Source organism: Dyadobacter sp. CY347 (genome assembly GCF_021502655.1).
Classification (GTDB): domain Bacteria; phylum Bacteroidota; class Bacteroidia; order Cytophagales; family Spirosomataceae; genus Dyadobacter.
Window position 1 is genome coordinate 1 of sequence record NZ_JAKFFT010000009.1, and the last position, 57,671, is coordinate 57,671.

The 57,671-nt window shown below is 46.1% G+C and carries 47 protein-coding genes (1 of these 47 running past the window's edge); 29 read left to right on the top strand and 18 right to left on the bottom strand.

Annotated features, from left to right (window positions below; translation table 11 throughout):
- Positions 1–222: 222 nt before the first annotated feature.
- Both L0659_RS20855 and gyrA read right to left on the bottom strand, forming a co-directional pair.
- The gene (locus L0659_RS20855; RefSeq protein WP_235128519.1) at positions 223–1,683 is read right to left on the bottom strand and encodes a tetratricopeptide repeat protein; all 1,461 of its coding nucleotides are present in this window, start codon (positions 1,681–1,683) and stop codon (positions 223–225) included.
- 73 nt (positions 1,684–1,756) lie between these two features.
- Positions 1,757–4,393 (bottom strand): DNA gyrase subunit A, encoded by a 2,637-nt coding sequence (gene gyrA / locus L0659_RS20860; RefSeq protein WP_235128520.1) that lies wholly within the window; start codon positions 4,391–4,393, stop codon positions 1,757–1,759.
- A 278-nt stretch (positions 4,394–4,671) separates the two neighbouring features.
- On the opposite strand from gyrA, the gene L0659_RS20865 reads away from it, so the two are divergent.
- The 5 genes from L0659_RS20865 to L0659_RS20885 all read left to right on the top strand — a co-directional run bounded on the left by L0659_RS20865 (position 4,672) and on the right by L0659_RS20885 (position 9,197).
- Complete coding sequence (locus L0659_RS20865) at positions 4,672–5,976, top strand: gluconate:H+ symporter (protein WP_235128521.1); 1,305 nt, start codon at positions 4,672–4,674, stop codon at positions 5,974–5,976.
- A gap of 50 nt (positions 5,977–6,026) precedes the next feature.
- Entirely contained in the window at positions 6,027–6,503 is a 477-nt protein-coding gene (locus L0659_RS20870; RefSeq protein ID WP_235128522.1) for a RidA family protein, read from the top strand.
- A 2-nt stretch (positions 6,504–6,505) separates the two neighbouring features.
- The gene (locus L0659_RS20875) at positions 6,506–7,615 is read left to right on the top strand and encodes a D-TA family PLP-dependent enzyme (protein WP_255727542.1); all 1,110 of its coding nucleotides are present in this window, start codon (positions 6,506–6,508) and stop codon (positions 7,613–7,615) included.
- Positions 7,616–7,637: 22 nt separating this feature from the next.
- Entirely contained in the window at positions 7,638–8,708 is a 1,071-nt protein-coding gene (locus tag L0659_RS20880) for a dipeptidase (protein WP_235128523.1), read from the top strand.
- Between the two features lie 237 nt (positions 8,709–8,945).
- Positions 8,946–9,197, top strand: a complete 252-nt coding sequence (locus tag L0659_RS20885; RefSeq protein WP_082215046.1) for a hypothetical protein — start codon at positions 8,946–8,948, stop codon at positions 9,195–9,197.
- Between the two features lie 52 nt (positions 9,198–9,249).
- On the opposite strand, the gene L0659_RS20890 is transcribed toward L0659_RS20885, so the two are convergent.
- Positions 9,250–11,487: a bifunctional alpha,alpha-trehalose-phosphate synthase (UDP-forming)/trehalose-phosphatase gene (locus L0659_RS20890; protein ID WP_235128524.1), complete on the bottom strand. Its 2,238-nt coding sequence runs from the start codon at positions 11,485–11,487 to the stop codon at positions 9,250–9,252.
- 404 nt (positions 11,488–11,891) lie between these two features.
- Between L0659_RS20890 and L0659_RS20895 the strand changes: the two genes are divergently transcribed.
- The 6 genes from L0659_RS20895 to L0659_RS20920 all read left to right on the top strand — a co-directional run bounded on the left by L0659_RS20895 (position 11,892) and on the right by L0659_RS20920 (position 19,817).
- Positions 11,892–13,604: a hypothetical protein gene (locus tag L0659_RS20895; protein ID WP_235128525.1), complete on the top strand. Its 1,713-nt coding sequence runs from the start codon at positions 11,892–11,894 to the stop codon at positions 13,602–13,604.
- Between the two features lie 500 nt (positions 13,605–14,104).
- Entirely contained in the window at positions 14,105–14,623 is a 519-nt protein-coding gene (locus L0659_RS20900) for a DinB family protein (RefSeq protein ID WP_235128526.1), read from the top strand.
- A gap of 151 nt (positions 14,624–14,774) precedes the next feature.
- Positions 14,775–15,380: a hypothetical protein gene (locus L0659_RS20905; protein ID WP_235128527.1), complete on the top strand. Its 606-nt coding sequence runs from the start codon at positions 14,775–14,777 to the stop codon at positions 15,378–15,380.
- Between the two features lie 151 nt (positions 15,381–15,531).
- On the top strand, positions 15,532–16,872 hold the full coding sequence (locus L0659_RS20910; protein ID WP_235128528.1) for an MFS transporter: 1,341 nt from the start codon (positions 15,532–15,534) through the stop codon (positions 16,870–16,872).
- Between the two features lie 22 nt (positions 16,873–16,894).
- Positions 16,895–17,272 carry a VOC family protein gene (locus L0659_RS20915; protein WP_235128529.1) on the top strand — a complete coding sequence of 126 codons (378 nt, stop codon included), beginning with the start codon at positions 16,895–16,897 and terminating at the stop codon, positions 17,270–17,272.
- A 106-nt stretch (positions 17,273–17,378) separates the two neighbouring features.
- Positions 17,379–19,817, top strand: coding sequence for a glycogen debranching protein (locus tag L0659_RS20920; protein WP_235128530.1), 2,439 nt, complete (start codon positions 17,379–17,381; stop codon positions 19,815–19,817).
- A 4-nt stretch (positions 19,818–19,821) separates the two neighbouring features.
- Here L0659_RS20920 and L0659_RS20925 read toward each other — a convergent pair whose 3' ends face one another.
- Entirely contained in the window at positions 19,822–20,805 is a 984-nt protein-coding gene (locus L0659_RS20925; RefSeq protein ID WP_235128531.1) for a GlxA family transcriptional regulator, read from the bottom strand.
- A 113-nt stretch (positions 20,806–20,918) separates the two neighbouring features.
- Here L0659_RS20925 and L0659_RS20930 point away from each other — a divergent pair, with 113 nt between their 5' ends.
- Complete coding sequence (locus tag L0659_RS20930; protein WP_235128532.1) at positions 20,919–21,149, top strand: hypothetical protein; 231 nt, start codon at positions 20,919–20,921, stop codon at positions 21,147–21,149.
- Positions 21,150–21,175: 26 nt separating this feature from the next.
- On the opposite strand, the gene L0659_RS20935 is transcribed toward L0659_RS20930, so the two are convergent.
- On the bottom strand, positions 21,176–21,742 hold the full coding sequence (locus L0659_RS20935; protein ID WP_235128533.1) for a hypothetical protein: 567 nt from the start codon (positions 21,740–21,742) through the stop codon (positions 21,176–21,178).
- Complete coding sequence (locus L0659_RS20940) at positions 21,708–21,884, bottom strand: hypothetical protein (protein ID WP_235128534.1); 177 nt, start codon at positions 21,882–21,884, stop codon at positions 21,708–21,710. The genes L0659_RS20935 and L0659_RS20940 overlap by 35 nt, the downstream gene beginning before the upstream one ends.
- Before the next feature lie 218 nt (positions 21,885–22,102).
- Between L0659_RS20940 and L0659_RS20945 the strand changes: the two genes are divergently transcribed.
- From L0659_RS20945 to L0659_RS20965, 5 genes are all read left to right on the top strand, one after another.
- Entirely contained in the window at positions 22,103–22,636 is a 534-nt protein-coding gene (locus L0659_RS20945; protein WP_235128535.1) for an SRPBCC family protein, read from the top strand.
- A 35-nt stretch (positions 22,637–22,671) separates the two neighbouring features.
- A complete protein-coding gene (locus L0659_RS20950) occupies positions 22,672–23,637 on the top strand; it encodes a DinB family protein (protein WP_235128536.1) in 966 nt (321 codons plus the stop codon).
- 52 nt (positions 23,638–23,689) lie between these two features.
- Positions 23,690–24,175, top strand: coding sequence for a redoxin domain-containing protein (locus L0659_RS20955; protein ID WP_235128537.1), 486 nt, complete (start codon positions 23,690–23,692; stop codon positions 24,173–24,175).
- Between the two features lie 86 nt (positions 24,176–24,261).
- The gene (locus tag L0659_RS20960; RefSeq protein ID WP_235128538.1) at positions 24,262–25,482 is read left to right on the top strand and encodes an esterase family protein; all 1,221 of its coding nucleotides are present in this window, start codon (positions 24,262–24,264) and stop codon (positions 25,480–25,482) included.
- A 24-nt stretch (positions 25,483–25,506) separates the two neighbouring features.
- Positions 25,507–27,219, top strand: a complete 1,713-nt coding sequence (locus L0659_RS20965) for a GMC oxidoreductase (protein WP_235128539.1) — start codon at positions 25,507–25,509, stop codon at positions 27,217–27,219.
- A 256-nt stretch (positions 27,220–27,475) separates the two neighbouring features.
- On the opposite strand, the gene L0659_RS20970 is transcribed toward L0659_RS20965, so the two are convergent.
- Positions 27,476–27,676 (bottom strand): KTSC domain-containing protein, encoded by a 201-nt coding sequence (locus L0659_RS20970; protein ID WP_255727544.1) that lies wholly within the window; start codon positions 27,674–27,676, stop codon positions 27,476–27,478.
- Between the two features lie 13 nt (positions 27,677–27,689).
- Positions 27,690–28,373 (bottom strand): lipid-binding SYLF domain-containing protein, encoded by a 684-nt coding sequence (locus L0659_RS20975; protein WP_235128540.1) that lies wholly within the window; start codon positions 28,371–28,373, stop codon positions 27,690–27,692.
- Between the two features lie 216 nt (positions 28,374–28,589).
- Here L0659_RS20975 and L0659_RS20980 point away from each other — a divergent pair, with 216 nt between their 5' ends.
- The 3 genes from L0659_RS20980 (at position 28,590) to L0659_RS20990 (ending at position 32,135) form a co-directional block, all read left to right on the top strand.
- On the top strand, positions 28,590–29,069 hold the full coding sequence (locus L0659_RS20980; protein ID WP_235128541.1) for a Dps family protein: 480 nt from the start codon (positions 28,590–28,592) through the stop codon (positions 29,067–29,069).
- A gap of 105 nt (positions 29,070–29,174) precedes the next feature.
- Positions 29,175–30,500: a cytochrome P450 gene (locus L0659_RS20985; protein ID WP_235128542.1), complete on the top strand. Its 1,326-nt coding sequence runs from the start codon at positions 29,175–29,177 to the stop codon at positions 30,498–30,500.
- 21 nt (positions 30,501–30,521) lie between these two features.
- On the top strand, positions 30,522–32,135 hold the full coding sequence (locus tag L0659_RS20990) for a Na+/H+ antiporter (protein ID WP_235128543.1): 1,614 nt from the start codon (positions 30,522–30,524) through the stop codon (positions 32,133–32,135).
- A gap of 12 nt (positions 32,136–32,147) precedes the next feature.
- Here L0659_RS20990 and L0659_RS20995 read toward each other — a convergent pair whose 3' ends face one another.
- The 4 genes from L0659_RS20995 to L0659_RS21010 form a co-directional block, all read right to left on the bottom strand.
- Entirely contained in the window at positions 32,148–33,098 is a 951-nt protein-coding gene (locus L0659_RS20995; protein WP_235128544.1) for a bifunctional UDP-sugar hydrolase/5'-nucleotidase, read from the bottom strand.
- Complete coding sequence (locus L0659_RS21000; RefSeq protein WP_235128545.1) at positions 33,070–33,831, bottom strand: 5'-nucleotidase C-terminal domain-containing protein; 762 nt, start codon at positions 33,829–33,831, stop codon at positions 33,070–33,072. Before L0659_RS21000 ends, L0659_RS20995 begins: the two co-directional genes overlap by 29 nt.
- Before the next feature lie 100 nt (positions 33,832–33,931).
- Complete coding sequence (locus L0659_RS21005) at positions 33,932–35,521, bottom strand: RagB/SusD family nutrient uptake outer membrane protein (protein ID WP_235128546.1); 1,590 nt, start codon at positions 35,519–35,521, stop codon at positions 33,932–33,934.
- Between the two features lie 21 nt (positions 35,522–35,542).
- Complete coding sequence (locus L0659_RS21010; protein ID WP_235128547.1) at positions 35,543–39,286, bottom strand: SusC/RagA family TonB-linked outer membrane protein; 3,744 nt, start codon at positions 39,284–39,286, stop codon at positions 35,543–35,545.
- Between the two features lie 320 nt (positions 39,287–39,606).
- On the opposite strand from L0659_RS21010, the gene L0659_RS21015 reads away from it, so the two are divergent.
- Complete coding sequence (locus L0659_RS21015) at positions 39,607–40,002, top strand: hypothetical protein (protein WP_026632093.1); 396 nt, start codon at positions 39,607–39,609, stop codon at positions 40,000–40,002.
- A 71-nt stretch (positions 40,003–40,073) separates the two neighbouring features.
- Here L0659_RS21015 and L0659_RS21020 read toward each other — a convergent pair whose 3' ends face one another.
- The gene (locus tag L0659_RS21020) at positions 40,074–42,221 is read right to left on the bottom strand and encodes a M43 family zinc metalloprotease (RefSeq protein WP_235128548.1); all 2,148 of its coding nucleotides are present in this window, start codon (positions 42,219–42,221) and stop codon (positions 40,074–40,076) included.
- Between the two features lie 153 nt (positions 42,222–42,374).
- Between L0659_RS21020 and dinB the strand changes: the two genes are divergently transcribed.
- Complete coding sequence (gene dinB / locus L0659_RS21025; protein WP_235128549.1) at positions 42,375–43,481, top strand: DNA polymerase IV; 1,107 nt, start codon at positions 42,375–42,377, stop codon at positions 43,479–43,481.
- An 11-nt stretch (positions 43,482–43,492) separates the two neighbouring features.
- Here dinB and L0659_RS21030 read toward each other — a convergent pair whose 3' ends face one another.
- Positions 43,493–44,677, bottom strand: coding sequence for a putative sensor domain DACNV-containing protein (locus L0659_RS21030; RefSeq protein ID WP_235128550.1), 1,185 nt, complete (start codon positions 44,675–44,677; stop codon positions 43,493–43,495).
- A gap of 736 nt (positions 44,678–45,413) precedes the next feature.
- Here L0659_RS21030 and L0659_RS21035 point away from each other — a divergent pair.
- From L0659_RS21035 to L0659_RS21050, 4 genes are all read left to right on the top strand, one after another.
- Positions 45,414–46,397 (top strand): glycosyltransferase family 2 protein, encoded by a 984-nt coding sequence (locus tag L0659_RS21035; protein WP_235128551.1) that lies wholly within the window; start codon positions 45,414–45,416, stop codon positions 46,395–46,397.
- A gap of 112 nt (positions 46,398–46,509) precedes the next feature.
- Complete coding sequence (locus tag L0659_RS21040) at positions 46,510–48,333, top strand: ABC transporter ATP-binding protein (RefSeq protein WP_235128552.1); 1,824 nt, start codon at positions 46,510–46,512, stop codon at positions 48,331–48,333.
- Positions 48,333–49,265: a glycosyltransferase family 2 protein gene (locus L0659_RS21045; RefSeq protein WP_235128553.1), complete on the top strand. Its 933-nt coding sequence runs from the start codon at positions 48,333–48,335 to the stop codon at positions 49,263–49,265. Before L0659_RS21040 ends, L0659_RS21045 begins: the two co-directional genes overlap by 1 nt.
- Positions 49,266–49,272: 7 nt before the next feature.
- Positions 49,273–50,292, top strand: coding sequence for a glycosyltransferase (locus L0659_RS21050; RefSeq protein WP_235128554.1), 1,020 nt, complete (start codon positions 49,273–49,275; stop codon positions 50,290–50,292).
- On the opposite strand, the gene L0659_RS21055 is transcribed toward L0659_RS21050, so the two are convergent.
- Positions 50,249–51,154: a glycosyltransferase gene (locus L0659_RS21055; RefSeq protein WP_235128555.1), complete on the bottom strand. Its 906-nt coding sequence runs from the start codon at positions 51,152–51,154 to the stop codon at positions 50,249–50,251. The genes L0659_RS21050 and L0659_RS21055 overlap by 44 nt on opposite strands.
- 132 nt (positions 51,155–51,286) lie before the next feature.
- On the opposite strand from L0659_RS21055, the gene L0659_RS21060 reads away from it, so the two are divergent.
- Complete coding sequence (locus L0659_RS21060) at positions 51,287–53,425, top strand: PQQ-binding-like beta-propeller repeat protein (protein WP_235128556.1); 2,139 nt, start codon at positions 51,287–51,289, stop codon at positions 53,423–53,425.
- A gap of 129 nt (positions 53,426–53,554) precedes the next feature.
- Positions 53,555–54,556, top strand: coding sequence for a bestrophin family protein (locus L0659_RS21065; protein ID WP_235128557.1), 1,002 nt, complete (start codon positions 53,555–53,557; stop codon positions 54,554–54,556).
- A gap of 27 nt (positions 54,557–54,583) precedes the next feature.
- Here L0659_RS21065 and L0659_RS21070 read toward each other — a convergent pair whose 3' ends face one another.
- From L0659_RS21070 to rluF, 3 genes are all read right to left on the bottom strand, one after another.
- Positions 54,584–55,660 carry an AI-2E family transporter gene (locus L0659_RS21070; protein WP_235128558.1) on the bottom strand — a complete coding sequence of 359 codons (1,077 nt, stop codon included), beginning with the start codon at positions 55,658–55,660 and terminating at the stop codon, positions 54,584–54,586.
- An 87-nt stretch (positions 55,661–55,747) separates the two neighbouring features.
- Positions 55,748–56,452 (bottom strand): hypothetical protein, encoded by a 705-nt coding sequence (locus tag L0659_RS21075; protein WP_235128559.1) that lies wholly within the window; start codon positions 56,450–56,452, stop codon positions 55,748–55,750.
- Positions 56,453–56,554: 102 nt separating this feature from the next.
- Positions 56,555–57,295 (bottom strand): 23S rRNA pseudouridine(2604) synthase RluF, encoded by a 741-nt coding sequence (gene rluF / locus L0659_RS21080; protein WP_235128560.1) that lies wholly within the window; start codon positions 57,293–57,295, stop codon positions 56,555–56,557.
- Between the two features lie 168 nt (positions 57,296–57,463).
- Here rluF and L0659_RS21085 point away from each other — a divergent pair, with 168 nt between their 5' ends.
- Positions 57,464–57,671, top strand: partial view of an acetylxylan esterase gene (locus L0659_RS21085; RefSeq protein ID WP_235128561.1) — the 5' end (the start) only. Its footprint extends 1,091 nt past the window's final position; the window shows 208 of its 1,299 coding nt (coding positions 1–208); it begins with the start codon at positions 57,464–57,466; the stop codon falls past the right edge of the window.

The following is a 57,671-nucleotide window of genomic DNA, read 5'->3' on the forward strand; positions in this document are numbered from 1 at the left end:
CCCGAGCGGCAAAGCTCAACAACCTGAGATCGGAATTTACTGTTTTTGTAATTTTTCTTGATAACAATTAATCCATTCACTTTCATAAGCTTACAGGGTTATTGTAAGGCTATTTCAGTGTAATACAATTTGTTGTATAATTTATATTATGTTAAATAGGCTTTCATAAATAAAACAAGCGCCTATTCAGCGCCTGTTTTATTTACTCTATCGTTCTATCTCTTACTCTTCAACGCAAGCCACTTGTTTTGAAGCGAACTGTTCGAGTACTCCGTTTACAGTAGTCAAGTTATCTTTCGCCTCAGCTTCGTCTTTTGCTTGGATGGCTTTTTCAAAATATGGCTTTGCCTTTTTGAATTTACCGCAAACACGACCTTCGATCTCTTTACCACGTTGCTGATATTCTGTCATGTTCATGTTGTCAACTTCGCCTTTCAATTGTACAGCTTCGTTGAAATAGAAAACACCCAGGTTATACAGCGCGTCGTAATTTGCTCCGTCGATCTCCAATGCTTTTTTGTAATTAGCAATGGCCTTGTCGCTCGCATCTTTTTGTTTCGCTTTCAGGTCAGCCAATTGTTTTTCAGAACCTGATGAAGCACTGCTTTGGGCAGCTTCGGTTGCTGTTTTAACTTCGCCTTCCATTGTTGCGATAGTTGCTATCGTTTCTTTTTTCTTAGCATTTACTTCGGCAAGCTGGCGTTTCAGATCCGCATTTTTTGGTTGCTTCTTGATCAACGCACCAATACGTTTTACCTCTCCGTCAAAAACCTCGATTTTTCCCTTTTCAGCTTCCAGGTTTTTTGTAAGGCTTGCAGCAGATTTGCTTCCCGAGCCCATCTTCGCACTCATTTGCTTCACGCTGTCCGCAGCTGTACGTTGCATGTTATCGTAAAGAATTGCAAGGTTAACAACATTCTGAATATTCTTAGGATCAGCTTGTGCCAATGCTTCCAATTCACTGATTGCTTTCGACTCATTACCTGATGCCAAAAGAATGTTAACAACTTCTGCTTTCAGGTCTTTGTTGTTCGGTGACTGAGCCAACCCTTTGTTCAACGCTTCGATAGCTTTGTCAAAGTTTTTCTCCTCACGGTACAACTGGGCCAAACCGTAGAATACACTTGGATCTTTACCTCCATTGGCAGCATATTTTTCAAACTGCTCTTTTGCAACATCTTTCTTTTCAAGCTGTTGCGCTGCGATTCCGCCGTATAGCGAAGCAAGCGTGTCCTTTTTATTGATCTCCTGAGCAGCTGTAAACATTTCAAGAGCACCAGCTAGGTTTTTTGCCTGATATTTCTCAGCACCCTGCTTTACAAAAGCATTGAAAAGTTGCGACCCCTCCCCGCCTGCAAGAACATTCTCAGCTTCTTTGGCAGATTTGCCAGGCTCGCCTTTTTTCGTTTTGTCCAGCTCCACAACCTTTTTGTAAGCTTCCAATGACGTTTTGGCTGCGCTTGAATCTACTTCTGAACCTTGCAATGCGATGTTTTCATACAATTTTGCCCTTTCCATCCAGAAAGAAGCTTTTGCACTAGCCTTTGCATCACTTACGTCTTTATCGCTTTTCTCTTTATCCTTACGAAACTGATCCACCACAGCCTTGTTAACAGCATCGTCCTGCGCGAACGCTGACATACTGAAAAGGCTAAGTGCAGAAACAAAAAACAATTTTTTCATAAATATTAAACTTTGGTTGTGATTGATTGTTCGAATTCTAAATATAAATCAATTAAAATAATTTTTACAAAAATCATGCCTCTGGCTCGTCAGAAGGATCATTTTCATCTTCTTCGTCGTCTTCATCTTCAATCACATCTTCTTCATCATCCAATTCTTCTGCCTGCTCATCCGCCGAAACGATGATCATATCCGAAGTTCCTTCTATCACCGCAGATGGGATTACGTTTCCGTTCTCATCCAGTTCTTCGGCTTTTTCATCAGGATCTTTCAATATTCTAGTCACCGAAGTAATCTCATCAGAATTGTTCAGGCGGATCAGTTTAACACCCTGCGTGTTACGGCCAGCCAGACGAATGTCCAGCACGCTCATCCGGATGGCAATTCCATTTCTGGTAATGATCATCAGGTCATCTTGCTCTGTAACCTCGCGTATGGCAACCAATTTACCGACCTTATCCGTCGCATTCATGGTCGAAACTCCTTTTCCACCACGCTTGGTGATGCGGTAACTATCAATGTCTGAACGCTTTCCGAAACCATTTTCCGAGACAACAAGCAGCTGCGCATCTTCGCGGTTGATACAAACCATTCCGATTACCTTATTGTCGGCATCATTCAGGTTAATACCACGCACACCTGCGGCAGTTCTTCCCATCGGACGAACTCCTTTTTCATTGAAACGAACGGCACGTCCCGCACTTGAAGCGATCACAATGTCATTATCGCCATTGGTCAGCGCAACATTCAACAGTCTGTCGCCTTCATTGATGGAGATAGCAATAATTCCGTTTGTCCTCGGACGAGAGTAAGCTTCCAGCAAAGTTTTCTTGATTGTGCCCTGCTGGGTACACATAATGAGGTAATTATTGTTGATATAATCCGCATCCGATAATGTGCGAACGTTGATCACTGAACGAATGGAATCTCCGTTTTCCAGGCTGATCAGATTCTGGATCGGACGGCCTTTGGATTGCTTGCTTCCTTCGGGAACTTCGTAAACCTTCATCCAGAATAATTTACCGTATTCTGTGAAGATCAAAAGGTAATTGAGCATCGTCGCAGAGAACAAGTGCTCAGTGAAATCAGTGTCCTTGGTTTTCACACCACGGGACCCAACCCCTCCCCTCGTCTGCGTACGATATTCTGCCAACGGCGTCCTTTTGATATAACCTTCACTCGAAATGGTAATCAGCATTTCGTCATCCGGGATCATATCTTCATCACTGAATTCTTCTGCGGAGAACTCGATCTTGGTGCGGCGTTCGTCACCGTAGCGGTCTTTGATCTCTCCCAGTTCCGTCCTGATGATATCGAACTTACGGAATTCGTTAGCAAGAATGTCTTTCAAGTCAGTGATCAAAACCATGATCTCTTCGTATTCCTTCACGATTTTGTCTCTTTCGAGACCTGTTAACCGTTGCAGACGAAGTTCAAGAATCGCTTTGGCCTGAATTTCACTCAGCTCAAAAGACTCCATCAAACCCGTTTTTGCTATCTCCGGATCACGTGCATTACGGATCAATGTGATAACGGCATCCAGGTTATCAAGCGCGATCAGCAAACCTTGCAAAATGTGGGCTCTCTTTTCAGCTTCCCTCAGTTCATACTCGGTGCGACGCGTGATAACAACAATCCGGTGCTCAACATAATGCTTGATCAGGTCTTTCAGGTTCAGTGTAACCGGACGACCTTTTACAAGGGCCACATTGTTCACCCCGAAGCTCGATTGCAACGGCGTATATTTGAACAAATGGTTTAATACAATATTGGGAATAGCGTCTTTTTTAAGATCAAAAACGATACGCATCCCGTCACGGTCAGATTCATCGCGGATGTCTGAAATGCCGTCGAGTTTCTTATCATTAATAAGGCCGGCGATGCGTTCGATCATCGCAGCTTTATTGGTCATGTACGGAATCTCCGTAATGATGATCTGCTCCCTACCTGTTTTAGAAACCTCAAATGACGCCTTGGAACGCATGATAATGCTTCCGCGACCCGTTTCAAAAGCAGATCTTACACCCTGGTAACCATATATAATCCCTCCCGTTGGAAAATCCGGCGCCTTCACGTACTCCATCAATTCGGGAATGGTAATCTCGTTATTATCAATGTAAGCCAGAACCCCGTCGATCACCTCCGACAAATTGTGAGGCGCCATATTGGTAGCCATACCCACGGCAATACCGGAGGAACCATTTACCAATAAATTCGGGAATTTGGCGGGAAGAACAGACGGCTCGGAAAGTGAATCATCGAAGTTAGGCTGAAAATCAACCGTGTCTTTTCCCAGGTCATTCAAAAGCTCGTCAGCAAGTCGCTTCAATCTTGCCTCCGTGTAACGCATGGCCGCCGGATTATCTCCATCCACCGAACCAAAGTTACCCTGACCGTCAACCAGCGGATAACGCAAAGACCACGGCTGGGCCATCCGCACCATTGTATTATACACAGACGAATCACCATGCGGGTGATACTTACCCAAAACCTCCCCTACTATACGAGCCGACTTTTTATGCGAGCGATTGTAATTTACACCCAAATCCGACATCCCGTACAACACACGCCTGTGAACCGGTTTCAAACCATCGCGAACGTCGGGCAAAGCGCGGGAAATAATAACTGACATCGAGTAATCGATGTATGCTCCACGCATTTCATCCTCAATATTAATGGGGATAATGTTTTCACCAGAAGATTCTGCCATAAAGAATTAGAAAAGAATCAAAAATTTAAACGAGCAATTGAAAAGTGCAACTACCCAATGAATTAATACTATAATGTAAGTTCTAAAAAGTCAAATTTCGCTATTTTAAAGCATTCTAACAAACTATCTTTTGTGCTATTTCAGCATTCCTTTCGTATATCGGTGATCCTTCGGAATTTAGGGAAAGAATGTCCTTTTAAAACTAAATTGGCTTCTAACATTAAATTTTACTTTCTTCCCGCTTATTACCTAAATGCTTACTTTTCCCGACTTCCATTATGCCCTTATTACTGACTTTTATTGCCATACTTACCCTGATTGCCCTCATTGCCTGGCTCAAAATTGATACTTTCATCTCATTTTTGCTCGTATCCATCGGACTCGGTCTGGCAAGTGGCCTTGATGTGGAAACAGTGAGTAAGGCCATTCAGAAAGGCGTTGGCGGAACCTTGGGTGATCTTGTCTTGATAGTTGGATTCGGAGCGATGCTCGGGAAAATGGTGGCAGACAGCGGAGCTGCGCAGCGGATCACAGATGCGTTAATAGGACTTTTCGGGAAAAAATACATTCAATGGGGAATGGCGCTGGCCGGTTTCGTGATTGGTATACCCTTGTTTTACAATGCCGGTTTTGTGATCGTCATTCCACTGATTTTCATGATCAGCGCCACGGCGCGACTGCCTTTATTATATGTAGGTGTTCCTATGCTCTCGGCGTTGTCCGTTGCGCATGGCTATCTACCGCCCCACCCCTCGCCTGCCGCCATTGCCAGCCAATTGAATGCGGATCTTGGACAGACACTATTATACGGAATCATCGTTTCCATTCCCGCAATCGCAGTGGCCGGTCCACTTTTCGGCAGCACGCTGAAACGTTTTCAGCCAAAGCCGGATGAAGATCTTTTTAATGTAAAACCAAGGCCAACGGCCGAATTACCGGGATTGGGGATCAGCGTGATAACTGCTTTGTTACCTGTGTTTTTGCTGACGAGTATGTCAGGAATCAAACGAATTTATCCTGATAACAAGATCATCGGACTTCTTGCTGAGCCTTATTTCGGGATGCTGATCTCGGTATTATTTGCAGCCTATGTTTTGGGGATCCGCCGCGGAATGAATATGAAAAACGTGAGCAAATCCATGGAAGAAGCTTTTAAAGGCGTTTCGGTCATTTTGCTGATTATTGCCGGTGCCGGTGTTTTCAAGGAGATCATGACAGCCAGCGGCGTAAGCACATACATTGCGGAAAGTTTGAAAGGTGTCAACATCTCACCATTGCTATTAAGCTGGGGAATTGCTGCAATTATCCGCGTTTGTGTAGGATCCGCAACCGTCGCCGGACTAACGACCGTAGGCATACTTTCACCGCTTTTAGTAACCTCCGACGTATCGCCCGAACTGCTAGTATTATCCATTGGTTCAGGCAGTTTAATGTTCTCACATTTAAATGACGGCGGCTTCTGGCTCTTCAAGGAATACTTCAATCTAAGCATCAAAGACACGCTGCTCACCTGGTCGGTTATGGAAACAATTGTGTCTGTAATGGGATTGCTGGGGGTTTTAGTGCTAAATTTGTTTGTTTAGGAATTCACTCATTCATCGCACCGGCGACCCGGTCATTTACTCATTAAATAATGGACAACACTCCCGAATCAAACTTCGCTGCCCTTGGCCTTAACCTTCCCCCTGCGCCCAAACCGCTTGGCGTTTATAAGCCGCTTTTGATCGTCGACAAACGCTGGGTTTATGTTTCAGGACATGGAACTGTGCAGGATGATGGCACATTGATAAAGGGAAGGATTGGGAAGGATATGGATGCAGATGCTGGTAAACTGGCAGCACGTCAAGTTGGATTAACGATCCTTTCGACATTGAAAGCAAATCTGGGAAGCCTTAACAGGATCAAAAGAGTTATCAAAGTGTTAGGCATGGTTAACTGCACGCCTGATTTTGAAAAACACCCCTTCATTATCAACGGATGCAGCGAGCTTTTCGCAAAAGTCTGGGGGGAAGAAAACGGGATCGGTGTAAGAAGTGCCGTAGGAATGGGCAGCCTTCCTGATAACATTCCGGTGGAGATTGAGGTGATGTTTGAGCTTGAAGAGAAATAATTATGTGGTTCCAACTTAACAATCCGGAAAACGTCATTTCTCCTTCACTCCTATTTTACCGGGAGCGCATTGAAAATAATATTCGTGGAATGGTCAGCATTGCCGGTGATGCCGACAGGCTTATTCCGCATGTAAAGACGCATAAGTCTGGTGAGATTGTCAAAATGCAGCTTTTGCAGGGCATTAATAAATTCAAATGTGCTACAATTGCAGAAGCCGAAATGCTGGCCGATGCAGGCGCGAAATGGATATTGCTGGCCTACCAGATGGTTGGCCCTAACATAATGCGCCTTTTGGCTCTAAGAGAAAAATTTGCTGACGTAACCTTCTCTTCGCTTGTTGATAATGAAAAATCAGCAGATGACCTGAATGAGCTGGGCGTTGCTAATGATGTTGTTTTCAATGTATTTATTGATGTCAATAATGGCATGAACCGTTCGGGGCATGCTACGGACGTTACATTGCTCTCATTATATCGTTACATTTCGGCACTTTCTAATGTATCATTTGGCGGCGTTCATGTTTACGACGGTCATTTACGTGATCCTGAATTTACAGAGCGGAAACTGGCTGTGGATGAAGCATTTGAAAAAGTCCTTCCATTATTTGACCTGATCAAAACGCATACAGGAGCTGCTCCCATGATCATTGCCGGCGGCTCTCCTTCATTTACAGTTCACGCCATGCGGCCGGATGTGTTTTTGAGCCCGGGTACAAATGTGCTTTGGGACTGGGGTTATGGCGACCGGTTCGACGGCCAGCCTTTCCAGCATGCAGCATTGGTTTTAACACGCGTAGTTTCTAAACCTACTGCAGGCATTGTCACGATCGATCTTGGTCATAAGGCCATTGCACCGGAAAGCCCGATTGAAAACCGTTTCAAATTGCTCAATCTGCCCAGCTATACATTGATCGGACAGAGCGAAGAACATGGCGTTTTACAGGTTACGCAGGACGTTTGGGATGCTACACAGATCGGCGATGTGCTTTATGCCCTGCCCTATCACGTCTGCCCGACGGTTGCATTGCATGACTTTGCATCCATCATTGAAGACGGAGCAGTGACCGACGAGTGGAAAATCATAGCCCGCAACCGTCGCCTTACCATTTAATTCAATTCCTAACCAGCACAAGATGTTTCTTTTCGATGCCCATCTCGACCTTTCCATGAATGCCGTGGAATGGAACCGTGATCTTACCCAGGACCTGAATGCGATCCGACAACGCGAAGCAAACCTGACCGACAAACCGGACCGGGGCAAAGGCGTCGTGAGTTTTCCGGAAATGCGGAAAGGCAACATGGGTATGTGCGTAGCAACACAGATCGCCCGTTTTGTAAAGCCCGACAGCAAAATTCCAGGCTGGCATTCACAGGCACAAGCATGGGCTCAAACGCAAGCGCAGATTGCCTGGTACAAAGCCATGGAAGAAGCTGGTGAAATGGTCCAGATCGTGGATCTCCCTGGTTTGCACAAACATTTAGACCTTTGGCAAAATGCAGAATCGACTGATAATCTGCCAATTGGTTACATCCTAAGCCTTGAAGGGGCCGATTCTTTCATAACGCTCAAAAACCTAGAAATAGCCTATAAATATGGCTTGCGCGCGGTCGGGCCGGCACATTATGGCCCGGGTGTTTATGCTTATGGCACAGATTCCGACCAGCCGTTGTCTCAAAAAGGTAAGGATCTGCTGCGTGAAATGGAAAAGCTGAACATGATCCTGGACGCAACGCATTTGTGCGACACGGCATTTTGGGAGGCACTGGACATTTTTAAAGGACCCGTTTGGGCAAGTCATAATCTTGTCCGGAAAATAACACCGCATAACCGACAGTTTTCGGATGAAATGATCAAGGAATTGCTTGAAAGAAAAGCAGTTATCGGCATGGCTTTCGATGCTTGGATGATGATTCCAGGCTGGGTTCGCGGGAAATCGACGCCTGAAAATATGGGCTTAAAGATCGAACATGTGGCAGAACATATTGATCACATTTGTCAGCTGGCAGGCAATGCGATGCATGTCGGGATCGGCTCAGATCTGGACGGTGCATATGGAAAAGAGCAGTCGCCCATGGATCTCGATTCCATCGCGGACCTGCAATCACTGACTGGCATTTTATCCGCAAGAGGTTATTCGGAGGCGGATATCGAACAGATTATGTGGCGAAATTGGGTAGACTTTCTTGATCGCAGCTGGAAATAATGTTCTTAGGAAAAATCTAATAAAATCTTAATATTCCAATAATATTATTTTGATGAAAGCTTCGCAACTTGCACAAGAGTTGCGAAGCTTTTTTTGTTATGCGTTTTAAGACAATTTAACATTTACTTATTTGTAATTATTATAAATAAGCCGCATCTTTGATAAAATTACCAGGTGAAAATTCCGGCGGTTGACAAGGCTTCATTCAGGACTATCCCTTCATAAATATTGACTGACATGCGTAATACATATAAAATCTCATTTCGAACCAAGATTAAAAACAACAAATCCTTCCAGCGATTGCACGATTGTCTTAAACAACTCAATGTGAAACATTGGGCATACGATTTCCAGGATTTGTTACTAACCTTAACCTCAGAGTTATCTGATTTTTCCAAGATCCAGGCCGTGCTACGTTCAGCAGGGTACGTTTGCCATTTCGTAAAGCTTGAAAACCTGAGCGAACCGAAAGGATTGTCACTCAGCTAGGAACTGAAAAAAATCTCCAAGCCGAAGGCCGCAGCTCGTCTTGCATAATCTATTACTCCCCGATGGATGAAACCATAAAGTTAAGGAAATGAAAAACTTCTTCCTGGCTTTTAATATGGTTTCTGGCGGCAGATAAATCGTCGCCGATCTTGATGGTGTAAGCGGTTTCGGGCAGTGCTTCGAACATATCTTCGTCGGTGGTGTCGTCGCCGATGGCCAGTACAAAATCATAATGTCCATTCTCAACAAATGTTCGGGCCGCCGTTCCTTTGTTGAACGCGGTCTTTTTAACTTCGACAACTTTATTACCATCGATAACCTGCAAATTCAGCTCAGGTTGAATGTAATTTTTCAGTTGCCAGAGCAATTCCTGCGCACGTCTCTGTGCATATTCTTTATCATCGGCTGTCCGGTAATGCCATGCCAGCGAAGTTTCTTTCTCCTCTACAAAAGCCCCCGGGCATCGTTTGGCATAAATATCCATGATCGGCCGAATGCTCTCTTTCCAGTTCTCTTCATAACTCTCATTCAGTTCCCAATGATCGCTTCCCTTGGTGCGTATTAGCGCCCCATGTTCGGCAATGATATGAACAGGAAGGTCTTTGAACAAATTATCAAGAAAATGGCGATCGCGTCCGCTGATGATGATTACCGTGTCCCGTTTTGCAATTTCAAGGATTAGTTTTTTAACGTCCTCGGAAACGATCGCTTTGGCGGGATCCGGGACAATCGGCGCAAGTGTTCCGTCATAATCGAAGAACAAAATGCGGTTGGTCGCAGATGCATATGCGTGACGAATGGCATCAATGCCTTTATTAGTGAGAAAAACCTGTCTCAGGCGTTCGTGTTCTTGTTCTAGCATAGTCATTTGTGTAAAAAAATCTTCCGTCCAGGCGAATACGTCATATTCCTTAATGCGTTCCCGCATGGCATCCATGCGCTTTATCTGCTCGTCTTCCGGCATTTCGAAAGCAATCTTGATAGCGTCTGCAATGTCTTGAACGTCAAGCGGGTTAATGATCAGCGCTTCTCCTAGTTCGGCAGCCGCACCGGCCATTTCGCTGAGTATCAGCACTCCTTTACGGTCTTTACGGCTCGCCACATATTCCTTACAAACAAGGTTCATACCATCCCGGACCGGCGTAATTAAAGCCACGTCGCTTACCGTGTACATGCCCACCAATTCATGATAGGGCATTGAGCGATACTGATATATGATCGGCTGCCAGTAAATATTCCCATAATCCGCATTGATCCGCCCGACGGTCTGATCAATTTCCGATTTCATCTGCTGATATTGTTCAATAGTGTCTCGGGAAGGGACAACAACCATAACGAACGAAACCTTTTCGTGCCATTGCGGATATCGTTCTAGAAACCGCTGAAATCCGCGAAGGCGGTGAATAATCCCTTTGGAATAATCCAGCCTGTCCACGGAAAAGATGATCTTCTGGTTCAGCGACTGCCTGACATCATTGCGCGCCTCGGCGACCATCGGATCGTCATAGGCATCATTGAATTTATCAAAATCAACACTGATCGGGAAGGAATCTACTTTCACGATCCGGTTGCTCATGTTAATGTAATGCAGCTTATTGCCATAACCCGACACAAGCCGTGCTGCTTTCAAAAAGTATTCAACATAATCATTGGTATGAAAACCAACCACGTCCGCACCTAAAATGCCGTCCACAATGGCTTTCCGCCATGTTACGGGCAATAATCGGAACAGTTCAAATGATGGGAACGGGATGTGGAAGAAGAAACCTATTTTATTGTCCGGGAATTTGTTGCGAATCATTTCCGGAAGCAGCATCAACTGATAGTCCTGCACCCAAACCACATCATCCGGCTGTATAATTTCGTTGATCTTATCAAAAAACAGCTTGTTAGCGATTTGATAGGCTTCAAAATATTCGTCGTCAAATCGTGCAAGGGAAGGAAAATAATGGCATAACGGCCAGATCAGATTATTGCAAAAACCCTCGTAGTAATTTTCATTAACGTCCTCGGGGATAAAAACCGGGTGCGCCTGAAAGTCGTCATTAGCAAGCGATTGGCCTTCCAATTCCTCTCTTGTGTTTTCAGAAAACCCGATCCATTGGATCTTTTCACCAGCATTGAAGACCTGACCATTCTTATCTTTGACCAGTGACAATACAGCCGAAACAAGGCCTCCCGAATTTTGGAATAATTGCACCTGATCATTTTCCCTAATGATTTTGAATGGCAATCGATAGGCTACAATGATTAATCTTCCCGCGCTTTTCTGTTGTTTTAAATTTTCCATAGAACCTCAATAAAATTAAAAAACCTATGCCACGTCGCATTTTGGAGCATTAAAAATGAAAAATTTGATGTGGCCAGGATTTGTATTAGCTTAGTGGCTGCAACCTCTTTCATCATTTTATCGGAACCGATTTATCGTGGCACCAGCTGTTTACGGTTGAGTTGCAAGCAATTAATTTTGCTGTTTTCCATAAATTAAAGTGATGGCTGAACACAAATACAGGTTTTCAAACAAACCTTAGATTAGTCAAGGACTACAATTGTGTAACCGCAGATTAATACTGTGCCACTCTTTTGTTGTGGGTTGCGGGCGGTCAGCAATGACCGCCATTTTTTAACACATTGGCCGAGATTGCCATGTGCCGGTAAAGCTCAACAACCAAACCTAACCCTCTTGAAACTTAAATGAAACGCATTTTTAGTAAATGTTTCATTCTCCTATGCCTTTTACTTTCAGCGTTTTCTGCTGATGCACAGTTCAATCACATTGTAAACAAGTCCCACGCTGAGCGCTATACGGCCCTCCGGCGATTTATTGATCTTTCGATCGGGAACGCCAATAAAGCGGAAGGCTATAAGTCGCTGGAAACGCTGAAAAAGGTGGCGATAAAGAACAATGACCAGGATTTGGTTCTGGAAGCCGAGATTATGCGAATCATGCTCAATCGGGAAGTGGATAAAAAAGCACACAAGCGGCATATACTGGATCTGAAAGCATTGATAGCCAAGTCACATGAGGTCGGAAATATGCAGATCCATATCCGAGCGAGGAGGTTTCTGGCGCATTTGTATTGGTATGATACAAAAAACTATGAGCGCGCATTTGAGGAATATCTGACTATACATCCGCTGCTGGCAAAGATCTCTGAAAAGGATTTTCCTGAAAAAGCATTCTTCCTGACCCAGATCGGTGAAGCCTATTATTTTTTCGCCGATTACAAGAATGCGATCAATTTCTCGCGGGAAGCATTGACCGTGGACGTGATCCGGGAACACCGGGGCGTGCATAACACCGCATTGAACACCATTGGCCTGAGTTATATAAAAACAGGGTTTCTGGAATCGGCCGACTACTATTTTAAAAGGATCCTGCAAAATGTGGGAATCGACGATTACAATGTCTGGAAAGGCATTGCACAGGGTGACCTGGGGCAAACGGCCTACCTGCGCGGAAAGTACGACGAAGCCATTCCGCTTTTGGAAGCCAATATTAATCAGGCGATCATCATTTCAGACTTAGGCCAGGCCGCAAGGTCACTCACGATACTTTCTGACATTTTCTTTCGCCAGAATGAGATTGGTGAAGCAGAAAAGACCATGCGCCGTGCACGCGAATGTGTGGCCCGCTCAGGCAGTGACAAGCCGCTCGAGCAACTTTACCAGGTTTACGGCAAGGTTTACGCGGCCAAAGGCAATCTTGGTTTAACCAATGTTTATCTCGACTCCGCTACGCGCATCAGAAATATCTTCGAACAGGATTTCAATTCTATTCAAATGCTTCGCGCCAGCGAAAAGGCGCAGTTGCAAGCGCACAGGTCCGATATGGAGCGGATTGCAACCGAAAAACAGATCAAAACACTAGAGCGGAATATTCTGCTCATTCTTGTGGTGCTGCTACTCGTTGTCGCTTTGTATTTTTATAAAACCCATTATTACAAAAACCGGGAAAAACAACGCGCCATAAATGACCAGCTCGCCAAAGCGGAACAGGAACTGACCTTTGCCGCGATTCAGCTGGAAGAGTTCACGCGGAGCATTTCAGAAAAAACCCAACTCGTGGAAGAGCTCAGCGCACGGTACGGAATGAATGAAAGTGAAGGAACTGTCCAGGAATTGCAGAACATTACCATCCTGACCGACGAACAGTGGGAATATTTCAGGAGTCTTTTTGAAAAAATACACGTGGGTTACCTGTCGCGGTTAAGGGAAAAGCTTCCCGGGCTGACGCCTGCCGAAACCCGTTTTATGGCCCTGGCCAAACTCAATCTTACTTATAAAGAAATGGCCAGCACGCTCGGAATTTCTGTGCAGAGTGTGCGCGTGATCCGGCATAGGATACGTAAAAAGCTGAATGTTCCGGAAGAATCGGATCTGAAGGATGTGGTGGCTACAATCTGAGAGAGTAAAGTAAAACTGGATCAGCGGGATAACGTGCAAGCTATCAGCACATTTCAAATTGGAATGTTTTTGGAATGCCCCATTTTCGTGTCTCGGAGGGCTTATTTCTACATTTGAACTGTTAGACATCTTCTCAGTGAAATCCATGCGACTGGTTAAGTACAAGTATTTCTTTCTGCAATCCTTCCTGCTTATTCTCTTATTGATACTTTCAGTTTGCCGGTGGCACAGCGGACAAGTGGGGAGCGCACATAAGAAAGCTCGGATGCATCAGGAAATGTCGCAACAACTTAGTGCACGATAATCCCTCCTCATCATATGTTATTGTCGGCACCAGCAATAGAACCGCGTTACTCTTGCTGGTGCCGTTTTTTATTTCCTTCCAAAGTTTTAAATCAAAAAAAAATTTCTTTGTCGCAAAAACCTGCTGACATACGGCTGTCATAAGCCCCTGTTTCCTTTGTCATGTTCAAACAAAAAATCACTAAAAACCTTTGACAATGGAAACCAACAAAACCTTCACGAATGAAACAGCTGTCTCACCAACATTACTAACAACCGAAGCATTGCTCGCTCACTGGCAGGGACATCGCAGCCTGACGCGCAAGGTGATCGAAGCCTTTCCGGAGGATGCTTTTTACAATTTCTCGATCGGAGGCATGCGTACATTTTCACAGCTTACGATGGAAATGATCGTCCTGGCAGCGCCCGGGATCCGTGGAGTTGCCTTTGGTGACTGGACTTTCGGCGATCCGGTGCTGGATTTTACAACGCCTGCACCGCCGACAAAACAGGAAGTGCTGAACCTCTGGGATTTGGTAACCGACTACATTAACACGCTTTGGCCACAGATCCGCCAGGACCGCTTTGCAGAAACAGAAGCTGCATTCGGAATGTATGAGAACACCATTCTTAACACGATCCTTTACCTGATCGATAATGAGATCCACCACCGCGGGCAAGGATATGTGTATTTGCGCGCGCTTGGTGTAGAGCCGCCTGCTTTCTGGGAAAGGTAATATCCGCATTTATCGAAAACGTCAGCAGCTATCAGCCATGAATTGAACCGGAACAGCCTGCGTTGTGATGACGCAGTGCTGTTTTCTTTGGAATGGTTTTGGTAAGATTGTGAATAAGATTACATTTATCATTCAATCTATCCAACACTATATGAAGATTCTGACCGTAACACTGATTTCTGCTTTTGTTTTCACAGAAGCATTTTTTGTTCAATCACGCGCACAAAAAATTGGGTCGAGGCCCGCTCCTACCGGTAAAATTCCAAGCTCCGGTTCCGGGCAACCTGCCAGGCCATACAGCGAATATCAGCCAAAACCCACAGGACAAATTCAAGGCACAACGCAAGCTGCCGATCCCGGCGCAGTAAGTGATCCGGTTCCCGTAGTTCAGGAAGGGCAGGTTCCCAAAGTGACCACTTCACAGGACCCGACTACAATGCCCGAACGATATATGCCTACGACGACGCAGCCTGTTGAGCAGGTGACGGAGGTTGAGGAAACGACAACAACGACACCGCAGACAGGAACAAATGTACAGACACAAACCAATGTGCAGACCCAGAACGGCACTACAACCACACAAACGACACCAGGTGTAACGCAGCCCGCTACATCAACCACGACCACCACCAACAGAACAACGACCGTTCCGGCAACAAGGCAGAATGTTCCGCAGACGCAACCCGCCCAGCAATCGCAGCCTGTACAACGCACTCAGCCTGTGCAGCAAACGGCACCCGTCCGCAGCGTTCCCTGAGGAAAGCTACCACATTCTGCATGCAGAGAATGGCACAATTCCACCCTGAAATTGTCCTATAAGACCTCTCTGCATGATGGCTTGATGTAGTAATTTTGTAATGTCGGAATTGGATTCATTTCATGCATGACACATCAGCTTACTATTAGCCATGAAAACCTTTTATTCTATTTTAATTAATTCCCTGGCCGCGACCCTGACGAACACTTTCGTCTGGTTCGCGGTTACTTTTTGGGTTTATCTGGAAACCAAATCCATCATTGCCACATCGGTGATGGCCGGGATATATTTTGCAACTGTCGCACTATCAGGCTTTTTCCTAGGCTCCATAGTCGATCGCTATAAGAAGAAAACCTCAATGACCATTTCCGGCATCGCTACATTGATCCTGTATGTGCTGGCATTGCTCACTTACATCCTTACGCCTGAGGCGGATTTTAAAAATCCTGAAAGCATTGGCCTTTGGGTTTTGATCGTGCTGTGCCTGTTAGGCGCGCTCGTTGGGAATATCCGTGCCATCGCGATTTCTACTGTTGTTACCATTCTCATTGAGGAAGACAAACGGGACAAGGCCAACGGGCTCGTAGGGACCGTTAATGGTGTTTCATTCCTCGTTGCATCTATTTTCAGCGGTCTGGTAATCGGTTTTCTGGGCATGACCTGGATGCTCGCATTGGCCGTTGGATTAACCGTTGCCGTGCTGCTGCACTTGTTTACAATCCACATTCCCGAAAAGGAAATTGTGCAGACAGGGACGCATATGGAAAGCATTGACATTAAGGGCACCATTGCCGTTGTCGGACTGGTTCCCGGACTTTTCGGACTTATTTTTTTCAATACATTCAACAATTTTCTCGGCGGTGTTTTCATGTCGCTCATGGATGCATATGGGCTTTCGCTGGTTTCAGTCCAGGTCTGGGGGATTTTATGGGGCGTGTTAAGCCTTGGATTTATTGTCGGCGGGATTGTTGTAGCAAAGAAAGGTCTTGGTAAAAAGCCATTGCGAACATTGTTCCTTGCCAACATTATTATGTGGACGATCTGTATTTTCTTCACTATACAAGCATCCATTATATTGCTGGCCGTCGGAATGTTCATTTACCTGTGCCTGATCCCCGTCGTAGAAGCAACCGAGCAAACGATCCTGCAAAAAGTGATTCCGCATGAGAGACAAGGCCGCGTGTTTGGTTTTGCACAAAGCATCGAGCAAGCCGCATCGCCTGTAACCGCATTCATGATCGGCCCTATTGCCAAGTTTATCTTTATCCCGTTTATGACAACAGGCGCCGGGGTTGACCTCATTGGATCTTGGTTCGGATCGGGAACTGCGCGCGGACTAGCACTCTTATTTACCGTGACCGGATTGGTCGGGCTCATCGTAACATTGATTGCCATGCGTTCAAAAGCCTATCATAAGCTCTCTCAGATATACAAAAAACCGGAACCCGCCTTTACAGTAGCCGACGCGATCGAAGCGGAGGGAGAAATCTAATTTTCAACAAAACCTAGAAATCATGTTTAGAGAAACAAATGCATTCGGTGGATTTTCAGTTGATAATCTGCAAAAAGCAAAGGCATTTTACGGAGATACCCTTGGCCTTGACCTTTCCGAAGTGGAAGAAATGAGCATTTTGCAGCTGCACATTGCAGGCAGCAATGACCTGATCCTGTATGAAAAACCAAATCATACACCCGCCACATTCACCGTTCTGAACTTCCCGGTTGACGACATTGATCAAGCTGTGAAAGACCTCAAAGCGCTCGGCGTGCCGTTTGAAAGCTATGACTTTCCAGAATTGAAAACCGATGAAAACGACATCAGTCGCGCCAACCCTTCGATAGCTTGGTTCACAGATCCTGCCGGCAATATCCTGTCCGTTATTCAAAAGTAATTTAGGGATTAATGTCACGATACATGCAGACTATGCATGGCTTAAATTGTTATCTTGGAACGTTTTCGAACCACCCGAAACCTCCCGGATAACAATTTTTTATTTCATGAAAACACTCCTTAACACACTGCGCGCATTGCCGATCATGATCGGGATTTCTACTATATGCTTTCTGCAATGTTCAAAAACCACTAACAGGCCAGAGAACCTGCAAAGCCTGGTCGGTGAAACTGAAAATATCCGTGGTAAAAGCATTTATCTCAACACACCATACATTACCGCCGGCGACCGTGTGTACATGGTCGGGCACCAAAACGGCACTTTTCCGGACCTCGGCTGGCACGTTACGGGCGAAATGGGTGGGATCTGGGATCATCCGATCAAGCTGATGGATGGCTTTACGGCTTCCGTTTCGGTTGGTGGTGAATCCGCTTGTCTTACCAAGGCTGATACATTTGTCAATTTTCCTTTCGCTAATAAACACATTTTCACAACCGGCCTCCCGGGCCTGAAAGTGGAGCGTTTCCAATTTGTGCCGGACGGGAAAGAGGCGGTGGTTGTCGAGTATACTTTTATCAATGAAGGAAAAGAAAAGCTCGAAATTGACTTTGATTTTAATGGTTATACGGATCTCCGCCCGGTTTGGCTGGGAGAAAGAACCAATATGATCGACGGCCCCGATGTTACAACTTGGGACGAAGCATCGCACAGCTGGATCGCGAAGGATAGTTTGAATGATTGGTATGTCATGTTCGGCGCTCCATTGTCGCCCAATTCGCATCGGGAGAAGGTGATTACTTGTGACTATAAGCCGCAGGGAAGGGGCGTTTCTGCATCCATGCAATATCATTTGGAAATTGAGGGAAATAGTTCTGTAAGCCTTCCCATAACCATTTCGGGATCTTATAAATCAAAATCGGAGGCGCAAAAAACATTTACCGAAACACAGGCAAATGCTGCCAAATTATTGGTTGCAAAGAAAGACCGGTATGCATCCATCGCCTACAAAACCAGACTTACCATTCCTGATAAAAATCTCGAACAAGCATTTCGCTGGACGAAATACAACACAGACTGGCTCATCCGTGACGTCCCCGAAATCGGCCGTGGCGTTTCTGCCGGTGCTCCCGATTATCCGTGGTGGTTTGGCGCCGACAGCGAGTATGCGCTCAAAGGGCTCATTGCTACCGGTCAACCGGAGCTGGTAAAAAGTTCTGTTGATGTGGTGCATAAGCTTTCTGAAAAAGTGAATGGAAATGGCCGCATCATGCACGAAACTTCCACGAATGGTGCGGTTTTCAATCCTGGGAACATCAACGAAACGCCCCAGTTTGCTTCGCTCGTAGCCCATGTTTATCGCTGGACCGGCGATAGGGAATTTCTTCAAAAATATTTTCCTACCATTCAGAAAGGGCTGGATTGGTTGCTTAAAGAGAACGATAAAGACGGGAATCTGCTTCCGGATGGATTTGGCATGATGGAAATTCACGGAATGAACAGCGAAATGACCGACGTAGCGGCCTATACGCAGAAAGCATTTGCCGACGCCGCTGAGCTGGCTATTGAGATGGGGGACAAAAAATTGGCTCAACATTATACAGGCATTGCTAATAAGCTCCGCACCAGGATTAATCGGGAATTCTGGGTCCCGGAAAGCAACTCCTACGCAGATTTCATTGGCACACCAAAGCAGGCAATCAGTCTTATCAACGATGCGATCGTTCGGGCCGATACATTAAAAAAACCCTGGGCAGTAAAAGAATTGAAGGCAGCGAAAGCAAAGATAATCAGCTCTAAAACAGCAGGTAAGCGTGGATTTGTGGTGCATCATAACTGGGTTGTAAACACGCCCATGGAAACCGGCATTGCCGATTCGTCAAAAGCCCTGGCCGCTTTACAAACGGCCTCAAAGTTCGTAAACCCATTCGGCGCATTCGTCACCGGCATTGACCGGGATGAATCGGCCGGGAAGGATGAAAGTTCCGTGGCAGGAAATAATAAGGTTTTCACCTACACGGGCGCAGTAATGACGCTTCCAACGGGCGTTTTGGCCATTTCAGAAAACAACTACGGGCGCCCCGACGCTGCACTGGGTTACCTGAAAAGGATGACCAAATCATTCAGTTTCGCACTCCCCGGTTCTATTTATGAGGTTTCTCCTGATTATGGTATGATGGCGCAGGCCTGGAATGTATACAGTTACGCCTACCCTATCGTTCAGCAATTCTTTGGGATTCAGCCCAATGCAGCCAAACAGCTAATCCGCATTCAACCCCAAATGCCATCATCCTGGAATGATGCGAGTTTGGAAAACGTCATCATTGGCGACAATGCGCTTACTTATACATTTAAGAGAAACGGAAAAAACATTAGTCTCAATCTTTCCCAGACAAAGGAAAACTGGAAGATAGAGATCGCGCTGCCGAGAGTCAAATTTAGCAATTATCAAATCAACGGGAAGGCGGTCGCAGCAAAATCCAGCGGCGGTTTTGACATAATTGAAATCACTGGTAAGGCCAACATGATCAGCGCCGAACAGAGATAGCCTGTCAGGCGCTGATATGGTGCTTGTTATATTTATTCCGGTATTCGATCGGGGATAATCCGGTTATTTTTTTGAATGTGGTGCGGAATGCTTTTGTGTCCGTATAGCCCACTTCATACATGAGTTCGGTGACATTTTTCCGGCTCACCTCAAAGCTTTTCTTAGCCGCTTCGATCTTCACGCGCTGAATGTATTCCACAATTGAATTGGAAGTGGCTTTCTTAAATCTGCGCTCAAAACTCCGTCGTCCTATCGCAAACATTTCTGAAAGCTGGTCCACCGTAATTTTATCCTGAAAACTTTTCTCAATGAATTCCTGTGCCTTCCTAACCTCTTCATCTTCATGCTCTTTCTGGCCCGTGAACATAATGAATGGTGACTGCGTGTTGCGGTCAATTTCGATCATAAAAAACTTTGTCGTGTAAATCGCCATCTGCCGGTCGACATATTTTTCGACCAGATAAACCAGCAAATTCCAGAATGTATTTGCACCGCCGCTGGTGTACACACCGTTTTCGTCGGTGATAATGCGGTTGTCCATCAGGTTCACCTCCGGAAACATATTTTTGAAATCCGTAGCTGACATCCAATGCGTTGTGCAGCTTTTGCCATTCAGCATGCCCGTCGCAGCAAGGAGGAAAGCGCCCACGCACAGGCTAGCCACCTCCGCGCCATGCTCATGTTGGTCGATAATCCAGGGGAAAAAGTCCTTATTAAGCTCAATTACGTTCTCGCGGTCACCATTAACAGCCGGGATAATCACGAGATCAGTCTTTTTCAGATCATGAATCGTGACATTGGGAACCACCGTAAAAACACCGCTATACTTCTGAGGATCAGCCGTCATTCCTACCAGCTGCACATTAAAAGCCGGCTCCCGGCCCATAGCGGTCAGGAAGTCATTCACAAAATTGAAAAACTTAAAAGGCCCCTCAATGGTCCCCAGCGCCGCATCGCCTCTTGGAACAAGAACTGATATATGCTTCATAATTCAAAAATAGCTAAATACATTGTTGCATTCAATATGTCTGCGGGTACAAGTCAGTAGTCTAAGCATTAAAGCAACTTATGGTATTATCTTAACCATTCAATCCCATCTTCATGCCAACGATCATTTACGACGACAAGCAAAAAAAGGCCATTAACCTCGATAATGTCGACACCATCAAGCTAGACCGCAGCGGCGCCGAATTTCACATCGTATTCCAAAAGCAAATCACAGTAAAAGATAGCTACATGTCCACCACCCTCGACAGATGGATCTACACCAGCGAAAACGAACGCGACAGCGTATTCAGGATGATCGTGGATAGTTACGGGTATCGGGTATGAAAGGCTCGGTCAACGGGATCCCCTCATCAGGAAAATGCAAGTGTGGTCGTAGCTGGAGGAAGCCCTTTTGATATCAACTCATCTTTGAAATCCATAAGTGCGTCTTTAAGCTGTTCTGTTTTTGAATAAGTTTCCGGAACAAACATAGTGATACAAGTGATGTCACTGCCATCCGGAGAAGGAATGGTCAGTCTAAATTTTCCAACGAAGGAATGTTCTTCGCAGAAATCTTTGTACCAGGCATCAAATGTGATTTTCCTGTTTCTTTTTCTATGGTCTGTATTTTGATACATCACAAGGACAACCCTTTCTGGATAAGTTTCCAGTGATTGCCTTAGAATGGAGAGGATAGTAGGTTTTATTTTGGGGTCGTACTTATGAAAATAACCCTTGGGTGTGTAAGGCTTACAACGGAATCCAAAAGTTACTATGCTGTCTTTGATCTGATTGTAATCTTTGAAGTGCTCAGAGCCATCTGCAAACCAGCAACTATAAGATAGCCCTAAATCGGTCTCAAATACGTATTGGAAAGAACCACTAGTCCCGACCTCCTGATAGTTATAGGGCCCTAACGAATTTGATTCCTCGGTCATGCAATTCTTTCTCCGAAACTTCGCCGTTAAAATACTTTTCAATTACTTCTTTCTCCTCCATCAAATCATTGATGAAGTCAAATACTGTTCTCTGTTTGACCCCATCGGCACGTTGTGCGGGCGTCTTGGCTGTCTTGATCATCGTCTATAAGTTTAGCCACTATCAAACACTTAACTAAAAAACCTAATCTGGTATTCCATTATGTTCAACACAGATCAGCTTATTTGCAAAGATAGATATTCTTACAAATCTTGTCGCATTCAGCCCCTGAATTTGACATGTTCCCCCCCCAGCGATTAGGAAAAAGACTTGTAGGTTTGTAGCATCTTATTGCTAACCTGGACTTTACCTCTAATTCGATGAAAATCCTCTTAACCATTCTTGCCATAGTCGCAGGCATTATTGTCCTGCTGCTGATCGTTGCGTTGTTTGTCAAAAAAGAATATGAAGTGAAGCGCGAAATCACGATCAACAGACCCAAAGGCAGCGTCTTTGATTATATCAAATTCCTGAAAAACCAGGACAATTACAGCAAATGGGTTATGGCCGATCCAGGCATGCTGAAAACCTACGCCGGGGTCGATGGAACGGTTGGTTTCAAGTATGCGTGGGACAGCAAAGACAAGAATGTGGGCGAGGGCGAACAGGAAATTCTGAAACTTACCGAAGGTGAAAAAGTGAATATTGAGGTTCGCTTCGTCCGGCCATTTGAAGGCATCGGACTTGCAGAAATGACTACCATGCCTGTTGCCGGCGACCAGACCAGGGTAAGCTGGGGCATGACGGGAAAAAGCAAATATCCGATGAACATTACCAATCTTTTTATTGATGGAATTCTTGGTAAAGACCTGGAAGTGAGCTTGACTAATTTGAAAAATATCCTTGAAAAATAATCTAAAATCAATCAACAAAATAAAATGTAGAAACCATGGAAACTAAACTCATTAAGAAGTCGATTGAAGTGAATGCGCCTAAGGAGCAGGTTTGGAAAACCCTGATCTCCGGGGATAAAAACAAGATCTGGTTCAATGCATTCAGCGAAGGAACGCAGGCGCAAACGGATTGGCAGGTGGGTAGCAAAGCCATATTTATGGACGAGTCAAAAAATGGAATTGTTGGGATAATCAAGGTTAATAAGCCTGCGGAAGAGCTGGTTACAGAATACAATGGCGTCATCAATGAAGGCGTCGAAAATTATGACACAGAGGAGGCACACAGCATGAATGGTTTCCAGGAAATATACCGGCTAAAAGAAGAAAACGGCGTTACCCAGCTTGACATTCAATGCGATATGGGTGCCGATTATTTCGAAATGATGTCGGACGCCTGGGAACATGCGCTGGTTATTGTCAAGGAGTTGGCTGAAACAGAAACAAGCGCCACGGCCTTGCTCGATCAACTGGATAACACTACCAAAAATTTCCGCAAAGCCATTGAATCATTCGACGAAGATGAAATCAATGAAGTGCCATTTGAAGGGAGCTGGACGGCCGGGCAGGTTGTAGAGCACATTCTGAAATCAGAAAGCGGCTTGCCGGAGGTGTTATCAAATAATATTGCCGAAACCCAAAGGCCAGTGGACGCAAATATTCCGGAGATCGAACACATTTTTCTGGATTTTTCGACCAAGCTGAAAGCACCCGACTTCAATGTTCCCTCAGACGGACCGCATAACAAAGCGGAACTGATTGATGCATTTGCGAAAGAGCGGGAAGAAATCAGGAAAGTGGCGGCAGAGCAGGACCTCCGGCTTACAGCCAATGCATTTGAATTTCCGGGAATTGGCACATTGACGCGCTGGGAATGGCTGAACTTTGTGGTTTGTCACTCGAAAAGACATATTTATCAGCTGACAAACATTCGCAAAAAACTAAGCGAAAAGGTTGCGGGATAAAACAGCAAACATTAATAACTTGCGGATTCTTCATTCAAAAGAACCCAGTTTTATGTTCCGGAAAATTATTCCCGTCATTCTATTCGTTTTTGCGAGCAATTTCGCCTTTTCACAGTCTGTCCTGGCCGACAAAAAAATAGCGCCTTTTCAGATAAAATTAACCAACGGGCAGCAGTATACTGCATCGCAGCTTGCCGCAGGCCCGGTGGTCCTGATCTACTTTTCGCCCGATTGCGAACATTGCCAGGATTTCACAAAGGACATGCTTAAAAATTACAGCGTATTCGCCAACAAGCAGGTTGTAATGGTGACTTTCCAGTCGATGGAAATGCTGAAACCCTTTGTGGCGCAGCATAAATTGAGCACTTACCCGAACATTAAGGTCGGCACCGAAGGTTATTCATACACAGTTCAGCGCTATTACCAGATCAAATCATTCCCTTACATTGCTATCTATAATAAAGCAGGTAAGCTTGTGCAGACATTTGAAGGTGAGCAGCCGCATCAGAACATCTTTAATGCATTAAAAAAAATCTGATTTCATTGTAGTGACCGGGTAATCTTGCGGAATCGCCGTCTTTATTCAGGATAGCAGCATAATGTTGCAGGCGAAATACATTCAGCATGAAAAACGATTACCTAAAATACTGGCCCGGTGCTTGTTACCGGGCCGCTATAATGCTCCTGCTCGCAACTCCGGGCACTTTTGCACAGCAGGCTAATGTGAACCTGGACTGGAATCCGCAAAAGAACACCCAGCAACTGAATCCCTACGGCGGAAATGTCATTTCGCCCGATGTCGCAGACGATCACACCATTACATTTCGTGTAAAAGCACCTGACGCTCAGAAGGTTGAACTGACCGGCGGCCCTATCCTGCTTGCGCTGAAAACCAAAGGCCCTATCCCATTTGTCAAGGGAAGCGATAGCACCTGGACACTGAAAGTAGGCCCTGTTAAGCCCGATATCTACGTTTACAGACTGCTGATCGACGGCGTTCCAGTCGCTGATCCAAATAGCACATTCACAGGAACTTCCAACCAGCCCGGTTACAGCAATGTAATCGTTCATGACAAAGGCCCAGCATATTATGATGCCAAAAATGTCCCGCACGGCAAGATTACGCGCCATATTTATCATTCCAGCGTCCTGAATGGCGAGCGCGAAATGTATGTGTACACGCCGCCTGGATATGATCCCAAGAAAAAGTATCCGGTGCTTTACCTGATGGGCGGCAGCGGCGAGCTGGCATCCGGCTGGATGTTTGACGGACGTGCCAATTTCATCGCCGATAACCTGCTGGCGGAAGGCAAAATTGTGCCGATGATCATTGCCATGCCTAACAATCAGGTGCTTCACCGAAGCGATCCAAAGCATCTCGAAAAAACTTATGTGCTCTTTGAAGAAGAATTGAGGAAGCATATCGTTCCGTATATCGACAAAGCATACAGCACTATTCCTGACCGGAAATCACGTGCGATCTCCGGCTTGTCGATGGGCGGGCGTCATACGCAGGCAGTGGGTTTCAAAGCATTGGACTTGTTTAGTTCTTTTGGAATCATGAGTGCGGGCGACCTTGATCCCGAGAAATTGAACCCTGAGTTTTTTGGTGACCCTAAAATAAAAGACAAGGTGGATTACTTGCTGGTTGGCCTGGGAAGCGGTGAGCGGGATTTCGTTGGAAAACGCTCGGAAGCCACGCATAAGGCTTTGGAAAAAGCCGGCATTCAACATGATTACTACATTGGCGGCGACGGCGCGCACGACTGGGCAACTTGGCGAATGCTGCTGAATGACAAGTTACTGCCCAACCTCTGGCAGAAATCACCGTCCAAAACGAAATAAAAAGCATTCAGATATTTTATTAGTATGTCAAATTTCAATATCGATTCCGTAAAGCAGAGCACTTTTGATGCCATTGTGGTGGGAACGGGAATTAGTGGCGGCTGGGCAGCTAAGGAACTTACGGAGAAGGGTTTAAAGACATTAATCCTCGATCGTGGCAAGGATGTGAAGCACATTGTGGACTATCCTACCGCCAATATGCAGCCCTGGGAATTTGAACACCGCGGTCAGCCCTCGCTGGCGATCCGGCAGGCAAACCCGATGGCCAGCAAGCATTATATTTTTAAGGAAGACGCCATGCATTTCGTAGTGAAGGATGCTGAACATCCTTATGTGCAGGACAAACCGTTTGACTGGATGCGCGGTTACCAGGTTGGCGGCAGGTCACTCCTTTGGGCCAGGCAAACACAGCGTTGGTCAGATTTCGATTTTGAAGGCCCGGCGAGAGATGGTTTCGGCGTCGACTGGCCGATCCGGTATGCGGACATTGCGCCCTGGTATAGTTACGTTGAGAAGTTTGCGGGGATTTCCGGCAACAAAGATAATTTACCTCAATTACCTGACGGTGAATTCCTTAAACCACATGAAATGTCCTGCGTAGAAAAACATTTCAGCGACCAGACAGCGAAGAATTACAACAATGCACGTCCGATCATTATTGGCCGTGTGGCGCATATCAGCGATCCGCAGCCAATTCATACGGAACAGGGCCGTGCCAAATGTCAGCATAGGACCATGTGCCAGCGTGGTTGCCCGTTTGGCGGGTATTTCAGTTCGAATTCATCAACATTGCCGTGGGCAGAAAAAACGGGGAATCTTACCTTGCAGCCGCATTCAGTCGTCCATTCCATTATTTACGATGAGAAGAAAAAGCGTGCGACGGGCGTGCGCGTGGTGGATGCATTGACCAAGGAAATGAAGGAATATTATGCCAAAATCATTTTCGTAAACGCATCGGCAATTAACTCAAACTTAATTCTCCTGAATTCAATTTCAAACCGTTTCCCGAATGGCTTCGGCAACGACAATGGTCTGCTGGGAAAATTCATCGGTTTCCATAATTACAGAGGCCGGGTAAGCGCAGAATTTGACGGTTACCACGACCGTACGGTTGAAGGAAGACGGCCAAATGGCGCTTATATCCCCCGTTTTAGAAATGTTTTCAAGCAGGAAACCGACTTTCTGAGAGGCTATGCGACTTCTTTTTCAGCTTCTAAAATAGGCGCGAAGTCTGACGATATGGGTGAATCTTTAAAAGAAAGCTTGTTCAAGCCGGACAACAGCGGATGGGGCCTGGGCGCGCAAATGATGGGCGAAACACTGCCTAAGGAGACGAACTTTGTCAGTCTGCACAAAACATTGAAGGACGACTGGGGTATCCCGCAGCTGAGAATGCACGTGGATTTTGATGATAACGATATGAAAATGATCAAGGATTTTTATACGGAGCTGAGTGAAATGCTCGAAAAGTCCGGTTTTTCAAACATTAAAACTTCCGATACAAACCGCAATCCAGGCAGCGAAAACCACGAAATGGGCGGTGTTAGAATGGGTAATGATCCGAAAACATCCATGCTTAATAAATGGAACCAGATGCACGCATGCCCCAATGTAATCGTCACAGACGGCGCATGCATGACGTCCACATCCACGCAAAATCCTTCACTGACCTACATGGCCTTAACTGCAAGAGCCGTAGACCATGCTGTGAGTGAAATGAAAAAAGGGAACATTTGATACATTATATTTGCCCCTTGAACATAATGTAAACCATGGCGGTACAAAAATTTTTTGATGGCACACGTGTCAAAATCAAGGGTAGCAAGGACATTTGGGTGATCTTAAACCACGAGTCGATACAGAAAGGTGCGACAGTGAAAATTACCGGTAAAGTGAAGTGCAGAAATGAAAAAACGGGGGAAGTAAAATTTTGCAATGAGAAGAATTGCGAGACGCCGTAAGTCTGCAAACGCGAGAAGTTACACACTGATGATCAGTCACTTACTTTGTCAAATTCATAATTATTTTTGATATGAGTATTTAAAAAAGTCCCTTTGGATCCAGCGTTTTTCATAGCCTGGTACACTTCCAAAGGGACATTTTTATAATCGTAAACCATGCCTGAAACGTACACAATCCGCAACGTTTCCGTATCTCCATCATATATCATTTTCGAGACAACAGAAGATGGCATGGCAAATCCGGTTCTAATTTAAATCATCAAGCTTATCTTTCAGATCAGCAACGACTTTGGACGAGATTTTCGATGAAGTAAAAATCGTGTTCGCGCTGTCTGTATTTCCATAGAACGCATTGTTAGCCTTGGCATCCACGGACAATGCTGCGCCGTTAATGGTTACGCCTGCAAATAATCCTTTGCTTCTGGAATAAGAATAGACTTCTGCTTCCAACTTGTAATCTGTGCTCGCCGATGAGCTCCTGCCCATTGGACCTGCTGCCACAGAAAGGTCGCCGCCTAATGTAAAGCTTCCTTTTCCGATTTCGGTTAATGTTTTACTGCTCTTGAAAACGAGGACAAGGTCCACAGCCTGAACACCAATTTGCGCTCCTACACTTCCACCCGTAATCGTAACAAACACAGGATCACTCCATTCACCTTTTTCATTTTTAACCATAGCAATTCCTTTGCCATGTTTTCCGCCCACCATCAGGCCTGCATTGATCAATTTTGGGACGATAATGATCCCTTTCGAGATATCTAGCAGCTGCGCCGGAATGCTTTCCTCCATGCTGCTGAAATCATTCAGCACAGTAACCGCCGCCCGGATCTTATCTTCTTCCTTACCCTGTGCCCGTACGCCTGAAATGCTTCCGGCCAACATTAAAACAATGGCCAGAACGCTGAGCAGTTTGAAATTTTTAGTAATCATGTTTGTAATTAAATTGTGGACATAAAACGGAAAATCCCGTCTGACGCGTATTAAACGAGCAACTTTCAACTATCGTGCCTGCATGCGAAAAAACACGCTTTTCTGCACATGCTACACATTTTTCAAACAGAAAGAGTCTTTTACGTATATATATGAAACTAAAAGATCGTGGTATGGTTTTGTTATAAATTCCTTTAACATTAATCCAAAGAAATTATGAATGCCGAAGCGATAAGCCTGAATGAGAAAGAAGTAAAACCTGTGGTGGACCTTCTGAACGACTACCTGGCCAATTACCACATTCACTATCAGAAACTAAGAGGGTGCCACTGGAATATCAAAGGCCAGAACTTCTTTACCCTTCATGTGAAATTTGAAGAACTTTATACCAATGCCCAGCTCACCATTGACGAGATCGCGGAACGTGTACTGACATTGGGTAAGCCGCCACACAGCCGTTTTGCCGACTATATCAATGAATCGTCTATCAAAGAAATTGACACCATCGGCATGGTCGACCTGGATATGGTGGAAGCGATCCTGGACGATATGGCAAAACTGATTGAGTTGGAGCGTTATCTGCTGATTGCCAGCGACGAAGCGGGCGACGATGGAACCAATGATATGGTTAACCGTTTTATGCAATTCAAAGAAAAAAATACCTGGATGCTCCGTTCCTTTGCCGGGAAAAAATAATCGGAATCAACCTATTAAATGAATGTCTGGAAAACCATCCCCATAAGGATGGTTTTTTTATGCCTTAATGACTTATTTGCGTAAATTCTCTTTTGTATTCCAACAATGCGTAACATTCCCGTTTACAAGCTTGGAAGGCTGGGCATTATGGCCCCTTTCAAATTTGCCAAAAACCCTTTGCACTTCCTTCATCAGGGATTTGAAACCTGTGGGGACACATTCCAGATGAAGCTTTTCCGTGAGTTCGTCGTAACGCGCGACCCGGGCTTTTTCAGGCATGTTTTACAGCAGCATAACCGCAATTTCAAAAAAGGAAGTTCTTCTAAAATGCTTCGTCCCGTACTTGGGAATGGGCTGGTTACGAGCGATGGTGATTTTTGGTTAAGACAAAGACGGCTCGTACAGCCTGCATTCCACCGTGAAAGATTACAGGAATTATTCCTCGCCATGGGCGTCCTTACCGCATCTTTTCTGGACGAAATGGAGACCTTTCGGGGCAAAGATGCAGTAGACATTGATGCTAAAATGATGAGCATTACGTCCGATATTGCGCTCAAAACGCTGTTTGGAAACATGACAACGGAGGACAAAGCGCGAATTTATCAGCAGGTTAACAGGACTCAGAAATATCTGGTAACCAGGGTTCGCAAGCCATATCGCGTTCCCATTATGGCCTTTAATGGTGAAAATCGTCGTTTCGAAACGGATCTGGCTTATTTTAATAAATTAGTTTTCGAATTTATACATCAACGTCGCATATCAGGCGAAAGGCCGAATGACTTGCTGCAACTTTTGCTGGACAGCATTGACGAAGAAACCGGTGAGCAAATGAATGATCAGCAGATCCGGGACGAGGCAATTACCATGTTTGCAGCTGGCCATGAAACATCCGCAACCGGCCTCAGCTGGCTGTTACTTGAACTGTCCAAACAGCCAGACATTGTCAGGAAGATCAGGCAGGAAAGTGTGATTTTCGATAATGTTCCAACGTTTGAACAACTCATGCAAATGCCTTACACCAGGCAGGTTGTAGAAGAAGGCCTGAGACTTTACCCGCCGGCCTGGACCATGACACGTGAAGCAACGGTTGATCAGGAAATTGAAGGTTTCGATGTCAAATCCGGCACTTCGGTTTTTCTTTCCGTTTTCGAGCTGCACCGTAATCCGAACTTCTGGAAAGATCCGCTGACATTCAACCCGGATAATTTCAATGCTGAAAATCTGAAGGACAGGCCGAAATTCAATTATCTGCCATTCGGAGCGGGTCCTAGGATCTGTATCGGACAACAGTTTGCAATGATGGAAATGCAGCTCATCCTGGCCTCGCTCGTAAAACGATTTGATTTTGAGGCAGATCCGGCGCATGCGGTGGGCATGCACCCGCAGATTGTGTTAAAGTCTACCAATGGAATTAAACTTTTTGTAAGATAAAAAGCAGCACCATTATCCGCTATGTCTGAACAAATTACACTTTACATTTCGCTGATTGTCATCATTTTATTCCTGGTCATGCTGGCCCAGCGGATCAAAGTCTCCTACCCGATCGTTTTGGTGCTCGGCGGGCTGGCGATCAGCTTCATTCCTGGCTTACCGACCATTTCCATTGACCCGCAGCTCATTTTCCTCATCTTCCTGCCGCCGCTGCTTTACGATGCGGCCTGGCAAACCTCCTGGAAAGATTTTTATAAATGGCGGCGCGTGATCGGTTCCTTCGCATTCGTTGTCGTGATCCTCACATCCTGCGTGATCGCGTATGTCTCCAATTCGATCATTCCCGGGTTTACATTGCCCCTGGGATTCTTGCTGGGCGGCATTATCTCGCCACCCGATGCCGTTGCGGCGACATCGATCTTAAAAGATGTGAAGGTTACTAAGCGTCTGGTGACCATTCTGGAAGGCGAAAGTTTGCTGAATGATGCTTCCAGTTTGATTGTCTTCCGGTTTGCGGTTGCGGCGGTGGTTTCGGGAACATTCGTTTTGCAGGAAGCAGTCACCAGCTTTTTCATCGTTATCATTATGGGCGTTGTGGTCGGACTTTCCATCGCACTGGTTTTTTACGCGATCCACCGCTGGCTTCCTACCACGCCGAGCATTGATACGATCTTGACCTTCGTGGCACCATATGCCATGTACATTGCGGCAGAAGAATTCCATTTTTCAGGGGTAATCGCAGTGGTAACGGGCGGCTTGTTCCTATCCTATCACAGCCACAGCATTATGGGACATTTAAGCCGGATACAAGGTGTAAATGTCTGGTCGACAGTGGGTTTTGTATTAAATGGCATTGTCTTCATGCTTATCGGCCTCGAACTTCCTGTTATTGTGGATGAAATGGGACCCGGCGCATTGCCCGATGCCATTAAATACGGCCTCATCATTTCGCTGGTAGTGATCCTGACGCGACTTGCGTCTGCCATCGGCGCTTCACTCTTTACCGTCGTGGTCAGCCGATACATCCGCACCGCCGATAGCAGGCCCGGACTACGTGCGCCGTTTATGTTTGGTTGGGCTGGTATGCGCGGTGTGGTTTCGCTTGCGTCTGCATTGTCCATTCCGCTGTTGCTGACCAATGGTCAGCCGTTTCCGCAGCGCAACATGATCCTGTTCATTACATTCGTTGTGATTTTGGTAACACTTGTTTTCCAAGGACTTACCTTACCATTGGTTATCAAATGGATGGACGTGGGTGAGATGGACTACGAGATTACCGCTCAGGAACAGGACATTAAGATCAGGAAAAAACTGGCGGAGGAATCGCTGCAACTAATCAACGAGCAGCACGCCGACGAACTTCCTAAAAATGAATTATTGCAAAGTTTGAAGGCGAAGCTGGAAAGCGATATCGGGTTTCTGGAACACGTCAAGCATCCTGAAGTTAGCAATGAAGGTTACGATTATATCAAAGAATTCCAGCACATTACCAAAGAACTGCTGGACCATAAGCGTGCTGTTTTAAATAAATTCAATAAAAAAGAAACCTTCGAGGCAGAGGTGATCCGCCAGCACCTGGCCCAGTTGGATCTGGAAGAAGAAAAAATCCGCCAACAGTTTCTTCACATGGACTAATCCCACTGATGTTTAAACCAGCCCATGCTCATGTACGGGATATACGGCCGCAACCATTTTTCTGTTTTTTGATTCTCTGTCAAAGTAATAGTCCAGCCGCCCGAGGTTAATGCCCGCAAAACCAACCTGGTTAATGGTCGTCATTTTGCCATCCAGGTTCATGATATCCTCGGGCAATTTCATGAATGTGTGCGTATGTCCACCAATGATAAGGTCAATGTTACGCGTTGACTTGGCCAGTATCTGATCGGAAACTTTGTTGTCTTTGTATTTATAACCCAAATGCGAGAGGCAGATCACAAGATCGCAATGCTCATCATTTTTCAGAAATGATGCCGTTTCGTTCGCTTTGGTGATCGGATCGAGATATTCGGTTTCTCCGTAATTCTTTTTGTTTACCAAACCATTTAATTCAATCCCCAGTCCGAAAACTCCGATTTTCAAGCCTAGTTTTTCAAAGATTTTATAAGGTTGGGTTTTGCCTTTAAGCTTCGTATTATCAAAATTATAATTACTGACAAGGAATGGGAATTTGGCGTGTGGAAGCTGCTTTGCGAAGCCGGCAATGCCATTATCGAAATCGTGGTTGCCCATGGTGGCAGCGTCATAACCCATATCGCTCATGATCTGCATTTCCAGCTCGCCTCCGTAAAGATTGAAATAAGGTGTTCCCTGAAAAATATCGCCAGCGTCCAGCAAAAGCACATTCTTCTGCTCCTGACGTATCTTATTAACCAAGGCCGCCCGGCGGGCAACGCCTCCTAATCCCTGATTTCGGGAGCCATCCATCGGAAAGGGTTCAATGCGGCTGTGCACATCATTCGTATGTAAAATCGTAAGCCGCACCGTCGACTCCCGGGCAAATGCCTCGAAAGGGTTCCCCAACGCCAATAAAGCACCTGCACCCGCGCTCTTTTTCAAGAAATCCCTGCGGTTACTCCTTAACAATGACAATTCTTCCATCGAGCTGAGCGGTTATTTTTTTCCCCTGACGGGTCAGATCATTTATGTTATCCAAAAGCGCTTCGCGCACTTTTTTGTTAATTTCTTTTCGTTCAATCGGGTTGCGCAAGCATTCGAGATCATCGCCGCCATCTGCCAGATAATCGTATGTAAGCAGGTTGTAGGTCTTGGTTTTATCAAAAGGTTCACCCGCAATGGTCACGTCGTAAGCAACGCCGTTCCTGATTTTCATCCGCATTCCGGATATCGGTTCCCCATCCTTTTTGACAATAAAATCAATGACTTCCTGCACTTTCTCACCGGATAGTTTAAGGGTAACCATCTCATTTTCAAATGGCATTAATTCAAATACATTCGAAACTGTAATGTTGCCTTCCGGAAAAGTGGTCCTTAATCCGCCTTTCGTAGATAATGTAAATTGAATGGTCGGATCCTTTTTCAAACCTTCGGTAAGCATTGCATCCGCGAAGTAATTACCCATCAATGTTTCCGGATCAGACGGTTTGGTAAGCGCCTTTTCCGTCTGGCCGATGACTTTACTCATTTCGGCCTGCATTTTCGCTTTATAGGGAAGATAATATTTTACAATTGAAGAGTCCTCAACAACCTGATTATCAATTCCGTATTGCTTGTATTCGTTTTTGGTAACGGCTAAATGTCGCTGGCAGGATGAGAGGGAGGCAATCGCAATTGTCCAGGCCAGATAAGTGAATTGTCGCGGAGACAGGGTCATAATGCTATTTGTTGCGTTTACAAAAATAGCGAGGAATTTATGAAAAGAGACTTCCCGGCGAACCAGAAAGTCTCTTTAAATTAATTGGCTTCAAGAATTTTTACCAGCCGTCGTTCTGTCTCAGATTCGGGTTCGCATCAATTTGCGACTGCGGGATCGGATATAATTCCAATCTGGGAGAATACGGGATCAGCACATTATCCACGATCTGATCTTCGGACATGGCCGCGATTTCCTGTTGCAATGTGCCCCATCTGCGAATGTCAAAAACGGTTGTCATTTCACCGGTAAGTTCCAACCGGCGCTCGTTGCGGATAGCCGTGCGAAGCGCAGCTGCTGCCGTAGTTTTCGAAGCCGTTGCCTTGGCGCGCGCGCGAACCCGGTTCAAAATGGGCAATGCCAGTGCCGTCTTCCCGGTTTCAACCAATGCTTCCGCATAACAAAGCAGCACATCTGAAAAACGTAATTCTATCAAATCTGCGCTGTATCCCTGAATGGCAGCACCCGCAGGACGGGCAACTCTTGCCAGCTTACCGTATGCGATGCCATATTTGAAATCATCATGCGCCAGAGACGCATTGGTGCGCTTGTTCACATAATTGCCGATCGTCGGGTTGTAGATAATGCTGTCACCTTCCTCCGCTCCTGCCCTTCCGCCACCTTTGAAAGTATATCGGTCTACCAATGTAAATGGCCTGCGGGTATCGGTTTTTTCAAATAACTTATAAAAATCATAAGTCAAACCGTAATTCGTCTGCTCGTCGCCATTGACCAGCCCGGCCGGGAAAAGATTGAATGGAAGAATGTTCCCGTTCGGATTGGAAGAATTGACAAAATAACCGAATGATAGCACGATCTCACGGTTGCGTTCATTGTCCAGTGAGAAGACCTCTGCGAAGTCCGGGATCAGCTCAAAATCATACTTTTCTTCGTTTACCGGACCCACGATCTCGCTGAATTTGTCAACCGCTTTCTGGTAATTTTCTGTCCTGCTTAAAGGTTTCCCAGCCATTGTCAGATACACTTTGCCAAGCATGGCTTTGGCAGCTCCTGCGGACACGCGCCCCAGTTCAGCGCCGCCGCGGGAATCGGGCAGGTTGGCTTCCGCAAATGTCAAATCCGCGATGATAGCGTCATAAACAGCCACATCTGTTTCCTTGGGAGCAAAAATCAAATCTTCATCGGATAACGAATTGATTTCTTGCAAGATCAAAGGCACCCCGCCAAAAAAACGAACAAGGTTAAAATAGGCATAAGCCCGCAAAAAACGTGCTTCCGCAATGTACGGATCCGCTTCCTCTTCTTCACCCGGAACAGCCCGCGCAGCATTGTCTATAACTGTATTGGCCCGAAAAATAATTTTGTAGAACCGGGACCAGACCGCCTCGAACGCACCAGACGTGGACACATGTCCGAAACGATAATAAGGATCGGAACCAGAACCCAAAATTCCCGCCGTAGCATAACGGTGCCCTGACTCAGTAAGAATAAACCGACTGGAAATGTCAACAAAATCCGGCGCTGTCCAAGCCTGGTAAACGCCTATGGTTGCCTGGTTAAGACCGTCTTCATCTTTAAAAACAACTTCCTTGCTCAGCGACGAATAAGGCGATTCTTCCAGGTTGTCTTTGCAGGAAACAATGCCCAGCGTGAGCGCAAGCATTGCCGTGATTTTTATATGGTATTTCATATGAGTAATGCTTTATCTGAATTAGAAATTACAGGAGAACCCGATGGTGTACGAACGCTGGGACGGATAAGCGCCATAATCGATCCCTTGCTGCAGAAGCGATTGCGCATACGAACTAACCTCAGGATCAAAGCCGGTATACTTGGTTGCTGTCCATACATTGGTTCCCGTGACAAACAGACGCGGATTTTGAATAGGCCCTAATCTTGGGAAAGTATACGACAGACTAAGCATTTTTAATCGGATAAAACTGCCGTCTTCCAGCATTGTCGAGTTAATGTCACCCGAAGCAATGCCGCGCTGAATACCCGGATATTTAACATTGTTATGCGGGTTTGATTCCGTGTAGCGGTTGTTATACCAGTCTTCCGATTGGTTAAAACCTACGCCACCGTAGTCAACGACGCCATTATTAATGTAAAAATTGGTGAGGTTAAGCACATCATTTCCAACGGAACCAGTGAAAAGCGCATTCACGGAGAAGTTGCGCCAGGTCAGGTCATTGCTCCATCCGAACGTGAAATCAGGCGTGGATTTACCCAGAACGATACGGTCGTCGGCGGTGATAATGTTATCGCCATTGACGTCATCATAAATCCAGGCACCATAAAGCGGTGTTCCTTTTGAGCCAGCCGGACGGGGACCTTCAAATGTGGGGAAAGTTGGATTTCCGTCGCTGTCGAAGGATGAAGTTTGGGTCAGACCGGAAACGCGGAAGCCAAAAAACTTACCTACTTCCTCACCCGGCGTTAAAATACCCGAAACGCCTCCCAGCAAGTTTCCGTTTATGCTCACATAATCAGGCTGCGTACGTTCTCCAAGGTCAACCAGCGTGTTTATATTGCGTGAAAGATTGATTCTGGACGAGAAAGTCACATTCTTTTTCTGGATAATGTTTGCTTGGATGCTAAGCTCAACGCCACGGTTACGCATTGTTCCATAGTTATCAATAATGGTCCCTACACCCGATTGTGTGGGCACTTTTCGCGGTTGCAGCAGATCAGAGGTGACTTTGTTGTAATAATCAAAACTGAAAACCAGTCGGTCATTGGCCGTGTTGAAATCGGCTCCGACGTTAAACTGGCGCGTGCGCTCCCAGGAAAGGTTCGGGTTGGCTATGGAGTTTGGGAAAATGCCTGTATTGATCACGCTTCCGTCGCCTCCTGGTCCCATTTCATAAAACCCGCTTGTGTATTGGGATAATGAAGAGTAAGGGCCAATGGCCTGACTTCCCGTTTCACCGAAGGATGCGCGCAGTTTTGTATTTGAAATAAATGTCACGCTTTTCATGAATTCTTCCTGTTCCAGGTTCCAGGCAAGTGCTACGGATGGGAACACACCATATTTATTATTAGCCGCGAATGCAGAAGCTCCATCGATCCTTACCGAAGTGTTTAAAACATATTTCCCCTTGAAAGTATAATTGGCCCGGAGAAATCCTGACTGCAAAATCCGCTTTTCCTTAAATGATCCTACTGCCTGGGATTGCGCGCTTCCAATGTTGTCGACACCGAAAAACGGCACATCGAAACCCGAATAGTTTGTGCTGACGAATTCAACAGTCTGGTCGTTATATTCCACACCTAATGTCGAGTTCAGATAATGGTTTTTCCCAAAAGTTTTTTCATACTGCAGGTAAGCATTAACATTATAACTATACGTATTGGATGTGTTGTTACTTCCGCGTCCTTTTACCTGATTTCCTTCCGCTGTGCTTGGTGGCAGAAATACGTTTCTTCGGGTCAGGTTCTGGTTACCACCCAGGCTGACAACGAGCTGTAAGCCATTCACCAGTTTGAAATAGTTTTCAATGTTAAGGACTGAATAATCATTCTGCGTAACATCGCTTTTAGCCATCAACTCGTTTACCGGATTGGCAAAATAATAACCCTGATAGTTTGGAATGCCCAGGCTATTGTTTCCCAGATAATCCACTGCCAATGTCGGAGCGGCACGAAGTCCGTCCATTAAACCGCCTGAGTTGGGCCACGCACGGGATGCTGTAACTGCACGGTTGGACTTCTGCCTCGTGAAAGCAACCTGGCCTTTTACATTATACCAATCATTAATCTCATTGTTCAGGTTAACCCGGAGGCTGGCCCTGTTGTTATTCGAGTTGATGATCGTTCCCTTTTCTCTCAGATAATTACCGGATATATAGTAGGAAGATTTTGGACTGCCGCCGGAAAGGCTCAGCGTAATGTCCTCCCGGAAGCTGGGCTGCGTAACGGCTTCCACCCAATCTGTATTGGTAAAGGCACTGTCCAGATTTCCAAACGGTGCATTGCGGCCCGAGATTACATAGCTTTCATTAATGGTTTCGGCATACTGGCGCGAATTCATCATTTTGATCGGATTAGCGATCGTACCGAAAGAGGTTTTATTGACCAGCTCCACACGCCCTTCCCCACGTTTACCCGATTTTGTTGTGATCAAAACCACCCCGTTTGCACCTCTGGAACCGTAAATGGCCGTTGCAGATGCATCTTTAAGGATTTCCATGCTTTCAATGTCATTCGGATTGATTCCGTACAAACCATTCTGCGAGTAAGCGCCTGTGAAGTTCGCTCCCGCTTCGCGGTAAGGCGGCATGGGGAAGCCGTCAATCACATATAACGGCTCGTTGTTTCCGCTCAATGAGTTATTTCCCCTGATCCGCACCACGGTAGAAGCACCCGGTTCTCCGGAAGATTCCACCACCGAAACACCCGTTGTACGGCCCTGCAACGCCTGATCGACCGTGTTGACGACGGCAGATTTATATTCCTGGGACGAAACCCGGGAAGTCGAACTGGCAAGGTCGCGCTTGCTTTGGGCACCGTAACCTACCACCACCACTTCCTTCAAGGCTTTTGCTTCGGGAACCAGTTGCACGTTAAATTTCGACTGGTTCCCTACCGGAACCTCTTTTGCTGCAAAACCTATGAAAGAGAATTCAAGAATGGCGCCTTTGGCGGGGACTTTCATTTCAAATGTGCCTTCCGGAGATGTTTCAGACACGATTTCAGTGCCTTTGACCAAAACCCTTACACCAGGCATTCCCAATCCTTTTTCATCAACAACTTTTCCTGAAACAGTTCGCGCATCGGCCCCTAGCTGCGGTCCGGCTTGTGGATTAGCATTCAAATTCAGCGAATCGGTTTGCGGTGCGGGTTGAGCGGCAGCGGGTTGTGTCGCTGCTGGTTGAGCTGTCGCTGGCTGTGTTGCAGGTTGCGCAGTGGCTGGCTGTGCTGTGGCTGGCTGTGTTGCCGGTTGCACTGCCGGAACATTGCCGGCTGGTGCCGGTTGCTTTGTGCTGTCGGGCTTTACCGCGCCTGCTGCTGGCGTTGTGGTTGTCTGTGGTTGAGCCGCACCCGGCTGGGCCGCACCCGGCTGGGCCCCACCCGGTTGGGCCGCAGAATCCGGTTTTGCAGCTGGTTTTACCAATGGGTCAAAATTTTGGGTTGGCTTTACCAACGGGGCCGCGGAATTTGTATCAGTAGAAGTTTTTGGCTTTGGGAGGGTGTCAGTTGCTGGTTTTGCTGCCGCTGCCGGGGTTACTGTTGCCGGTGCGGGCTGAGCAGGTGTTGCTGGTGCGGGCTGCGCCGGAACGGGTTGAGCGGCCGGCCTGGGCAGGGAATCTTTTTTAGTGGAATCGGGCGTTACCTGCTGCGCGAAGGTGTGTGTAAATCCGAGCAGGCAAAATAAAAGCAAGACCCGACCCCTCTGAAAAATGAGATTGCCCGTGCCAGGCTCCACCTCAATTGATCGTTGAGTTGTTTGCATATTTATCGTTTGGCTAAGTGATAGGACTAAGTCCCGAAAAATGAGTACGTATAGTGCACGACAAAAATCATACCGCTATGTTTCCAGCGGTGATAAAGTGCATGAAAAGCGGCTAACCTTGACAAGTATATGTAAGCGGCGGTTACAAAAAACCAGCCAGATTTCCAGCCAGAATATTTTTTTTATTTCCAAATTAATTCGCGATCAGAAGCGATTATTTTTGGAAACATGCATGTTAAGATTACATTTGTCAAAATGCCCATAACTCCTGGGATTGAGATTTGCTTTATAAAAAGGAGTGCAAGAAACTAAATACTACCATGAGCCAGGAACAACTGCTGACCGCCGATTATATTGATTCTCAGATAGGAAATGTAATCGAATACTATATCCGCTGGGATTTTGAAGAAGATCCGTTTTTCGGGAAAGCAAGGATAAAAGGTTTGGTAGATGATGACTTTGGCAAGCTGAAAATAATCTGCGACGTGATAGAAGGAAGTGACCTGGAATTGGCCTATGAGGAAGAAGAAGTGTTCATGTTTTCCGATAACCACCCGATCTATGCAGGAACATTGCCCGAAATTTACTCTGCCAACTGGGTAAGCACGGATGGCAAGAAGAAAAAGCAGATTTTCATTTCCCCGCCTAATGAGAACGCCAAAGAATTTGCAATCGCACAAACAAACAGCAAGGTTGTTGTAAAAAGAATTTATTGATTATTAAAATAAAAAATCGGCTTAACCTGTCTTTTACAAGCGGTTAAGCCGATTTTTTTATGTCCTGATTCTTAATTTTTAATGATTTTCTTCGTCAGTACACGATCCGTAAATTCTGCTTTTACAATGTACAGTCCGCTTGCGTAATTGGTCAGGTCGAAATCGTACACATTGCTGCTAACCTCCCCGGTTATGCGTTGCACTGCGATTTTCTGTCCTGACACATTATAAATGGACACAGACGTCAATCCCTCAGGATGCGGGTAAAACTGCACGGAAACCCGGCCACTGGTCGGATTAGGGGTCACCAGGAACCCTGCTTCTTTCAGATTTGGATTAATGGTCACCGTTCGGATATTGATGTCGTCCAGGAATATATCATTCTCGTTTCCATTTGAATTGACAAATGCAATGAGGACTTCACCCTGGTTAATATAATTGCTGATATTAATCTCCTCGCTACGCCATTCATTGGCATTAGGCCTGAAAGCAGTTCGCGTTGCGGCGGTCCGGGTGATTAAAGAAGGCCCCCATTTCTTGTAAACGCTCCTGTAAGTCTGCCCGCAATCCGTGCTCACCATCACTTGCAATGTATCCCATACATTGCCCTCGACCGTGGCATTTGTATACGTTGCCGCTGCCAGCTGGAATGATACGAAAGCCGAATCCGTACCAGCAATGTTGACTGTCGGGGATCTCAGGTAGTCGCGCTCGCCGATCGCTTCATTGCCAAAATTTGAAATCTTTACGGATGCAGCGCCTGATTTGGCTGCTGTTGTCGTTTTCTCCCAGGTTGTGCCTGCGTCTTCATTCACAATGTCCCAGCCCTGTGGCGGGAACAGACTTTCGAAACCTTCTACAACTGGCGCAGCAAACGGTTCGTAATAGATAAATGCTGTGCTCTGCTCATCATTGGCTGTATTCTCGTCAGCGGCACCATTCGGGTTGGAAGTGGATATGGTAAGGACGTGATTGCCTTCCACGGTGGAAAGCGCGGGCAACGTCACGGTTGTTTCTGCAAATGTTGCCAATGAGCCCGTCCACCTGAATGTCTGCACTGTGCCATTATCAATCACCGCATTAATGTTTACAGACGTCAGCGTTTCACTTCCCCTGTTGACCAACACAACCTGTGGCGTGACAGAATTAGCGCAGATCCGTTGTTCAGGCTGCGTGATCGCTTTTAGGGAAGCATCCTTATTTTTCAGGTTCAAAGGCGTGCAGGCGTCCGAACTGGCGAGTGATAATCGGGATAAATTAAATGACTCGTCCATCCTGACCACCTGCCCTTTTGTAAACATAATGAGGCAATTGTCGGAAGTATAGTCCATGTAATTTTGATACATGATGCCCGGAGCGGTCTGTGTGCAGTTATCCGTCCGGATGCCGGTTGGACATGTGCCGGTGCTGTTACCCTGGTTAGGCGTATCCTCCACTTCGTCGGTTCCGTTGCACCCGCCATTATCGTCGCCCCAGATATGGTACAGATTAAAAAAATGTCCCAGCTCGTGTGTAAGGGTTTTTCCTGCATTATATCCTGCAACATTTCCGCCCGGTAAGCTGCCAAAATCTACCACCACGCCTTGTTCATCAGGCACGCCATCGTCCGGGAATGTTGCATATCCCAATGTGCCGCCCGACAGATCACAAACCCAGATATTGAGGTAACGATCTGTATCCCAGGCATCCGCACCACCAGTTTCGGCATGCTTTACCAGATTGGTGGTATAATCAAAATTTGCGCGGGAAGTGTTGTAACGCTCGATTCCGGTTGTAGGCGTTTCGTCCGGTGTGCGTTGCGCGAGGCAAAACTGGATGCCCGATTGCCCGAACAACGATCGGAAATGGGCAGGAACCTTGCTGGCGCTTCCATTTACACCCGCATAATCTGCATTGATAGTGTCGAGCTGCGCCAGGATCTGCGCATCGGTAATGAGTGACTGCCTGTTGGAAACTACATGGAAAACCACAGGAATTGTAACATTGGCATTGGTTCTTGAAGATTTGCCTGTAATGTTCCGTTGCCGGATCGCTTGTTTGAGCCGCAGCTCGCGCTGGTCAAACATGATTTTGAGTGCCGGCTGCCTGGTAAAACGCAGATTGAGAAGATCCATCGTATTGCATCTTTCCTGCGCGCGTACGTAAGCGCTTTGGGTTAGAAGTAATGCAATCAGCAGGCCGGTAAGAACGTATTTTAATTTAAGTAAAGCGTATCGCATCAGGGAAATTCCGGGAAACAGATTGAGTTGAAAAATTAGTTTATTCTAAAAACAACACCGGTTAATGTGTACTTACGTAAAAAAACCAACAAGTGATGCGAATTCTTAGTTATTTAATTTGTTTAACCTAAAATCATACCTGCCAATCTGATCATGTCGGAGCCTTCTGTTACACCGGTGCGCAAGATCATCCATATCGACATGGATGCGTTCTACGCGTCCGTAGAGCAGCGCGATTTTCCTGAATATAGGGGCAAGCCGCTTGCCGTCGGGGGCTCTCCTACCGGTCGCGGCGTGGTGGCTACGGCGAGTTACGAAGCCAGGAAATTTGGGGTAAGGTCGGCAATGTCTTCGCGAAAAGCGATACAGCTTTGCCCGGGCATAATATTCGTCAGGCCCCGTTTTGAGGTTTATAAAGCCGTTTCCACGCATATCAGAGAGATTTTTTCACGTTACACCGACCTGATCGAACCGCTTTCGCTGGATGAGGCATTCCTGGATGTGACAGAAGACAAACTGGGCATCGGCTCCGCATTGGAAATTGCAGAACAGATCAAAAAAGCCATCACAACAGAATTGAACCTAACGGCCTCTGCGGGGATTTCAGTCAATAAATTTGTTGCAAAAATCGCGTCGGACATTAACAAACCGGACGGGTTGACCTTCATAGGGCCGTCCAAAGTGGAGGCGTTTATCAATGCTTTGCCGGTCGAAAAATTTTTCGGGGTTGGTAAGGTCACAGCCGACAAGATGAAGCGCTTACAGCTTTTTACAGGCGCTGATCTGAAAAAACTGACCGAAAACGAGTTGGTCAAACATTTTGGTAAAACTGGACATTTCTTTTACAAGATCGTAAGGGGGATTGATAACCGTGAAGTGCAGACGGAACGGGAAACCAAGTCGCTGGGCGCGGAAGATACATTTATGTATGACCTTTCCACATTGGATGAAATGCACAAAGAGCTTGACAAAATTGGCGTCACCGTATTCAACCGGTTACAGAAAAAACAGCTCAAAGGCCGCACCATTACATTAAAAGTAAAATACAGCGATTTTACCCAGATCACCAGAAACCATTCATTCGGCTCGCCCATCGACGACCTTGACACGATCCTTGAAACTGCAAAAGATCTGCTGGCGAAAGTAGATATGGAAGAGAAATCCGTGCGCTTACTGGGCATTTCGCTATCGAATTTCGGCGAGCTGGAAATACGTTCGAGGCGGTCGAAAGACTCAGGCCAGCTCGAACTGTTCGGCTGACCTGAATGATATTATAAAAGCAGTGCGTCGACCCTGTGGGCCTGCACTTTTCCTTCACACGGTGCCCAGGAGAAAATCGTAAAACGGCCGTCCTGAGAAGCAACCAGCGCAATAGCATCCCGCTGATCGTGGACAAATTGTGCTGCCGACAAGTGCCTTGTGCCTCCGTGCTGCACCGGGTGCATGACCTGGCCGACGTTCCCTATAACCGGCTCCGTTACCAGCATTTCCTCCACCGGCCGACCTTCCGCGGTGCGCCCTATTTTGGCTCCGAATGCCAGCAACTCGTATTTATCATTGATGATCGTCGCCCCATCCACTGCCGTCAGTCCTGCAAGCCCGTTAATAGCCGAGCCCAGTTGCGACTGCCAGCCGATCGGATTTGGGTCTTCAATGTATTTTCTGTTCAGGTCCGCCAACTCAGAAAATGAGGGCTGTACGTGATAAGTAATCGGGTGAATGATGGATTTGCGCCAATCCTCCTTTCCGTTTGGCACAACGAGCAGGATGCCTCCCCGCTCATGGGCGCGCATGGAAACTGCCAGCTGAACCAGCAGATTAAGCGAATCGCTCCAAAGCCTCGAAGAAGTAAATCCGATCATGGAGTTAATGACGGAAGGACAATCCCGTGCGCGGCCGCTGTTTTCATCCACAATTTTAACCTGATCACCCTTTAAAACGGCCACATTAACAAACTTCCCGAAGCCATCCACGCGGCGGTGCTTGATAACGAGCATCCCAGGTTCCACCACTTCCAGCACAAAACACAGCCCCGGGATCACCCGCGTGGTGCCCCATATGCGCAACTCACCACCCTCCATCCAAACACCCAGGTGGATCCCGGAACGTTCCACAGCGGGCGCGAGCTTGGTGAGTGTATTGGCTGATAATGTGAGCCTTTCGCTAAAAATCAACGGATTTTCGGCATCTTCCGGAGAGAGGAATGCAATGGAAACTTTGGGTGAACGGCCTTCTTCGCGGCGCAGGCTGGCCCAGAATGTTGTATCAATAATGGTTTCAATGGTCCGGGCGTCGGGCTTAGGCGCCAGTTCCTGATCATAATGGCTTCGTACGGATTCGTGGTGGCGCTCGAAATGGCTTTCGACCAGACTTGCCACGCCCCGTGCCGGCTTATACGTTGTGGCGGGAACAGGATCGCCGGTAATAATGTTCGTTCCAAGGTTATTCATCTTCATGGACGGTCACTTAAAATTTTTTGCTGCTGCCTACGTTCTCTTGACAGTTGCTCCCTGGCAACGGAACGCAGAGTTAAGGTAGCAACAAAGAGAAGTGATAAAAAGTTGGATACTCAGGAAGTGCGTATTTTTTTTCACATATCGAAAATAGTTTCAGCCAAATCGCAGCTCAGTTACCGGTGAGTATGAGGCTCTTTGGACCGGTCAATAACTGGCGATTATGTTTTTTTGACAAATTCCTGCAATTTGATTCCAACCATTTTTGAACTTGTAACGTCGTATAAAACAAAGCTTGAAAGGTGGAAAACCATATTTCGACTGCGAAAATAAAAACAATGGAATCAATGAATGATCTTGGAAAAAACATATCTTGCCTGCATCAAAGTAACCAAAATACGTGTATAGGTACACGAAATGATAATAATCACATTAACTCTAAGCATAATGCCGGGAAAAGCTAATTGATTAATTCCTTTTTCCAACAGCAACCGCATTAACTATTCCCTCTTCACCCTTATAAAATTCGGAAAAAATAAAACGCAGGATCCGGGTCCTTTAATGACTCTTTGTGTTTGCCAAAAAAGCGGGACGGTTCTCCGCCAGTCAAACAGGTTACTGAAAGCAAGTTACTGGTTCAATATTTATTAATGAAGTCAGTAAATCTGAAACTAAGGATGATAACTAAACAGACAACTATCGGGTAAACCATATACTCTACACTTAAATTGTAAGATTGATGAAAAGCATCTCGGTAGTAATTCCGAATTACAACGGAAAGCATTTATTCGAAAAATATTTCGAGAATAATTACAAGATTCTCAATACGTTAGGCACACAGGTCCAAATCATTATCGTTGACGACGCTTCCAGCGACGACTCGGTGGCATATCTGGAAGAACATTACGGAAATAATGTGACGATCATCCGGAAAGAAAAGAACTCAGGTTTTTCCCATACTTGTAACCTTGGGATCCAGAAGGCGACCAATGACCTCATTTTCCTGCTCAATACGGACGTTACGCTTGAAGAAGGCTATTTTGAAAAGCTTTATAAATACTTCGAACTGGAAGATACTTTCGGTGTGATGGGACGCATTATCGGCATGGAAGACGATAACATCCTCGATGCTGCGCGTTCGCCAAAGATCCTGGGAAGGAAAATAAAGCCAAGCAATTTCTTCTATCTCAAAGATTCCGACACATTGACGCCTACATTTTACCTCTCCGGCGCCATTGCCTTAATGGACACCAGAAAGCTGAAAGCGATCAATGGTTTCAATGAAATGTTCAATCCGTATTACGGCGAGGACCAGGAGATGTCGATCCGCGCGTGGAGACTGGGTTGGAAATGCTATTACGAGCACAATGCGGTTTGCCGCCACGAAGTCTCCGCCAGCACCAAAGGCCATAAAAATAACTACTCTGTTAAAAGGATCTATTTCAGGAACCGTTACTACATGCATCACCTGCATTTGCACGGCATCGACCTGAACTTGTACCATATGCAGGTCATTTTAAGCGACGTGCTCCCCAGCATCATTACACTTCAATTCTATAAGGCCCAGGCCTATCTCGACTTCCTGCGCAACATGAACGAACTTTCTGTGAAGAAAACCGCGTTCAAAACCCAGATGAAAAATCATAAGTCCAACATCGGCATTAATGACGTCATCGAGAACATTAAAATGATGCTCAAATACAAGCAGGTCGTAAAATTATAGTTATTGTCAGCGATTTAAAGCGATATGCATTAATTTGCACCCTCAACCGAAAATTTTAGGATTTTCGGCTGTTTTACTTTCAGGCGTATACTAAATATGCCATTTCCACATAATGAAAACATACTTCCGATTACTATCATTTGCCCAGCCCATTGCCAAATTTGCAGTCCCCTATATCTTTTTCACAGTTCTCGGGGTCATATTCAATACGCTTAACCTTGCCCTGCTTGCTCCATTGATGAGCACCCTGTTCAACAATAATAAGGACGGGGCCGAAGTCATTCCTAAACCAGAGGCCTGGGATATTACCGGCCTGCTCAACTATTACGCACAACAAGCCAACGACGCTTACGGCCCGCACGGCGCATTGCAGCTGGTTTGCGCGGTGATCGTCACTTCGATTTTACTCTCTAATATTTTCAAATATTTCTCGCAGCGGGTCATGGAAAATCTCCGGATCCACACGTTGCTTAATCTGCGTAAAACGGTTTTTAACAATGTAATGAACCTGCACGCAGGCTATTTCAGCAATCAGCGTAAGGGGGATATTATTTCAAAAATTGCTTCTGATGTACAGGTTGTGCAGTTCTCGGTGACAGGAACATTGCAGGTTGTTTTCAAAGAGCCGCTGCAATTGCTGGCGTACATTTTCATGCTTTTTGCAACTTCCGCCAAGCTTACATTCTTTGCCATTCTCGTTATTCCGATCTCCGCTTTTATCATTTCAAAAATTGTAAAAAGATTAAAAGAGCAGGCGAAAGAAGCACAGCATTTATTTGGCTTAATGATCAGTTATCTGGACGAAGCGCTCTCCGGGATCAAGATCATCAAAGCATTTAATGCAACGGAAAGTATCAAGGACAAATTTCACTCAGAAAACATCCGCTATTCGGAATTGGGACGCAAGATGGCACGCCGCCAGCAGCTGAGCGGACCCGTTTCCGAGTTTCTGGGCGTCACGATGGTGGCGATCATCGTGCTTTACGGTGGTTCGCTTATTCTTGACAACCAATCGGACCTGAGCGTTTCAAAATTCGTTGCTTATATCGCTTTGTTTTCACAGGTTATGCGTCCCGCCAAAGCCTTAACGGACTCTTTCAGCACCATTCACGCGGGTATAGCGGCGGGCGAAAGGGTTTTGGACCTGATTGATGAAAAACCGGAAATCCAGGATGCGCCCGACGCCATTGACCTGAAAGAATTCAACCATTCACTCACATTACAAAACGTTTCCTTCGCCTATCAGGCCAGGCCGGTCCTCAAATCCATTAACCTGACGATCCCAAAAGGCAAAACCGTTGCGCTCGTCGGGCCGTCGGGCGGTGGAAAATCTACGCTCATGGACTTGCTCCCGCGCTTTATCGATGCGCAGGAAGGCAGTGTTACCATTGACGACTGGAATGTGAAGCAAGTAAAAATGGAATCATTATGGGCTTTGTTCGGGGTAGTTAACCAGGAATCGATGCTTTTTAATGATACGATCTATAACAACATTGCATTCGGTAACCCCAATGCTACGCCTGAAAAAGTACAAGCCGCAGCAAAAGTGGCCAATGCCCACGACTTCATTATGGAAACCGAGGATGGCTATGAAAGCAACATCGGAGACCGCGGAATGAAATTGTCGGGTGGACAAAAACAGCGTATATGCATTGCCAGGGCCGTTTTGAAAAACCCGCCGATCATGCTGCTGGACGAAGCGACTTCTGCATTGGATACTGAATCAGAAAAACTGGTGCAGGAAGCACTGAATAACCTGATGCAAAACCGGACTTCGCTGGTGATCGCGCACAGGCTGAGCACCATTCAGAAAGCGGATTCGATCGTGGTTTTAGAGGATGGTCAGATTGTAGAGCAAGGCAATCATTCGGAACTCATCGCACGCGACGGGTTGTACAAGCGACTGATTGACATGCAGCAATTCAGCGATATTTGATGGAAAATAAGCCGCTCATTTCGATAGCATTGTGCACCTACAATGGCAGTGATTTTCTGGCAGAACAGTTGGATTCCATTCTCTCCCAAAGCATTCAAGACTGGGAACTGGTGATCGTCGACGATTTTTCGCAGGACGAAACGCTCCGTATACTAAACAGCTATTCCGAGCGGGATAAACGCATCAAAATACATCGCAACCACCAGAACCTGGGATACAATAAGAATTTCGAGAAAGCGCTTAAACTTTGTGAAGGCGAGTTCATCGCCATTTGCGATCAGGACGATATCTGGCACGAGGATAAGCTCAAATTACAACTGGACGCGATCAGGAACCATTTGCTGGTTTACCACGATTCTGAATTTATGGATGAATCGGGCAACTCAATGGGCGCTAAAATCTCCGATAAGTTTGCTTTTTACAGCGGCGACAAGCCTGAGGTTTTTTTGTATTTCAATTGCGTTTCGGGACACAGCATTTTCATGAAAAGAACATTGCTCGCCCATGCGCTTCCATTTCCCGAGCGCTTCCATTATGACCAATGGCTTGCTTACATTGCCACCAGCCACGGATCCATTGATTTTGTAGATAAATGTCTGGTCCGTTACCGGCAGCATAAGAAAAATAACACTGATATGCTGGCATTGCGAACCTCTGCCAGGTCAACCAAACAAAAAATCACTGAACTCGAACGAGAAAGTGAGTGGCTTAAAATTTGTGCAGAAAAAGCCTCAGAAAAATCTGCTGAACTGATTAACAAGTTGTACAAGCTCAGCCTTCACCGAAATGCCTCTTTTATGAGCATTGCTTACGGCCAGGCGATATGGAAAGACAGGAAATATTTGCTGAGACTGCTGAAAAAATCGGGTTCCAGTAAATTTTTCTTCACCCTCAGAAAAATTTGGGGGCCATTGGCAAAAACGTTCCTTTAACGCATATATGATACTCAATCAATCTCCTTATCAACCCGGTACATTTCCACTCGTATCCATCGCACTTTGCGTTTATAATGGGGAAAAGTTTTTAAAGGAACAGCTCGATACCCTCGTTAATCAGCGATACCCGAACCTCGAAATCATTGCGGTGGACGATTGCAGCAGTGATGCTTCCAGGGCTATCTTAAAGGATTATCACCAGCAATATCCGTTTTTGAAGGTTTACGAGAATGAGGTAAATCTTGGATATGTAAAGAATTTCGAAAAAGCCATAACACTTTGCAGCGGCGAGTATATCGCATTATCCGATCAGGACGACACCTGGGATCTTGATAAGATACAGATCATGCTGGAAAATATCGGAACGCACAAGCTGGTTTACCATGATTCCAGATTCATGGAGGATGGCGGAAAACTGCTGGACCTGAAAATGTCGAACATTATTAATCTATATAGCGGCAACGAACCCGAAGTTTTCTATTTTTTCAACTGCGTTTCCGGTCACAGCTTATTCTTTCAACGCGACCTCATCGCAGATATTCTTCCCTTCGACCCAGAGCATTTTCATGATCATTGGATCGCTTATGTTGCTGTTAATCTTGGGACAATCCAGTATGTCGACATTCCGCTGGTGAATTACCGGCAGCACCCGAAGACCTCAACCGATATCCTGAACAAGAGAAAGAAGATCAGAAAAAAATATCACGAGAACCGGGACATTAAGAAACTCCGGAAAGATCTAAAATGGATCAAATACTGTGCAACATTCAAAAAGAACCGAAATCCTGAATTTCTGAACCGGTTGCTCGAACTGTTTGAAAGGCGGCTGGATACCTGGGTTTCTATGGGTTATGCGCGACTTATCGGCAGGCATTTTGACATTTTATATTATATCCAGAAATATCGCAAATCAAGCAAAAGGGCATTCATTTACCGCCAGATCTGGGGATTAAAGGCTAAATTATTTTGGGCCAAATATTTCAGCTTTTTTGGGAAAGAGGATGAAGACCCAGTTTCAGTTTGACCAAATGCAGGTAAGCTTTGAAAAAAAGCTTCTTCCGCACTCGCGATCGCCTCGTGCTCACGAGCATTTTGTGGATCTGGAAAAAGGAATAATCCCAGTCGATCATTTCCTCGATCGCCTTTTTCAGGCATCTTTTTTCGGTATGATAAAATTCCCGCATGGAAACGTCCGACGTCGTGAGCGGAAGTGCCCAGTTCCATTTCCGGTGTAATTTGAGGATTTCGTCAAACCAGGCTTTGTTAAAATTCCCCTCAGACGCATGTTTCATCAGGATATCAAACGTCACCAGGATTTTATGCTCGGGAAAAACGCTCAGGCAGAAATCCAGATCATAACCGTGAAAACCGGTCAGTGTTTTTGAATCAAAAGGATGAGCAACCGCAATGCTTTTACGCGTGCATAACCAGAGCCCGTCCACACAAACTACACGGCTTAACTTCTCATTTTTAGGATTGTGATATGCATGGATCTCATCTTTGCTATCGAGCTTAAAGCCTTGTAAAAGATTCTGATAAGACCGCTCCTCGGAGTGAAATTCAAACTGGTACCAGCCCGACGGAGCCAGCGATTTGTAACCGCCACCGGCCACACCCAGGACACCAGCTTCGGGATCGTTCGAAAAAATATCCATAACCGTTCGCCCCCAGCCTGCTGTCCTGATCTGCACATCTTCGTGCATGTAACAAATGATATCGTATTGCGCCAGTTGCGTTCCCTGATTATAAACCTCACAAATTCCTTTCTTCTGAAAACGGTTATCCATCCCGATCACTTCATGCGGTATGCCTATGGTTTGACGAATATTTTCAGTGACGATGGCCAGATCGATGGGGTTAACAGAGCAGATAACAATTGAAATCATTGCAAAAATTTAAACAGTTTTGTCGCACATTCAAGCGGTTGAGCAGCTCGCAAAGTTACGGCTTTAAGTAGAAAATACACCCGGACAGCATTTTATAGGGGTTACAAAAATGTACCGGAAGAAATCCCTCATATGTTAAAACCCCTTTCAATTTGCATTGCTGCGTCAGCACTATTCCTGGTGGCCACGCAAAAGCAAGATTTTGAAATAAAACCTGCCCAAAGCACCGAATGGCCGGAATATCTGGGCGGACCAGACCGCAACCATTATTCTGCGCTCACACAAATCAATCGCCAGAATGTTTCAAAACTGAAAGTGGCCTGGACTTACTCCATGCCAGACTCCGGGCAAACGCAGGTAAATCCGATCGTTGTTGATGGCGTTTTGTATGGGGTTACCAACATGGTCCAGGCATTTGCACTGGATGCTGCAACGGGCAGGCAGATCTGGATTTTTGGGGATAAATCAAATAACGGTTCCAACACGAGCCGTGGCCTCACGTATTGGAGCGATGGCGAAGACAAGCGCATTATGCACGCCATGGGATCATTCCTGTACGCGCTGGATGCGAAGACAGGAAAGCCGATTGAAACATTTGGAGACAAAGGAAAAATAGACTTGCGCGTGGGCTTACCCGATGCTGCAAAAGACAAATACATGGTTTCAAACACCCCCGGGACCATATTCGAAGATCTGATCGTGATGCCTATCCGCCTCTCAGAAGATTCGGACGCTGCACCGGGCGATTTGCGCGCCTTTAATGTGCGGACCGGAAAACTGGCCTGGACATTTCACACGATCCCCTATCCGGGAGAATTTGGCTACGAAACATTCCCGCCGGATGCTTACAAAAATACATTCACTGGAGCCGCCAACAACTGGGCCGGAACGGCCATCGACCGCGAACGCGGGATCCTGTATGTGCCCACGGGCTCGGCCGGATATGATTTTTATGGCGGGAAAAGAAAAGGCGCAAACCTGTTTGCAAACTGCCTCCTCGCACTCGACGCAAGAACCGGCAAGCGCTTATGGCATTACCAAACCATGCACCACGATATGTGGGACCGCGACCTGCCCGCGCCTCCGAACCTCATCACCGTAACCCAGAAAGGCCCCGACGGCCAGCCCATAAAAATTGATGCCGTAGCACAAGTCAGTAAGCAGGGTTATGTGTTTATTTTCGACCGTGTTACAGGGAAACCATTGTTTCCGATCCGGGAAGTTACGGCGCCCAAAGAGGCATTACCAGGCGAATTCCCGTGGCCAACACAGCCTGTTCCTACCAAACCAGCTTCCTACGCCAGGCAAGCTTATACATTGACAGAGAAAGACATTAGCCCTTATGCACCCGACCGAGATTCGCTGATCATCAAATTCAAGCGTTACAAAAAAGCATTGTTCGCAGCACCCAGCAAAGAAGGAACGATCATCTTGCCCGGCTTTGACGGCGGCGCGGAATGGGGCGGCGCGGCGGCTGATCCCAAGGACGGCATCATGTATGTCAACAGCAACGAGATGGCCTGGATCCTCACCATGAAAGACACGCCGAAAGCCAGCGACATATCCAACCTTAGTCCGGGAGAGCAAGTGTACACCACCAATTGCGTCACCTGCCACGGGCCGCAGCGCAAAGGCAATGCCAAAAGCGGCTATCCCTCGCTGGTGAACATTGGTGCCCGCCGCGACCGCGCATTTGTAAGCCAGATCATCACTTCCGGAAAAGGAATGATGCCGGGCTTCACCATGCTTTCGGTCGACGAAAAGCAGGCGCTGGTTGCATTTTTATTCGGGGATGAGAAAGTGGAAGCCGCCTCCGTTGCTACTGCTTCTAAAAAGGTTTATTTACCTTACCAAAGCACGGGTTACAACAAATTTCTCGACGCCAATGGCCTTCCCGCCATTTCACCGCCGTGGGGAACATTGAATGCCATTAACCTCAACACCGGGGAATTCCTTTGGCGCATTCCTTTCGGCGAAGTGGAATCGCTGAAAAAACAGGGTTATCCTACCACGGGCACAGAAAACTACGGCGGACCGGTGGTCACAGCGAGTGGGCTGCTTTTCATCGCCGCAACCAAAGACGGGAAATTCAGGGTGTTTGATAAGAAAAATGGAAAGCTGCTTTGGGAAACCATGCTGCCGGCCGCGGGCTTTGCCACACCTTCCACTTACGCCGTTAACGGTAAACAGTTTGTGGTGATAGCGTGCGGCGGCACTAAGCTCGGGACGAAGAAGGGCAACCAGTTTGTTGCTTTCGCATTGGAGCAGTAAATTTTTCCACTTCCGGTTTCGGAAGCTTAATGTTTAAAATTATCCGTTTCACAGATTTGAATCCCCAGGTTTTGATTCTAAATCGAAATCTTGTTGCTTGTTAACTACACCTTTTTCTATTAAAACTGAATGTATACTGCCCGAGAAATCAAACTGGGGATCGTTATGTCCTTCGCATGGAGGCCGATCCTGATCTTTTTTGCTTATGCCACATTACTCTGCACATTGAGTTACATTTCCGGCGTTGCGCTCGGCATATCATTCGTCCCGATTGGGCTGATTGGTACGGCCGTCGCATTTTATGTGGGATTTAAAAACAACTCTTCCTATGAAAGGCTCTGGGAAGCCAGGCGCATCTGGGGCGCTATCGTGAATGCCAGCCGGAGCTGGGGAACATTTGCTGCCACTTACATTCAGCCCTTACCCAATGATCCTGAGCATAATGAGAAAGAGATCAGCACAAAGCTCGTTCACAGGCACATTGCTTACATCAATGCCGTACGGTTACAGCTGCGCGCGAAAAGTGTCTGGGACGATAAGCATTCCATAGCACACCACGTGGTTGCGGATCAGCGCGATCCGGATGAATTTCCACTTTTACATACATTAAATGACCTTTTGTCTGCCGATGAAGCTGCCTATTACCTGTCCAAAAAGAACCCTGCAACACATATCCTGAAAGCCCAGGCAAAACTGCTGGATGAAGTCTTCCGTAAAGGCGCGATCAACGAGCTGTTTTACTTTCATATGATGAATGTGATACAGGAATTTTACAATCAGCAGGGCGCAGCTGAAAGGATCAAGAATTTCCCTTTTCCACGTCAGTATGCCTTTTTTTCCAAAGTTTTTATCTGGCTTTTCCTGGCCATTCTGCCGTTTGGCCTCATCGGTGAATTTTCAAAGCTGGGCGAAAATCTGGTATGGCTTGCGATCCCGAGCTACATCATCATTGCCTGGGTATTTTACACCATGGAAGTTGTGGGCGATACGAGCGAAAACCCTTTCGAAAATGCAATCAACGACATTCCGATGACGGCCATCTGCCGCACCATTGAAATTGATCTTCGTGAAATGCTGAATGAAGACAACATTCCCGCGCCTGTCAAAGCTGTCAATAATATTTTAATGTAAGGGTTGACCGGACAAAACGCAGTCTGCCTAAGCGCTGTTTCGTTCGTCTACCTGATGTTTGACCCCTTCCAGATCCATCACTGGCTTTTCATTTCCCATGAGGAAAGCCAGTGATTTTGTGTTGGGGAGATATTGAAATGTCACCCGCAAAATTCCTGTAATAGGAATAGCGATAATGGCTCCGGCAACGCCCCACAGCACCCCAAACGCGACGACCGATGTGATCGTCATAAACGGGTTCAGATCTACTTCCTTGCCCACTACGTAAGGCTGGGTAATGTAGTTATCGATCATTTGCGCGGCAAACATAACAATAACCACGACCAACACGCTGGACGGTCCGCCGGAAACCAATGCCAGCAAAGCCGCCAACCCGCCGCCAATGGCATTGCCTACATAAGGAATGAATGAAAAAACGGCCGCTATAAGCGCCAGCAGAAATGCATATTTAACGCCGCCGATCATAAACCCGGTGCCATAAAGAATGGCGAGGATGATCATCGCTTTTAGCATGCCGTAGAAATACCCACCGGAAGTCTTGCGAATGTCTTTCAATGCTTTCCGCACGCGCAAATGGTCCTGTTTGGGAAAATTAAGTAATATGAATTCCTTAAAACGCTCCCGTTGCGAAAGCAGCAGCACTACATAAACGATGATCAGGATCACATTGGCAATGGCCCCTCCTACCGAGCCAATCGCTGCCGGGCTTCCGCTTCCGAGTTTGGAAACCATCGTTTTTGCTTGTGCAAGCTGTTCGTCAGGATCCAGGCCTGTCTTTTCTTCTATGAATTTCTGTCCGTCTTCCAGATACTGAACTGATTTCTTTTCAATTTCCGGCCAGTCCTTGGAAATCATTTTGACCTGAATGGTAATCAGCGATCCCAGAAAAACCAGGAAAAGCATCAGTGTTACCGTGCTTCCCGCAACAGCCCAGCCTTTCGACAAGCGTTTCGACATCAGCCAATCCATAACCGGAATCAGCATCATGGACAAGACGGCGCCAATGACAAGCGGCGCCAGAAAAGTTTTGCCGAAGTATAAGCCGGCCGGAATTGCAATGATCAATAGTACCCAAATAAGGATCTTGGAGACGTTTTCCTTCATAGAGAATAAGTTTTGTTGAAAACCTAAAAAATCATTCCAAAGGCTCCGATCCCCATTATACGTCTTGTTTCACCCAGAATTTAGGGTCTATTCAAGATGGCTGGCAAATTCCAGCACTCTTTTCAGATCTTCTTCTTTTTCGAAGTTTGTCTCGTTCACCCGTAAATACTCGTTGAGCTTTTTTTTGTATTTGGGATAGATTTTCAGAAAGTTAGCCCGGGTTGCAAACGTGATCCGCTCATTTTTATCAATCAGAAAAAGAATAGACCTGCGCTTTAAAACAACCTTAACATTGCTTTCCAAGCCCTGTAAATTGCCATTTTGATTCACAAATGAAGAATAACTGGAAATGGCGGAAGTTGCCGAATACTGATCATAGGAAGCATATTTCTCATTGCCCATTCTCACCAGAAATTGTTTTTTCCCCAATTTGACACCATCATAATCTTCGATTGCATGCACATGACCGTGACCCTTAGTATAAAAATATAAGTTGTCGCCTACGAAAATTTTGCTGATGAATGCATGATCGTTGAAGAGCATTGTATCTTTTTTAGCATCAACAAACAACACTTCACCGTGGACCAGGCTGTAATTCATTTTAGCCTTGGAAATTTTGCCGCTGCGGAACAGCACCTGGCCGTCCAGGAATTTGTCGAATTGATAACGTTCAGCAAACGGGATCACTTTTGAGACGTCAGAGCCGTTTTTTACGCGATAAATGTCGTTAAGCTGCCCGCTTACTGAATTTGCACAAAAAAGCGCCACTAAAAGTAGAAACCAAGTTTTCATGCAGATCCGCGCTGGGTAGTTATTTTACTATTTCATTATAAATTTAGACAAATCAGGCAAATATTTGTTTTTCTGTTCAAATCATATTCATCAAATCATTTGCTATTCCTCCCAGCCTGCCAAATACGAACCTTCCTCCGTTTTCACAGAACTTTCGACAGCCGCATTGATCGTCTGCATTTCCCCGGCCGTCAGGTTGCGCCATTTTCCCGTGGGCAAATCGGCCAGGGTAACATTCATGATCCTGACGCGTTTCAGCTTCGTCACGCGATAACCAAGATATTCGCACATGCGCCGGATCTGCCGATTCAGGCCTTGGGTAAGGATAATCGTAAAAACGTGGCTGCCTTCTTTTTTGACAAAACACTTCTTGGTAATGGTGCCCAAAATAGGAACGCCCGAAGCCATTTTGCTTATAAATTCAGGAGTGACTTGTTTATCGACCGTTACCACGTATTCCTTTTCGTGGTTATTTCCAGCCCGTAATATCTTGTTTACAATATCGCCGTCGCTGGTCAGGAAAATAAGGCCTTCGGAGGGTTTGTCCAACCTGCCGATCGGGAAAATGCGTTCTGGGTGGCGGATGTAATCGATGATATTTCCTTTCACATCGCGCTCCGTCGTGCAGGTTATGCCAACCGGTTTGTTGAATGCAATGTAAACCGAAGCTTTCCTGACTTTCAATAACTTACCGTCAATTTTAACTTCATCGTCAGCCGAAGCCTTATCACCCAGAACGGCTGTTTTGCCATTCAGCACCACACGGCCCTGTTCCACAAGCTTGTCTGCCTCGCGCCTTGAACAAAAACCTGTTTCGCTGATATATTTATTAATCCTGATCAAAATCCGTCTTTTTAAATCCTTATTAGGCCGCAACGGCCGCTGCTAATTGAAAGCAAATTACTTCAATTCACAAAAATTATCCTGTTTTTGATAAAGATTCCGGTGCAATGACACTTTTACGTTACAAGCTGAGATCATTTTAATTCAACTCACGAAATCTGTCCCCTTATGAAAAATCGTTTTTTACCAATAGCCGTGCTTTTCTGGCTTTCATTATTAACCGCCTTCGCGCAGCCCGTAAGGCGACCCGTGGAAGTAATTGTTACCCTGGACCGGGATGACTGGACTTATAAAACCGGTGATAAAGTGCAGTTTCAGGTAACCGTGATGAGAAATGGAAATCTGGTAAAAAATGCCTCTGTACGTTACGAGATCG

Excerpts from the sequence above, each read along its gene's own strand:
- L0659_RS20935 (WP_235128533.1), bottom strand. The coding sequence starts at position 21,742 with ATGACCGAGGAATCAAATTCGTTAGGGCCCTATAACTATCAGGAGGTC.
- L0659_RS20900 (WP_235128526.1), top strand. The coding sequence starts at position 14,105 with ATGGAAACCAACAAAACCTTCACGAATGAAACAGCTGTCTCACCAACA.
- L0659_RS21000 (WP_235128545.1), bottom strand. The coding sequence starts at position 33,831 with ATGACCCTGTCTCCGCGACAATTCACTTATCTGGCCTGGACAATTGCG.
- L0659_RS21020 (WP_235128548.1), bottom strand. The coding sequence starts at position 42,221 with ATGCGATACGCTTTACTTAAATTAAAATACGTTCTTACCGGCCTGCTG.
- L0659_RS20950 (WP_235128536.1), top strand. The coding sequence starts at position 22,672 with ATGGAAACTAAACTCATTAAGAAGTCGATTGAAGTGAATGCGCCTAAG.
- L0659_RS21060 (WP_235128556.1), top strand. The coding sequence starts at position 51,287 with ATGTTAAAACCCCTTTCAATTTGCATTGCTGCGTCAGCACTATTCCTG.
- L0659_RS20865 (WP_235128521.1), top strand. The coding sequence starts at position 4,672 with ATGCCCTTATTACTGACTTTTATTGCCATACTTACCCTGATTGCCCTC.
- L0659_RS20920 (WP_235128530.1), top strand. The coding sequence starts at position 17,379 with ATGAAAACACTCCTTAACACACTGCGCGCATTGCCGATCATGATCGGG.
- L0659_RS21050 (WP_235128554.1), top strand. The coding sequence starts at position 49,273 with ATGATACTCAATCAATCTCCTTATCAACCCGGTACATTTCCACTCGTA.
- L0659_RS20915 (WP_235128529.1), top strand. The coding sequence starts at position 16,895 with ATGTTTAGAGAAACAAATGCATTCGGTGGATTTTCAGTTGATAATCTG.
- gyrA (WP_235128520.1), bottom strand. The coding sequence starts at position 4,393 with ATGGCAGAATCTTCTGGTGAAAACATTATCCCCATTAATATTGAGGAT.
- L0659_RS20960 (WP_235128538.1), top strand. The coding sequence starts at position 24,262 with ATGAAAAACGATTACCTAAAATACTGGCCCGGTGCTTGTTACCGGGCC.
- L0659_RS21040 (WP_235128552.1), top strand. The coding sequence starts at position 46,510 with ATGAAAACATACTTCCGATTACTATCATTTGCCCAGCCCATTGCCAAA.
- L0659_RS21075 (WP_235128559.1), bottom strand. The coding sequence starts at position 56,452 with ATGAAAACTTGGTTTCTACTTTTAGTGGCGCTTTTTTGTGCAAATTCA.
- L0659_RS20975 (WP_235128540.1), bottom strand. The coding sequence starts at position 28,373 with ATGATTACTAAAAATTTCAAACTGCTCAGCGTTCTGGCCATTGTTTTA.
- L0659_RS20870 (WP_235128522.1), top strand. The coding sequence starts at position 6,027 with ATGGACAACACTCCCGAATCAAACTTCGCTGCCCTTGGCCTTAACCTT.
- L0659_RS20880 (WP_235128523.1), top strand. The coding sequence starts at position 7,638 with ATGTTTCTTTTCGATGCCCATCTCGACCTTTCCATGAATGCCGTGGAA.
- L0659_RS21010 (WP_235128547.1), bottom strand. The coding sequence starts at position 39,286 with ATGCAAACAACTCAACGATCAATTGAGGTGGAGCCTGGCACGGGCAAT.
- L0659_RS20985 (WP_235128542.1), top strand. The coding sequence starts at position 29,175 with ATGCGTAACATTCCCGTTTACAAGCTTGGAAGGCTGGGCATTATGGCC.
- L0659_RS21035 (WP_235128551.1), top strand. The coding sequence starts at position 45,414 with ATGAAAAGCATCTCGGTAGTAATTCCGAATTACAACGGAAAGCATTTA.
- L0659_RS21070 (WP_235128558.1), bottom strand. The coding sequence starts at position 55,660 with ATGAAGGAAAACGTCTCCAAGATCCTTATTTGGGTACTATTGATCATT.
- L0659_RS21065 (WP_235128557.1), top strand. The coding sequence starts at position 53,555 with ATGTATACTGCCCGAGAAATCAAACTGGGGATCGTTATGTCCTTCGCA.
- L0659_RS20890 (WP_235128524.1), bottom strand. The coding sequence starts at position 11,487 with ATGGAAAATTTAAAACAACAGAAAAGCGCGGGAAGATTAATCATTGTA.
- L0659_RS21045 (WP_235128553.1), top strand. The coding sequence starts at position 48,333 with ATGGAAAATAAGCCGCTCATTTCGATAGCATTGTGCACCTACAATGGC.
- L0659_RS20955 (WP_235128537.1), top strand. The coding sequence starts at position 23,690 with ATGTTCCGGAAAATTATTCCCGTCATTCTATTCGTTTTTGCGAGCAAT.
- L0659_RS20980 (WP_235128541.1), top strand. The coding sequence starts at position 28,590 with ATGAATGCCGAAGCGATAAGCCTGAATGAGAAAGAAGTAAAACCTGTG.
- L0659_RS20930 (WP_235128532.1), top strand. The coding sequence starts at position 20,919 with ATGCCAACGATCATTTACGACGACAAGCAAAAAAAGGCCATTAACCTC.
- L0659_RS20895 (WP_235128525.1), top strand. The coding sequence starts at position 11,892 with ATGAAACGCATTTTTAGTAAATGTTTCATTCTCCTATGCCTTTTACTT.
- L0659_RS20995 (WP_235128544.1), bottom strand. The coding sequence starts at position 33,098 with ATGGAAGAATTGTCATTGTTAAGGAGTAACCGCAGGGATTTCTTGAAA.
- L0659_RS20965 (WP_235128539.1), top strand. The coding sequence starts at position 25,507 with ATGTCAAATTTCAATATCGATTCCGTAAAGCAGAGCACTTTTGATGCC.
- L0659_RS21030 (WP_235128550.1), bottom strand. The coding sequence starts at position 44,677 with ATGAAGATGAATAACCTTGGAACGAACATTATTACCGGCGATCCTGTT.
- L0659_RS20925 (WP_235128531.1), bottom strand. The coding sequence starts at position 20,805 with ATGAAGCATATATCAGTTCTTGTTCCAAGAGGCGATGCGGCGCTGGGG.
- L0659_RS21005 (WP_235128546.1), bottom strand. The coding sequence starts at position 35,521 with ATGAAATACCATATAAAAATCACGGCAATGCTTGCGCTCACGCTGGGC.
- L0659_RS20855 (WP_235128519.1), bottom strand. The coding sequence starts at position 1,683 with ATGAAAAAATTGTTTTTTGTTTCTGCACTTAGCCTTTTCAGTATGTCA.
- L0659_RS21015 (WP_026632093.1), top strand. The coding sequence starts at position 39,607 with ATGAGCCAGGAACAACTGCTGACCGCCGATTATATTGATTCTCAGATA.
- L0659_RS20910 (WP_235128528.1), top strand. The coding sequence starts at position 15,532 with ATGAAAACCTTTTATTCTATTTTAATTAATTCCCTGGCCGCGACCCTG.
- dinB (WP_235128549.1), top strand. The coding sequence starts at position 42,375 with ATGTCGGAGCCTTCTGTTACACCGGTGCGCAAGATCATCCATATCGAC.
- L0659_RS20885 (WP_082215046.1), top strand. The coding sequence starts at position 8,946 with ATGCGTAATACATATAAAATCTCATTTCGAACCAAGATTAAAAACAAC.
- L0659_RS20875 (WP_255727542.1), top strand. The coding sequence starts at position 6,506 with ATGTGGTTCCAACTTAACAATCCGGAAAACGTCATTTCTCCTTCACTC.
- L0659_RS20940 (WP_235128534.1), bottom strand. The coding sequence starts at position 21,884 with ATGATCAAGACAGCCAAGACGCCCGCACAACGTGCCGATGGGGTCAAA.
- L0659_RS21055 (WP_235128555.1), bottom strand. The coding sequence starts at position 51,154 with ATGATTTCAATTGTTATCTGCTCTGTTAACCCCATCGATCTGGCCATC.
- L0659_RS20970 (WP_255727544.1), bottom strand. The coding sequence starts at position 27,676 with ATGCCATCTTCTGTTGTCTCGAAAATGATATATGATGGAGATACGGAA.
- L0659_RS20990 (WP_235128543.1), top strand. The coding sequence starts at position 30,522 with ATGTCTGAACAAATTACACTTTACATTTCGCTGATTGTCATCATTTTA.
- L0659_RS20945 (WP_235128535.1), top strand. The coding sequence starts at position 22,103 with ATGAAAATCCTCTTAACCATTCTTGCCATAGTCGCAGGCATTATTGTC.
- L0659_RS20905 (WP_235128527.1), top strand. The coding sequence starts at position 14,775 with ATGAAGATTCTGACCGTAACACTGATTTCTGCTTTTGTTTTCACAGAA.